Source organism: Flavivirga jejuensis (assembly GCF_030540765.1).
GTDB classification, from domain to species: domain Bacteria; phylum Bacteroidota; class Bacteroidia; order Flavobacteriales; family Flavobacteriaceae; genus Flavivirga; species Flavivirga jejuensis.
In genome coordinates this window covers 173,015-230,685 of record NZ_JAUOEL010000004.1, presented here as the reverse complement: position 1 = coordinate 230,685, position 57,671 = coordinate 173,015, and the positions used below count along the sequence as shown (strand labels likewise).

The window sequence follows — 57,671 nt, the reverse complement described above, 5'->3', positions numbered from 1 at the left end:
AGTGTTCAGTGTTCAGTGTTCAGTGTTCAGTAAATGTAAAATTTAAGAATGAGGTTTCAGGATTTATTAGCTTATAAAAAGTCATTTGATCTAGCAATGAATATCTTTCATTTATCAAAATATTTTCCTAAAGAAGAGACATACTCACTTACAGATCAGATAAGAAGGTCTTCTCGAAGTGTTTCTGCTAATATTTCAGAAGCATATCGCAAAAGACTATATCCCAAACATTTTACAAGTAAATTAACAGATAGTGATGCAGAAAACTCAGAAACCCAAACATGGTTAGAATTCTCCTTACGTTGCGAATACATTTCAAAAGAAACTTTCAATAGCCTTATGAGTGAGAGTAATGAAGTTGGAAAATTAATTAACTATATGATTCAAAACCCTGGAAAATTTGGTTCTAAATAAGAAGAGGAATAGTAATCAGTAAACAGTGTTCAGTAGGCAGTGAACATAATACGAACACAAAATACTGAACACGAAATACTGAATACTGTTTACTGAACACTGAACACCGAACACTGAATACTAAAACATGGCAAAAGTAATCCCATTTAAAGCTGTAAGACCCACGCGAGATAAAGTAAGTCTGGTTGCAGCTCGATCGTATCAAACATACACGGAAGCAGAGCGAGAATCCAGGATGGGCTACAATCCATTTTCATTTTTGCATATTGTAAACCCTGGGTATCGATATCATAAAGATATTTCAGGGAAAGATAGATATGCCTTAGTTAAAAATCGCTATTTAGAATTTAAGGAAGATACTATTTTTATTCAAGATAAAACGCCAAGCTATTACGTATATAAAATTGTAAATAGAGAAGGCGGTATTTTTTCAGGAATCATTGCTGCTACCAGTTCGGAGGATTATGAAAAAGATATCATCAAAAAGCACGAGGACACTATTGAATATAGAGAGCAGGTCTTTAAAGATTATTTAAAAACTGTTGGCTTTAATGCAGAGCCAGTGCTTTTAACTTATCCTGATAATGCAACAATTGCTAACATCATTTCAGACATTCAAAAAAATAGAGCAGAATATGAGTTCACAACAACTTATAGAGACACGCATTATTTATGGAAACTCGGTGATTCAGAATTGATCAATACCATTAGTAATGAATTTGAAAGGATGGACACCCTATACATAGCCGACGGACACCATAGATCTGCATCTTCATATTTGCTTTCTAAAGATCTACAATCTGAAAACGATACACATACTGGAAATGAGCCATACAATTATTTTATGAGTTATTTAATTCCAGAATCGGACTTAAAAATTCACGAATTCAATAGACTTGTTAAAGATTTAAACGGACTAACAAAAGAAGCATTTTTGATACAACTGGATATGATGTATCGCATCGAAAATAGAGGTAGTAATTTATATAAACCAAATAGAAAACATCATTTTAGCATGTATCTGGATGGTGAGTTCTATTCTTTATTCTTAAGAAAAAGCAATTATGAATTTAGCAACGCTTTGGAAGCTTTAGATACGCATATTCTTTACAAAACCATTTTAGAACCAATTTTAGGTATTTCAGACCTACGTAACGATACACGCATTGATTACTCACATGGAAAGAACGATCTAGTCACTATAAAAAGTAAAGTAGATAGTGGAGAATTTGAAGTAGGTTTTGGTTTAGTCCCCATTAATGTAGATGAGATGAAAGCCATTGCCGACAATAATTTAACCATGCCACCCAAAAGTACTTTTATAGAACCTAAATTACGAAGTGGTGTAACCATTTATGAATTTTGATATTTTCATTATAAATTTGCTCCGCTACTTAGAGTCTGTTTAAGAATTTATGATTAGAATTTTTATCAACTATTTTTGATGCAGTATAAGGCAAAATGTTTTAAACATAGCCTAGTTACGGTTCAAAATTTTAACGAAATAATGCACAAAAAGAGGCATAAAAAAATAATTGATGAAATCTTAAACAGACTCTTAATTAAAAAATTTAAATGAACTCAACTGATATTATTTTATTAAACTTCTCTGAAATTAGAAGACGTAGTATAAAACTTTGGCAAGGGATTCCAAAAGAACACTTACATTGGAAACCAGACGATCAAGCCTTTACAATAATAGAAATGATAAGACATGTTCTCGAAGGCGAACATTTATTTCATATGATAATTGAAAAAAGAGGTAACTTAGGAGCTTATAAATCGCCTTGGGATGATATCCCGTATAAAGATTTAGAGATGGAACTTAAATTTGCCAAAACTTACCGTGAAGATTTTATAAATATGATTAAAAATTTTAATGCATTAAATTTAGAACAAATTAAAATTGAACGTAGTGAAGTTGGACAAAGTAAAACCCTTGGTGATTATCTTAACCGTATAGCATATCATGAAGCTGTACATACAGGACAAATACTAAGCTACTTAAGAACCATTGGAATTGACAGACCACAAATTTGGGATTAATTTTACGTCATTATGGATATAATTATAGATATAAAGCAAAACCTTAAAGATATAAAATCGTTATTACCAGAACATGTTACACTTGTTGCTGTTTCAAAAACAAAACCAGTGAGCGATCTAATGGAAGCCTATGATGCGGGGCAACGCATTTTTGGAGAGAACAAGATCCAGGAAATGACAGACAAGTATGAAACCATGCCAAAAGATATTGAATGGCATATGATTGGTCATGTTCAAAGTAATAAAGTAAAATATATGGCTTCCTTTGTACGTTTAATTCATGGCGTAGATAACATCAAGCTTTTAAAAGAAATAAATAAACAAGCCATAAAACACCATAGAGTTATTGATTGTTTAATTCAAATAAAAATCGCTTCGGAAGATTCTAAATTTGGAATGACACCAAATGAAGCTTCAGAAATTATAAAATCTGAAACATTTTCTGAATTAAAAAACATTAAAATAGTTGGACTCATGGGTATGGCAACCTTTACTGATGATGAAAATCAAGTAAAAAAAGAATTCAGTTATTTAAAAAATACTTTTGAAGATTTAAAGCCCTTAAACACTACTAATTGCCAATTACGTATCATTAGTATGGGAATGAGTGGTGATTATCAACTAGCCATTAATTGTGGCAGTACAATGGTTCGAGTAGGAAGTAGTATATTTGGTTCACGAAATTATAATTAAAAATAGATTTATTTACGCAATATTAGACATAGAAACTACTGGAGGCAAGTATAATGAAGAGGGCATTACAGAAATTGCGATCTATAAGTATGATGGTCATGAAGTCGTTGATCAATTCATAAGTCTTGTTAATCCTGAACGAGACATACAGCCCTTTGTTGTAAACTTAACAGGTATAAACAGCAACATGCTACGTAATGCACCAAAGTTTTATGAGGTTGCAAAACGGATTGTAGAAATTACAGATGATTGTATTTTAGTAGCTCACAATGCCCAGTTTGATTATCGAATTTTAAAAACAGAATTTAGCCGTTTAGGATTTGATTTCGAAAGAAAATCACTTTGTACTGTCGAACTCTCAAAAAATTTAATTCCAGACCAACCTTCATATAGTTTAGGTAAATTAGTTCGAGCTCTTGGCATTCCTGTTACAGACAGACATCGTGCTTCTGGAGATGCATTAGCAACAGTAAAACTGTTTAAAATGCTTTTGGATAAAGACACGACTAAAAGTATTATTCAAGAATCTGTACGACTAAACCCGAAACTCCAATTAGAGCCAAGACACATAGATATTATAAAAGATTTACCCTCTATTACTGGTGTTTACTACATTCATAAAGCCAATGGCGCTATTATATATATTGGAAAAAGCAACAATATAAAAAAACGCATCAATCAGCATTTTACAAATACCAATCAAAAATCAAAAAAAATACAAGCTCAAGTTACTGCAGTAACTTACGAAGCTACAGGTAGTGAATTAGTAGCACTACTAAAAGAAAACGAAGAAATAAAACGCGTTAAACCAATACTTAACAGATCATTACGCCGCACAAGTTTTACACATGCTTTATATAGTTTTAAAGATGATAATAATTATATTAACTTAAAAATTGATATTGCAGACGGACGCAAAAAAGCGGTTACCACTTTTAGTAATAAGCAAAGCGGCAAAAGTTTTATAATTAAAGCTATTGAAAAATATAAGCTATGTCAGAAACTAACAGGCGTATACAATACAACTACCAGCTGTTTTAATTACGACATAAAAACGTGTGAGGGCGCTTGTATTCAAGAAGAGTCAGCAGAGTCGTACAATAAAAGAGTAGAATTACTCTTATCTAAAAATAGTTACTCTAACAAAAACATGGTTATTATAGATAAGGGTCGTGAAGTTGATGAACGTAGTGCTATATTTATTGAAAACGGTGTATTTAAAGGCTTAGGCTTCTTCAATCTTAACTATCAAATAAATAATATTGAGGTTTTAGAATCTATTATCACGCCCATGAATAATAATCGAGATACACAGCATATTATTCAAAATTATCTCCGTAAAAACAAAAAAGTAAAGCAAATTATATTCGAATAAAAAAATTCTTAAAACTGACTATTCCTGCCTTTTCGGGCTCTTAAGCAGCCCCTAGGCAAACCATAGGCGTATTTAGCCAGTTTTATTTTGCCTTTAGAGGAAAAACACCGAATTTTGTTATTTACCTCACCCAGAACTGCCAAAAAAGACAGTTCTGACCTCTCCAAAGGAGAGGTGAATAGGAAACCCCGACCCAGGGTCGGAGAATTTTTAGATTACATATGAAGCAAATCCCCTTATATTTTTTACTACTTACTAATTTAATTCTTTTTTCGCAGTCTAATTTTAATTCTGAATCTTACAAAATAACTCTAGAGGATCTGGAAACAAATACTTTTAAAAAAGATTCTACTGCCAACGCCATAATAGTATACAAATACGGAAACAGTTTTGTTGATAGATCCGATTATGACTTAAGAACTGAGGTAAAACAAAAAATAAAAATATTAAATAAAGAAGGTTTTAATAAAGCCACTGTTACCATTCACCTATACAACAATGGTAATAAAAAAGAAAGAGTAGAACAAATCATTGCAACTACTTATAATTTAGAAGATGGAAACATTACTACTACTAGATTACTTAAAAAAGACATATTTAGAGAAAAATACGACGAAAACCATTCCTTTGTAAAATTTACACTGCCCAATATTAAAGAAGGATCAATTATTACGTATAGCTATAAACTTATCTCTCCCTTTATGTTTAATTACAAAGGGTGGGATTTTCAAAGTGATATACCAACTTTATACAACGAATACAGAACAAGTATTCCTGCAAATTGGCATTATAATATTAAGTTAGTTGGGGACAAAAAATTAACAATAAACACCTCAGAAGTAAAAAAGAATTGTCTGGAATACCGAGGTGGCAGTGCAGGTTGTGTAAATAGTGTTTACGCTATGAAAGATATACCCGCTTTTATAGAAGAAGATTACATGACTTCGAAAAGCAATTATTTAGCAAGAGTTGAGTATGAATTGCAAACATTTAAAAGTTTTGATGGCAGTGTATATAATTATGCAAAAACATGGAAAACAGTCGATCATGAATTTAAAACAGATGGAGATGTTGGAAGACAATTAAGAAAACCTATAAATATAAAAGATATACTGCCTCTTGAGATTATTAATGAAAATGATTTATTAAAAAAAGCAAAAGCTATTTATAGCTATGTTCAAGAAAACTATACATGGAATGGTGACTATAATATATTTAAGGATGTCTCTATTAAAGATTTAATTAAAAACAAATCAGGAAATGTATCATCTATAAATATTTTACTTCATAATCTATTAAAAGAGTCTAATATAAATGTAAAACCTGTATTATTATCGACTAGAGAAAATGGATTTGCAACAAAAATTTTCCCTGTTATTTCTGAATTTAACTACCTAATTACCCAAGTAACCATAAATGATGAGATTTATTATTTGGATGCTACAGATAGCTACTTAAACTTTGATGATATTCCTTTTAGATGTTTGAATGGTTATGGTAGACTTATGGATTTTAAAAATGGTAGTGAATGGGTAGATATAAAACCAAGTAAGGCTTCAAATGTTTTTTACAAAGTAGAACTGCATCTTAATGAAAATGAAACTATTTCTGGAAGTATCACCTCAAAACGAACTGGATATCACGCTTTAAATTATAAAAAATCATATTATCAAAACAGTGACGCTTATGTTGAAAAACTAGAAAACAAGTTTCCTTATTTGGATATTTCAGATTTTGAAGTAACAAGTGATGGTGTTACAAGTTTAGACTTTAAAGAATCTTATCGCATAGATTATAATTATGAAGATACTGGTGATTATATCTATTTAAATCCTTTTTTCGTGAAATTTTTTAATGAAAACCCTTTTAAACTTCAAGAAAGATCATATCCTATTGATTTTGGTTATAAGGATACTTATTTTTATCTATTCAAATTTCATTTAGATGACGATACATATACTATGGTTGAATCTCCTAAAGATAAAAACATAGCTTTACCGAATAATTCAGGTAGAATTACTTTCTCTACCAAAGTTCTTGGTGACTTTATAAATATCATGCTAAAAATATCCTTTAATAAAGCTATTTATGAAGCTGAATATTACCCCTATTTAAAAGAGTTTATGAGTAAGATTGTTGATATTCAAACTAATTCACTCATACTTTTAAAGAAAAAGTAATCTATCTTTCTTACTTTTGAATACATGGATAAACCGAAAAAAAGGCATTGGAAAATAAGACTTCATGAAATTATTTATGAAGCCGACACATCTGGTGGAAAGATATTCGATATTATTTTACTTGTTACGATTATAGCAAGTATTATTCTAGTAATGTTAGAGAGTGTTAAATCTTTCGATGCAAAATATCATAATTTCCTTAATATATCAGAATGGATCATTACCATATTATTCAGCCTAGAATATATAGCAAGAATAATCACTGTAAAGAAGCCTTTTAAATATGTTACTAGTTTTTATGGCATTATTGATCTATTATCAACCATTCCAAAATATATTTCTTTAGTTTTTGGAGGTATTCACGCGCTTGCAGCATTACGAGCTTTAAGGTTACTTAGAGTCTTTAGAATATTAAAATTAGTTCGTTATTTAGGAGCATCTAACACATTATTAAAAGCCCTAAGATCCAGTCGTGTAAAAATATCTGTATTTTTATTTACCGTTGTCATTATTGCCATTATTTTAGGTACTATTATGTACCTTATTGAAGGTGAAGAAGCTGGTTTTACTAGCATCCCAACAAGTGTATATTGGTGTATTGTTACTTTAACCACCGTTGGCTATGGTGATATTTCACCCGTAACACCTTTAGGACAATTCATAGCCTCTATTGTTATGATTTTAGGTTATGGTATCATCGCTGTGCCTACTGGTATTGTATCTGCAGAATATGCAACTCAAAGTAAGGCGAATAAAATCATAGAAGAAGACGTGCAGTTAAATTCGCAATCTTGTTCCAATTGCCTATCCGAAAAACATAAAGATGGTGCCGATTTTTGTTATAATTGTGGTGAAAAACTTCATTAGTGAATAGCGTTATGGTGTTACTAAACTAGGGCATGGCAAAACAACTTTAAGTATGAAATTGGCAACCATTATAATCAGAATTGAGGTTTATGAGCTATTCAAATTCGAAGATTAATAATAAACAAAAAAGAGCATACCTAAATACGCTCGCTTTATTAAATACTGCTAAGATTTTATATTTTAATCTTCATCATAATTTAAAAGGTCGAAATTTTCCTTCAAAACTTCATTTGTCCTTGGTAAAGGAATACTCTTAATAGAATCCTCTAATATTTTTGCAACATCCTTAAAGGTTTCTCTTGGGTCATATAACCCATTCAGAGAAAATAATAATTGCTCACAAACATCATCATTGTCTTTATATAATTTCAACAATTGCTTAATGCCGCTATATATATCACATCCGTAACATTTGCCAAAGCACCAAGCAACAGTAACTGGATAAACATTAATATTTATAATGTGGTAAAATAAGAAATGAACAATTTCCGTTGTATCTGCTTCAGATAACCTTAGTTTAAACAAATCTTCATCATTACCAAGTAATATAAGATAATCCTCATCTGAATATCTATCCTGTGTGTGCCTCTCCATTAATAAACCCAGATTTGTTAAAGCCGACATTATTGCTTTATGGTCATTAATCAATTTAGCTTCTTCTATTAATTCTTGAATTTTTGTATTCATTATTCTATTGTCTTAAATTATGTCCTATAATACTCTCTGCATCAATCCTATACACAGTGCCTTTATAGAAAAATTTCTCTTGCAGAGTTGTTCTTGTACCAGCAATGCCCCCGCTAGCGCTCGTTCAATGCCATTAAGTTAAGACTAAAATGTCAGTCTGAGCGCAGTCGAAGACCTTATAAACCTTAGTTTTTAAAAGCATTTCGACTGCGCTCAATGTGACAAAACAGAACAAATCCCCTTAACTTAATGACATTGAACTAGCGCCATCAGGGGGGGCTTCTAACAGATTTATTATTTGTTTTCTGTTAAAAATATTAATAAATCCCTTTTTTGTTTCTTTGAAACTAATATTAGTTCCTTAGATACTTTTTCTCCACTTGGATTAACTTTTATAAATGAATTTGCACTAGTCGTTTTTGAAAGAGTTTTTCTTAATTGCAAGTTTTTCTTTTTAATTGAAATAGTATCACTTTTTCTTAAATTATATGGAACATCTGTGAATAATATACAAAAAACAAAATTGTTGTTAATAGTATTAGAAACGTCTCTATTGTTTAATATTTCCCAAATCATTTTAGGAGTTCCACTATTGTTAATTCCTGTAAACACAACCAAAATATCTTTTTTGTTAGATTTTGACAATTTCTGAGCCTGTTCAAATGAAAATACTGGATTTAAATTCCAAACATTTTTATATTCATCATTAATAAAAGATTTTTCCATTTTACTATACACAACAATCTGCTTATCATCTTTACAGCAAATTAAAAGAAGAGCTATTATTAAAACATATACTACTCTCATGATATTGATATTCTATCTAAAATTAATTTCTATTGTAATTTGAATTAAATTCTGTGTTTTTTTAGTGCCTTGTGCAAAGATTACCTTTGTTGGGTAATCGTGTTTTTAATTCAATATTAATTTCGATGATACTACTTTGGTGCTTTCAAAATTTACTTTTATGAAGTATATACCTTTTCTAAAAGTCGATACATTAACTTTTATATCAGAGATATTAAAAATATTCTCATAGTAAATACGTTGACTTAAAGCATTATAAAATTCAATAGACTTAACTTTACCCGCTAGCGCGGAAATGTTTTCCGTGCCCGTATACTGTACTCAAGCGGCTCCCAATACAAAAGTATTAAAATATAGCGTTCTTCCTCTTCAGATTAACTAGACTTTTGCTTAAATACAACTCCCCCCGCTAGCGCATAGTCAAGTAGGAACAAGGAATTTCACCTCATACCTCTCACAGAACCGTACGTGACAGTCTCCCGTCATACGGCTCTTATTATACAACCTATACAAATGCATAACCAACTTTCCAATGATAGAAAAGATAAGGTTGAGTCTTATGTATATTTTTTAAATACTCAAAGGCTCGTTTTCTACTTCTCTTAAATCGTTTGTACTTGTTTAGTATCCATTTTTCCAATCTGTTATGCAATCGATGAAATACATTTTTTAAACTACCTTTTCTAAACTTTTCATAGTAATGCATCCAACCTCTAATATAAGGATTCAACTCATAGGCTATGCTTTCTATAGTTGCTCCTGACCATCTGTGCAACTCCATATCCTTGAACTTCTGTATTATTTTAGAATACTTCTTCTTACTGATAGTACAGTCATAACCCAAAAACATTCCTCCTCGATTTGAAGCCTTACTTTCTGGACGAAAACTAAAACCTAGAAATTCAAACTTTGTTGGATTTCCTTTCTCGACTCTACGGTAGTCTTTGCAATACACAATGGTGGTTTTCTCTGGATGCAACTCCAAATCACATGCTCGCAATCGTGTTTGGACTTTATCTAAAACATAATGAGCCTGCTCTTCGCTATGGCAATGAATTATCATATCGTCTGCATAACGTACAAAAGATAGTCTCGTAAACTCCTTTTCCATCCATAAATCGAATGCATAATGTAAATACAAATTTGATAACAGAGGACTAACAACACCTCCTTGTGGTGTCCCTTTTCCGTTTCGTTCCTCCAAATCTCCATTTTGCTTTAATACAGGAGCTGTAAGCCATCTTGAAATATACATCTTTACCCATTTCTCTTCTATGTGCCTATCTAAAGCCATTAACAACTTTTCATGATTGACATTATTAAAGAAATTTTTGATGTCTAAATCAATCACCCAAGCATATTTACGCACATTCTCTTTTACCGATTGTAAGGCTTGATGTGAGCTTCGCAAGGGTCTGTAACCATACGATGACTCGTGGAAGTGTTGCTCCAACTCTGTCTCTATTAAATCTTTGATGACTTGTTGAGCTGTTCTGTCGGCAATCGTTGGTATTCCCAACTTTCGATACTTCCCGTTATCTTTTGGTATTTCTACTTCTTTTACTGCTGGTGGGAAATAACTCCCTGAAGCTAATCGATTCCATAATTTGTAAAGATTGTTAGACAAGTCCTCCTCATAGTCTTTAAGACTTAATCCGTCGACTCCTCCAACTCCTTTGTTAGATTTTACACGCTTAAAAGCTCGTGATACCATCTCTTTACTGATTGGTAATGGTTTTGATTTCTCTTTAAAAATCCTACTCATATTTTGAGGTGTTTCTAAATTAAAAAACTTGTATAATTTGGTTTCTTCGCTCCACTTTCATTACAAAAGCTTCTTCACTAATACAAACCAATCCGCATCCTTTTGTTGCTTTGATAATTGCCTTGTTATTCCCTAACTTGAACGTTCTCTTTAACATCAACAAAAGGCTTTCCTGCGTTCCAAAAATAAGCCTAAATAAAAGTCATGCCTCCTTAACGACGACTGCCGTATAGCCAGTAAACAGGTAACCGCTATACTCTTCCCTAAGACTCCTAGATATCTCGGTTTTGACAATATGTTCCGCTTTCTCGACGCTTCATCAGCAGGTTCGCTCTCGCTCATCTCTTTTATTCGCACTTGACTCTTTAAAAAAAGTCTTTTCTTTTCTCGCTTCACACTATAAAATCACTCCTATAGCATCAGAAAAGTAGTTTGATACACGCTCCTGTAAGCCTATATCGGTAGACCTACTACCATCTTATTTTTAGTTACGTAAGTCTTTCGACTTACTCACAGCACACCGAGGACTAGCGGGGGGATAAACAGTCTCAAAACTAGAATTATTTACAACCCTATCTATTTTTACCATTAAGGGAAAAGAATCAAACTTATTTTTTTATTTAATACTTCTAAAACATATTTATTCTTATTTTTCCAATTTATCTTAAATACTTGAACTTCGTCAGGGTTATCTAAAAAATATTTAATTTGATAATTTCTATCTCTGATAATATGGCTAACACTTGAATCATCATGCACTATTTTAAAGGAGCCTTCCTTAAAATTAATTCTATTCTCCTTTTTACAAGAAATATATCCTAAAATAAATATTACAACTATTATGTTAATTATTTTATTCATATTCTAATCCATTTAAAAAAGGGCATAATAAAGATATGCCCTTAGATTAATTTCATAAATATCTACCATGAATGGTTTACCTCATTTATATAACTTTTATTATTATACATCTCATTTAACTTTGCTCCACAAAATGGACAATTATTTATAAACATAGAATCTGTTTCTTTTGAAGAGAGATGTTTAGAATACCCCTGTGTTATAATAAACCGAAACTCCCTATCTATTTTTATTCCTCTTCTCAAATGTTGATTTATAAACTCATCAGAATTCAGAATTACTCGAAAGTTTGGCTTATACTCATTACCAATATTATACAGTCCTTTAAGTCTTTCACAACAAAAGATATTATCCTTTGACATAGTTATTTTTTTAAAATTTGATTAATTGCAGTTACTAAATTTCCCCGCTAGCGCTCGTTTGCAACGAGTGCCGTGCCTGTTTTTTTCATTATTAGTTTTTACCTTTATTCTAATTCTACCCAAAAAAGCCAATAGAGTCTATTTCTAAAACAGTATGATCCTCTTGATAATTTCTGGCACTAGAATATTTCCAATCAATAGCATTTGTTACAAAACCACTTTCTACAGGATTGTTATGAATATAATCTATTTTTTGTTTTATTACTTTTTCACTCCATAATTCTATAGGTTTATTATGATGTTGCCAAAATTGATATTTACTCACATTACTTTGTTTTTTGCCTGCGCGTTCAAACATCCATAATAACCAGTCTTTTCTACTTTCTTGTGGATTATTTTTTATGGTTTCTAAAACTTTTTTGGCTGTATGCTTTTTATAAGCTTGTATTAATTCCATGGGTTGCTCATCAGCTGAGCGGAATATAAAATGTACATGACTTGGCATAAAACAATACGCATACAATTCCATACCTTTTTCTGCTCTACAATAATTTACGCTGTCTGCCAATACACTAAAATAAACTTGTCTTGTAAATATGTCTAACCAATAAACTGTTGCAAAACTTACAAAATATAAACCACTAAAGTTATGAAATTTATACTTTCTACTCATGTCTCTAAAATACAAAAAGCTATGACATAAAAATCATAGCTTTTGTTATTTATTTACTCAGAACGGCACTCGTCAAAGACGAAGCGCTAGCGCATACGAGCACCAGCTGGGGGAGCACCAGCTGGGGCGGTAGCCACTACTTTGACATACTAGCGCCATCAGGGGATAAAACATTTTTGTAACATTTTATAGTTTTCCATCAGAGAATAGATTTCTTCACTTTCCCATCTATTTTCTTTAATATTCCTAATTAATGAATTTAACTCCTTTAAAAAAGCCTTTGTAAATAATTCAACATCCACTTCGCTTGAATATACAACCTCTTTATTTAAAATAAAATATAAACTGAAAGAATTATTCTTAAGATATTGAACTTTCACACTTGCAGGTCCATCCATAAAATCTAATTCTTCTTCAATTGATATGTTTTTAAGAAGTTTCAAAATAGATTTAGCCCACCAATTAAGAATAATTATAACAAAATCATTCCACCCCTTTTCGGGAAAAGCATATTCATTTTCTTCAAAATAAATATTCCCAAAAATCTTATCATCATCTTTGTTTAAACTACTTAGTTCAACTGTTACTTTCATTTTATTATTTTAATGGATATGCTGTCTCTATTGTTTTAGTAACTTTATTTACCCAAATTTCAATTACTGTACCATCCTTAGCTTGACCTACCACTTTTATTCTATCACCTTGAGTCTTTATTCTCTTTGCATTACTGTAAGCTGTTTTAATCATATTTTCAATTTGCTTATGGCTTAAATTAGAAGCAAAAAGTGTTTTTATAGATGATGCTCTAACTCCACCTGCTACATGACCACTTATAATATGCTTCATATTTATAGTTAAACTTCTTAATCCGGGTAAACCAATAGATTTTATTTGATTTAATCTAAGAAATATACCAGCACCACCCCCGCTAGCGCTCGTTTGCAACGAGTGCCGTACCTGTTTTTTTCATTATTAGTTTTTACCTTTATTCTAATTCTACCCAAAAAAGCCAATAGAGTCTATTTCTAAAACAGTATGATCCTCTTGATAATTTCTGGCACTAGAATATTTCCAATCAATAGCATTTGTTACAAAACCACTTTCTACAGGATTGTTATGAATATAATCTATTTTTTGTTTTATTACTTTTTCACTCCATAATTCTATAGGTTTATTATGATGTTGCCAAAATTGATATTTACTCACATTACTTTGTTTTTTGCCTGCGCGTTCAAACATCCATAATAACCAGTCTTTTCTACTTTCTTGTGGATTATTTTTTATGGTTTCTAAAACTTTTTTGGCTGTATGCTTTTTATAAGCTTGTATTAATTCCATGGGTTGCTCATCAGCTGAGCGGAATATAAAATGTACATGACTTGGCATAAAACAATACGCATACAATTCCATACCTTTTTCTGCTCTACAATAATTTACGCTGTCTGCCAATACACTAAAATAAACTTGTCTTGTAAATATGTCTAACCAATATACTGTTGCAAAACTTACAAAATATAAACCACTAAGGTTATGAAATTTATACTTTCTACTCATGTCTCTAAAATACAAAAAGCTATGACATAAAAATCATAGCTTTTGTTATTTATTTACTCAGAACGGCACTCGTCAAAGACGAAGCGCTAGCGCATACGAGCACCAGCTGGGGGTGCCAAAATAGCCAAGGTGTTTGATGTAACCGTTGATTTTTTGATTGGCGAAGGCGAGAACGCTTCCTACGATAAAGAAACGGTTGACCGTATCAACGATATTCAAAAAATGGATAACAGTACCAAGTCTGTACTTTTCAACGTTATCGATACCTATATCCAGAACTTCAAGACAAAAAAGGCGTTCGCTAAATAAAAAAAGCCACCCTATTTGGATGGCTTCGTTTTTCTAATTAAAAGTGTCGTATTCTTCTTGACTTAAACTTCCTTTATACCGTTTAATAGCATCTAATTTTATCAATGAAGAAATATAATTAACAAGCTCATCATTTTGATACTTCCCATCAAATATTGTTCCCGAACCATATTCGATTGTAGGACTGGAATCGGTACTTTTTGATATACTCATTAGTAATTGCACTCCTGTATTTGAATTTGTATAAATCAATCTCATAAAAAATTCCGTACTTTTTAAGTTCGCAAACCATTTTCTTTTTGATTGATTTTTTAAGTGATTTAGCTTTTTTACTTCTAAAGGACTTGTTATTGAAATTTTCAACTTACCATCAATTTCATAATCTCCATATCCATCAAAAGTAATTTGCACACTATCATAAGTAATACTGTCTTTATCTCCTTTATATTCTGAGCAAGAAAAAAGAACCATTGCAGTCAAAAAAATAAGATATCTTCTCATAATAATCTTATTTTTTATCTGACCTATAAATGAACTCACTTACTCCAATATAACCCGAACCACTACCACCTAATTCAGGAATACCTAAAGAACCACCTAACGAAGCTCCTCCATAAACCCTTTCAACAAAAGGATATGATGATGTAAAGCCAAACCCCTCAAAATATGAGCCTGCCACACCGAATACACTACCCTGTGCTCCATATTCAAGACCTCTTAAATTCCCTAAAGATAAATCCTGTCCATTTAAAGACCAATAAGCCGAAGCACTTCCTGTAACACTTCCTTCAAGACCAACTAATCCATTTCCTTGTAGTGTAACTCCCCAATCTCCTTTATTTTCACCCGCAACAATACCTATCAAACTCACTTCTAGTTGCATACCTACCTTAAAGGCTGCTTCACCAGAAACATCTAATGAAAACGCCTGTATTCCTGTACTTTCAAGAGCATTGCTAACCATTTCATTACCATCTAAATCTACGGTTACTGGTTCAAAGTTCTCTGGAACATCAAATGGAAGTACATTCTGGTCAATATTTATTTCTTGGTCAAAAGCATCTGTTACGATTCTTCCGAGTTCAATCTTATTGCCATTTTCATCAATAGAATTAAATATGATATCATCAGGTGCAAGACCTAAAGGGTCTATAAAACGTAATGGATTGTTAAATACAAAGTTGTATGGCGACCATTCAGGCATTTCGGATGCTAACGGGTCAAGATTCATCCACCTACCCAATGCAGGGTCGTAGTTCCTTGCCGTAATATCATACCAATTCAATCCAAGTTCATCTTGATATTCCATTCCACCGAACTTTCTCTTAAGCGCAATGTTCGTTGAAGTTACGTTCGTATTGTAACCCTTGTGACGCAAACCAAAGGGATAGTAGTTATTCTCCTCCAGTATTTCTAACGTACCGTTATTGTCTTTATAACTCAACCTCACATTCCCTAAATGGTCTTTATATTGATACACATACTCATATGCACCATTATCAACATCAACATAACCCTCGGGGTGGTTAAAGAATTTCAAAGATTCATTTCCAGAAGCACCTTCATAAACATAGTTACCTGCATATAATGTATTCGTTCCTGTACTCACTATTTTTTTTTGTTTTACCCCTGTCGCATCGTAAATATATGAAATGTTTCCAGAAGCTAATGTTACTTGGGTAGGTAAATTTAAGTAGTTGTATACTATATTAGTTGAAATACCTTTATTCAAATCTGTTAACATATTCCCATTACTATCATAAGTATACTCTTCGGCAGATTCTGCTCCATCAATAAATCCAGTAACTGCACTAGCAGATGCGCTATCATCAACAGCTTTAAGTTGGTTTCCATCATAAGAATACGTTAAATCATCCATCAACCCAAAGGTTGTAATATTAGCATCCCTATGCCCATTACGCTCTAAATGCATTATATTTCCATTCTTATCATAATCTACTAAACCAAGATTATAATTCGTTGTATTATTGCTAAGCGCACCAGTAATCCTATTTAAAACGTCATAACTATAAGTGTATTGGGTCGTTTCTGTACTGCCAGTGTTAATACTGGCTGTTTCCCAAAGCGTTTGACTAATATTACCATTAAATAAAGAGCTGCCTGTATTTGGGTTATTATAATTTATTTGAAAGCCAAACAAATCGTCTGTTCCTAATCCTATAGAAGCATTGCTCCCTCCTGTATTATTAATACCTTTTAACCAGCCTCTAATATTATACGTGTAATCTACAGTTTGTAAGCCAGTTGAATTTTCAATAGCACTAGCAACATCTCCTCCCACTTTCTTGTTTTCCAATTGCCCCAATGCATCATAACTGTTTAAAGTTATAAGCTCCTCTGCTTGGTTGTTGATTTTTTGTTTTTGTGATACCAGTCGCCCAACATGATCGTAGGTAAAGACATTTTCGATACTTATGGTTATTCCATTTTTAGTATGCATTGTTAATGTTTTATCTATGGCTCCTGTAAAATCTAATTTATTCAAAATCCACTCTTCTGTATCTAAATAATCATTCTTTACATAATATTCCCATGCTCTTCCTTTTTCATCATAATAAGTTGCAGATGTAATCCAATCACTTGTCTCAAGTACTTTAACTCTAGAAACTGTTGGTAGCCCCTTAACTTTTATTGATGCTGACATTCCTTCCCATGTACCACTACCATTAGCAGGGTTAAAGGTTATTTGATTTCCAACTTCATAATTATCGTAATAATTAATAGTATATACCTCATCAGTTGCGGCAACAACAGGATAGGCTCCATTATCATAATAAACAGCTGTTCCTGCTATAGTAACAGGAGAATCACTTTTGGTCACATATTGTAAACTTGTACCATCTGCTAAAGCTTGTAAATCTATTCTAGAACTACCATTGCTAAAAATTCCTGTATAAGCCACCCTGCCAAAAACATCATACTTTGTAAATAACCATTCATTATTAGCTTGTAAATTAGCATCTTGAGTTAAAATAGGCTGATCTAGTTTGTTATATACTATATATTCCCAATCCTTACCTGGTATTTTCTTTTCTACTAAGCGATTCTTATAATCGTATTTGTATTGGTACCCTAAACCATCTAAATCGTTTTGAGTAATTGGTTCTGGAGTAAATGCAGATTGTAAAGAATCTAAGTTAGCATTCATTGAAATCCATTCACCATTGCCTGTATAGATTGTTCTTCCGTTAGAATTAAAATATAACCCCTTATTTTGAATATAAGCAGTACCAAGAACTTCACGATAATCATAAAGTATATCACCTAAATTCATATCTGGAAAATCGCTAGGTAAATCTAAATCTAATACTTTTCCTGTTTCTAACTTAATAAATTCGGGAGTCGGTGATAGTTCAATATCTATATGTATATCACTACCTAGATATAAAAATAATTCGAAACTAGTACACCATGAACTAAAACTCACAATCAAATCTGAACATTCTCCATATCCTTGACCATTATACTCATTATCTTCAAAATATTGAGTTAGAGAACTTATTGTATTTATCATTGGAGGCAATACAAACGTTAAATTTCCAAAATCGTCATATACATAATACGTATCATGCCATTTTTGATTAATAAAAGTTCGTTTTAAAATAACCTGTCCTTGTTTATTTTTATATTCTTCTATTGTATGGTCTGTTAATGATCTCCACAAAATCCAATTCTCATCTTTGGTAACTGTTTTATATAATTCTCCTGCTTTATAAGTAGTTCCATTATCTACAAGGGTTGGTTTGTAAATACCATCTGAAAACGTAGTGTTTACAGAAAAAACACGTACATGGTCTTCGTCTAAATTGGTATTATATTCAAATTTAATGGTATGATCAGCGTCCGAACCTTTATTAAGTGCCCAATCTGCTCCCGGGGCAGCTTGTTCTAAAACTCTACCTAAAGGCGAGGCCTCTAAATGCTTTTCAGAATAAGGGTTTATAGTTGTTTGTGTTAAACCTGCAAAATCATCGGCAAACCTTGTGGCATTATAGTAATAATCTTTTGTCGCCTGTTCAGCACCTGTTTGAAAGCTACCACAGCTACTGGATGTAGTATAGGGTAAATACTCTTTATCTTGTCTGCCCAAATCATCATAACCAATATGGGTGATAATATCTTCTTTATTACCACCTGCTCTTATACCAACACTTTGCATAGGGCGACCTAAGCCATCAAAATACTGTACAGCTTCAATCATATCATCTTGTGAAAGTGATGAGGCATCATTAGTGGCCTCTAGTGGAGTTAAGGTATAAACATAATTTTCATCAGTTAAGGAAGCTGTGCAGCCTACTGGTTCTGATGGTTCTGATGGTTCTGAGGATATTTTAATATTATCTATACTCATATCGCTTTGATCCGAATTTCCTGTTATACCTGTAAACTTAAAAGTTAGATTGCTATTACTATAACCAGATAAATCTACTATTGCTGTTTTCCAACTATTACCTTGATTACCACTTAGAGACCAAATAGATTGCCATGTACTACCGCCATTGATACTAGCATATAGCGTTAATGACCCCATATAACTACCATACATATGGTAATTGAATGTAAAAGTACCATTTGACTCTACAGTATAAGGTCTTGATGTTATAGTTGCTGTTTTTGATGGATAATTAGGTGATGATGCCTCTACATATATATAATAACTACCTTGAATAGCCGATGTTGGTCCTGTACCACTTGAACTCGTGGAACCGCTTTTTATTGTCCAATCTATATGATCATTGGTTGCTTGTGTCCAATCTCCTAAACCACTTTCAAAAGTAGAAGAAGTACTTGGACACCCATTATTAGCAGATGTACCAGCTTCATCAGGGCATTGGTCTAAGTTGTTAGATACATAACCTAAAGGTTGTTGTGAACAGAATTCGTCGGATGTATTTGGGTCACCAAGCCCATCACCATCAGTATCGGCATACCATGTAGAAGATTGATTAACGGTGTAACTTACACTGCTGGAGCTGTCACTCCATTTACCTGAAATGCTTCGGGCTCGTAAATACTGTATTGTACCACTTTCTTTATCAATATATTTAGATGAATTAGAAGTACTTGTTCCTGAACTCGTATTTTGCCAGTACCATGTTATTCCAGCTGGAGCATACTGATTCTCAGCAAAACCTAAAGTGGTATAACCACATTTATTTTGATAAACCTTTGGGGTAGGTGGAGTGGGTGGTGGTGTGTTTCCATAAACAATAACAGTAACTTCATACGTAACACCTTGAATACTAACCTCCAAGGTCTTTATGCCCTCTGTGCCCCACTGTACTTGGATTTCTGTATGATTATATGCCTCATAATAATTATAATAATCCTGAGAGTCTAAAATGATGCCGTCTGCTGTGCTCCAATAATAATAGCCACTAGGAACATTATCAGAATAACTATTCTTAAATGTATAGGTATCAGGTTGATTCATAATTAGTGCTTCGGGACCATCTATAGTATAGGTTTGTGCATATAAACTGGAGCATATAACACACATTAATATAAAACCAATCGTTTTTATATGGTATTTGTTATGATGTTTTGATGTTGTTGCCATGTGCTTAATTTTTAGTTAAATGCCAATTAGTAAATAAAATCTTCAGACTACCCTGAGCATTGCTCTTTATTTGGCTTAAGATTAAAGTATTGTTTTGCAGTGTTACTATTTTAAAAGGTATGGTTCTGCCATTGGGAAGCTTAAACTCAAGATTGTTTTTGCTATTTATAGTCCAATTGGCATTCGTAGTCCTACCATCGGATAAAACTTGAACATATGAATCATCACTATTAAAAGTAATCTTACGGTCTTTATAAGTAGTAGACAACTTGCTTTGTCTTGAAGCATCCATCTTATTATAATGGTCTTTTGATTTTTGTGTCATGCTACCTAAAGAAGCTTGGTAATCAAAAGTCCATGTACCTATAAGTTGTTCCTGAATAGTTTGAGCACTAACTGTTTGAAATAGACTAAATACTATAAGCATTAGCCCCATGATATAATGTTGTAATTTCATAATGATATGTATTTTTTGAGTAATGGATAGGTTATTGCTGGCTTTTATAATGGTACTCGTTATGAGATAGTATCTTTCCATCTGCATCTTTTACCTGTTTTAACCTGTTAAAATCGTCGTACTCATAATACGTAGTGTAGCCCTTGGGGTCTGTAATACTAGTGACACCTATTAAAGGGGCGTAGGAGTAAGTAGTAACCATGGCATTGGGAAAACCATCTCTTAAAGCTTGTAAATCTCCAACATAATTAGATACCTCTGCATAAGTTGCATTTACAATTTTTGCAATTGGATATCGGTTTCCATACCCCCATAATATGCTTATTGGTACATTATCATTATTATGGTACTCTATAATATTTCCGTTAGAATCATAGTGGTCTATTACAACTCCATTATAACTACTCGAGTTTTTCTTTTGATAATTAGTTTGTGTTGGAAAAAGCATCGTTAATCCTCCTCCAATAGGATCTTTATCATCATAAAGATGTTCTTCTTTACTTAGTTTTACATCATTTAAATATTCTGTTTTTTCTAAATAACTATTTATCTGATTTCTAGCTGTAAATTCATCAAAAAATGGCATACTTGGGTCAAATGGATATGTATAGCTAATCTTTTTTACATCCTGATTACTATGTGTTGTTGTTTGCTCTTTTACAAGCGTAGGTTTAATTGTAGAGTATGTATAATCAGTTATTACTTCAATTTTCTCATCAGTCTGGTAAAGGCTAAATGTTTCAAATGTTGCCTCTTTTGACTGCTTTAATCTATAACTCTTATTTGTTTCTAAATACCTATTAGCCTTATAGGTTAATATTTCATCATATTTAAAGGAGGTAGGACTAACGGCGCCATAAACATCCCATTCCACCGCCTTTAAAGAAAAGACATACGCACTAGTCGTTTTAAGGTTTGTACTATCAACTTCATATTCATTATTTATTTGATGCACCACCTTTCCATCAGCGTTTTTTTCCTTTCTTTCCAAAAGGAGGCCTCTTTGATATGAATTTCTTAATTTTGGAATGGTGAATCCTTCTGCATAAGGAGATCCTGAATTATTTTGATAAGCACTAAAGTAAGTATTAATATCGGTAGGATTGGTATTTTGACTAAACCAGTTACCAGAATCAAGATCGACATTAGGTGTAAGGGGAGTATAAGAGTGAAGTTCAAAATCATTTACTATAGAATAATCAAAATAACCAGTGTAAATGTTTCTAAAAAAAATTCTATCCGAATATTCGTCACCATTTGTAAGTAAATCAGTGTATTTATTTATTTGCTTACTACCGTCCATATATTCTATAATCGCCTCTCCATATGTAACATTTGCTCCGTTTAAATCAAAAATTTCATTCATAGATGATGAATAGACTCTATAACCATAGCATGAAAGATCTGAAACATAGTAAGGATTATTATTAACTGTCACCTCTTGGTGGAAATATGCATCTAAATATTCAGGAAAACCATACGTTGTACCTGAACTTTCTGTTAAACTTCCTTCTCTTGTATATTTATAATTTGTTATTATAGGTGGGGTGTTTGCGTTTTCATAGTTTTCTATTGACTCAATACGTAATCCTCCACCTTGGTAATTATTCATTCCTGCTCTAAACTCATTTAAACCATAAATAAATTTTGTATAGCCTCCTGTTTGATAGGTTATTTTTTCTAAAATACCAGCTTTCGTATATAACTCATTAGGAGTTTTATTTTCTTTATGAGTACTATAAACACTTAAAGTAGAAGTTTGGTCTCTTGTAATTAAACTGGTTTCGCCATTACCATTATAATAACCCCAATGATCAACTTCTGGAGAGTTTCTTTTAGGTAATGGTGTAGTATTGTACTCAAACTCATACTTTCTTATTCTATCTCCAGAGCGGGATATCTCATCTACTCCCAATAACTTTAAACGTTTGCACTCATCACTCGCGCAATCTTCTTTGGAAATAAAATAAGCATTATTATCTAGCTCAACGGTTTTTATTAAAGTTTCGTTATGATCTAACAACTGTAATTTTGTAATACGGTTTGATTTTGTTAAATCTTCCCGGTCTGCTTCACTTGTAATTTCAATACTCCCAAACCTTGAACTAATTTTTTTTAATGTTAGAGGCTTTATAACTCCTGTTATATGTTCCACGATTCTATACCTATTAGAAGTAGAAGTCGAAGAGCAATAAGCATATGTATACGCTTCTGTAACATTTCTAAAGGTATAATTAGCCCCTTGCTTATACTCAAAATCAAATTGTTCACCTTTCGCCGTTACTATAGAAGAAAGATACCAAGCCGATCTATAATTTTGATCACTAAGACTACCCGTTGTAGAATTATTAGTTACTTCTTGTTCATTTTCAGTTACACCAAATTTATATATATTACCACTTTTATCATAAACAGTCCAATAGTTTTCACCCACTACGCTCTTAGGGCCAAAGGGAGGTATTATTTTATAGTCCTGTTCAGGTGTCATAATAACATCACCTTGGTACCCCAAAACAAACCTACCAGTATGACCTAAAAAATTGAAATAATAGATATCTGGTTCGGAATCACTATCATATAGCATAAAATGGTGAATAGGAATAGTATTAAAATCATTCTGAAGAATTGCCCCCGCCCCTACTAGATAACCATTAGTTTCATCAGCCCTACCACGTACCACTCTTGTTATTACACCTCCAGCATTCAAAGTCCAACCCAAACCAACAGAACTCGACATTTCATTTACTTTATTTCCCGCAGAATGGTAACTTAATGAGACAGGTATGTTCATGTCTTTACCTTTCAATTCCATTAATGGTAAATTTATATTAGCAACCCCTGTAGGAAGGCTTACTGGTATTTTAGCATATTCTGCCAGTGCACTGGCTTCGGGAGATGGTGGGAAAATATTCTCTGTTTGAGCTAGACTAAATTGAGATAAGGTAACACAAAATAAAATACTTGTAATTTTTTTTGCTATTTTAATCATTATTTTTTTTAATTTAAAATTATCGAATCCACTTCGTATAGTTAATAAATTTCTCTACAACAATTTCTTTATTTTTCGCCCTTCTTTTCTTATCCTGCGATAGATTAATAAGAACTGTTTACCTCTTGAGTTTATGGTATAAAGAGGTATGGAAATATCGGGCACACCTGTATTATGAGATACAGGGTATATCACCATATATATGGAAAGAGGCTGCTCTTGGTGAGGATGGAGTTACAGTTGGTAATCCTTGAGTTATTGCCATTTTAAAAGCTGGCAAAAGAAACGTAAGTGTTAAAAATCGAGTATTCATAAGGGCATTAATTTATGGTTTGTAATGTGCCTGTAAAGTTCTAAAACATTTGCAAGAAAAAAGCTAAGGTTTCCCTTAGGATTAGTAAGGGAAAAACCTTTTTTTTATAAGGAAAAACCTTAGTTTTTCTTGAAAAACCCTACTATATCTATAAATATCTAGGTTTAGTAAAACAAAGAATTTCTTAAAACGAACTATCCCTACCTACAGGTTTACCAAGCCACAGCCATGGCAGATTTAAAACCTATAAGAACCTAAGACAGACTGAAAAGTCTGATTCATGTTTATGTTAGACATAGATATCTCAACCACATTGAAATTCTATTCGTATAAATTTGTGCCATTCGTGTCTTAATTATCGTTTATTGCTCAGGGTTTAGTTTGCAGTCCTAGTTATATTCTTGTATTTTCTCATTAAATTTGTTCCAACAAATAAATACTTAAACACATCAACTCAAAAAACAAATATCTAATCTCTATAGTTGGCCCTACTGCCATTGGTAAAACTGCTTTAAGCATCAAATTGGCTAATCATTTTAATACAGACATACTATCTGCAGATTCACGTCAGTTTTTTAAAGAAATGCAAATAGGCACTGCAGCTCCAACACCAGAAGAATTAGCTGCAGCGAAGCATCATTTTATACATCATAAATCTATAAAAGACCATTACAATGTTGGTGCCTTTGAAAAAGAGGCTATTAGTACTCTAAATACCCTTTTTAAAACTCATGATATAGTTATCATGGTTGGAGGATCTGGACTCTATGTGGATGCCGTTAATAAAGGGTTAGATGATTTTCCTGAAGTTAAAAACAGCATACGGGAAACGCTTAATAATGACTTAGAAACCAAAGGACTTTCTCATTTACAAGAACAACTAGAGCAGTTGGATGCAGTCGCTTATAACACAATTGCTATAGATAATCCACATCGTGTTATCCGTGCTCTGGAAATTTGTATTGGCACTGGGAAACCGTATTCATCATTTCTAAAAAAAGGAAATATAACACGCCCTTTTAAAACCATTACCATAGGACTGACTGCCGAAAGAGAAACCATATACAACCGCATTAACAAACGTGTTGATATGATGCTGCAAGAAGGTTTATTAGATGAAGTTAAACACTTAGTACCTTATAAAAATTTAAACGCCTTAAATACGGTTGGTTATAAAGAATTATTTAATTTTTTAAATGATGAATGGGTTCTAGATTTTGCTATTTCAGAAATAAAGAAGAATACACGTCGTTTTGCAAAACGTCAGCTTACTTGGTTTAAAAAGAATGAGGAAACACACTGGTTTGATTATACAACTTCGAGCGAAGAGATTATAAATAAGATAAAACAACATATTTGTAAATAATGACACTACCACCTGAAGATGCTCTGGATAATCCCGTTTGGTTCTCCTTAATCGATAGTCATTTTAATGAAGCTATAGATTATGGGAATGTCAAATTTTTTCATCCCGATTATGCGCCTTTCGGAGCTTTTATAAATAATGAAGATACGAGTGTGGCTATAGAAAAGTATGCCAAATTAGTTAAAGACTTCTTTATTGTTGGCGAGAAACCTAAAATGCCAGCACATTTTAAAGCACCTATAGAATATATAGGTTTACAAATGATTATATATAACAAAATAAATACCCCAATAACTGAAACCATTGTCGAATTAACAGCATCGCATTATAATGACCTAATTGAGCTTGTAAAGCTTGTATATCCTGAGTTTTTTAAATCAAAAACAAATGAGTTAGGACAGTATTATGGTATTTATAAAGATAAAAAATTGGTTGCTGTAACTGGCGAACGTATGCAAACGACTCATTTTATTGAAATTAGTGCCGTAGTAACACATCCAGAACATACAGGCAAAGGCTATGCAAAACAGCTTATTACACATACAGTAGAAACCGTCTTTAAAAAAAATAAAATTCCGTTTTTACACGTAGATCAAACTAATTTGGGACCTATACAACTATATAAAAAGTTAGGGTTTACTTTACGAAGAAAATTTAGTTTCTGGAAGATCAGTCGTGAAAAATAATGAAGCTTGTAATTAATTTAATTTAACTATAAGTAAAATTTAATTATAAGTAAAACCAATTATTATTTAAAATGAGCTATAAATATTTTGAAGTATATTTTGTTCAGATAAGATAGAAAATTCAATACGCTATCGAAAACAAAATAGATTTTGTTTGAAGGTATGAAGCGTAGCTTTTGAGGAAGAATCTCATCTTTATGAGATGTCTCGTCACTCATGCTTCACTCTGTCGACAGACATGACAAAACACTATTCATTAATAACATAAATATTATTTATCTGTTTTAGTTTACGTCTAACTCTCGTTAATTATAGTTTTATTTTATATTGAAATATGAGCGAAATAGAACTCGAAGATTCATGAACTTCTATTTCTAAAAGAAGAGCTGGTTAACTGAACAAATGATATGGGGTATTGAGTTATAATTTGGTAAAACTACTGCATAGTTACCTTACTATACTTAGCATTAACAAGAATACTTTTTCCATTTACCAAACTACCTGTAGAAAAATTAGAAATATTATGGTTAAACTTTTCTTTGGGGTGGCTTACATGCGAACGATTTCCTTTATACTGTAAATTATGCTCTATTTTAGGGAGTGAGATAACCGCATTACTATTTTGAATAATCATATTTAAGTTCATAAAAGCATCATCAATATCTAAAATTTTTAAATCACCAATATTACCATCAATTATAGCACTTCCTGATAAATGTCCTATAGTGGTATTGGATGAATTTGAGTTTAACACCAGATGGTTAACATGCTCTAATTCAACATCTTCCGTATACCGAAGATTTAGTTCTCCTAAGTTCCAATGCGTTACATAAACAGGCGAATATGAAGCATTAACAGAAGTAGAACTTCCATTAATGCTAAATGCTGTAAATTTTGTATGCGATAGTTCTGCCTTTATATCATCAACGTTAGCAGCAAATTCTATTTCACCATGTCTAACATTAACCTTTAGCTTGGCCTTTTTAGGCATTTTAATTTTAATGGTCTTTTTAACCTTAGCATCAGATTCTTTATTCACTAATTTTTCAATTAAAACTTTTCTTTTAGTTTTTAGTCTCTTAGCTTCTTCTACATGTTTCCTTCTTTGCGCTTCGTGTTTTTCTCTTTCTGCCTCATGTTTTTCTCTTTCTGCTTCATGTCTTTCCATTTGTTCTGCAAAACGTTCTCCCCAGGCTTCTATGCGTTTTCCATTTTTTTCTTCCCATTTATCATCAAATTTTGCTGCCCACTCCTCCATTTGCTTTCCGTATTTCTCTTCCCATTCTTTACCAAATTTTTCACCCCATGCTTCCATTTTTTTAGCATAGTCTTCACCATACTGCGATTCGAAATTTTGTGTATATTTTTCTAAATATTTTTCACCATCTTTTTTATAGGCATTATAATCAAAATGGACTTTACCTACTCCTTCGGGGATTTCTGGAAGTTCTGGGAGTTCTGGTAATTCAGGCATTTCGGGTAGTTCTGGCATCTCAAAACCTATGTTAAGTTCTCTCCCTTCAAGTACTACTTCTGGTAAGTCTGCTAATTCAAACTTTAACTCTTCCAATATAGCATGTACAGCATCATTATCACCATGTCCTGAACTGTAAACCCAGGTATTTGCTCCCCCTCCTTTTGTTCTAATTTCTACTTCCGCATTCGAAGCATCAATATCTACATCCCAATTTTTCAAAGCGTTCTCTATCGCTTCCTTACTTAAACCATCCCCTTCAATAAAAGCTTCAATTTCGATAACATCTTTATTCCATGTATCAAATACAATATTGCAATGGCTTGTGCTTAGATCAATCACAACATCTTTATTTACCTTAATAGATTGTGATACTTTTGTTAATTTTTCTTGTGCCATTAAACCTCCTGTAATAAAAAGGCATAAGGCTAATACTCTTATTTTTATAATTGTTTTGTTCATTTTTTGATTTTTAAATTGATGATTTTACTTCTTCTCCAATAGCATCCGAAGTATTTAATTCTTTTAATTGTGCTCTTAAACGATACAAAAGATTTAAACGAAACTTTAAATTATCAATCAATGCATTTACTGTTAACTCACTTGGTCCAGACTCGGTTAATTCTGCCGATAAACGTTTGTACTCTTTATCAAGCTCATCTAATTGCAGCAAATACCCATCAAAAAGATCTTTGGTTTCTGGAGTATATTTCATTTTAGATAATTCTAAATTAATACTCGCTAAATAATAATCTTCCACTTTTTTAAGACCAGGAGAGAGATCTCCAAGAGTTTTTGTTTCAACAGGTTCTGTTATTACAACCTCTGTTGGTTTGTTTACTTTTACTTCTGGTTGAAAAAACTTAAAAGCACCAAACCCTAAACCTATTAACAATACAACACTTGCAGCTATACGTATCCCATTAAATTTGGATTTATTTGCTATGGGCATCGCTTCATCTAACTTTTCAAGAAATCTCTTTTGATGATTTTCTGGCATTTTTTCATGCGCTATTTTATCATCTTTAAACAACTCTCTAATATCTCGTGCCATCTTTTTTAAGTGTTAACAGTTCTTGTAATTTGTTTTTACCTCTTGATAATTGAGTTCTTGATGCAACTTCAGAAATACTTAAAATCTCTGAAATTTCTTGATGATCGTACCCCTCAATTAAATAAAGCATCACAACATACTGATACTTATCTGGTAATTTATTGATGGCACTTTTTACATCGTTTAATGTAATAGCATCGTCTACCAACCATTTGTCATCATGTGTTGTATCAACTACTTTCAGGTGCACCTCTTCTAATTCAACAAGTTCTTGTTTTTTAGATTTTAAAAAGTCAATACTTTTATTAATAACAATACGTTTTAACCAAGCTCCAAAAGTAACTTCTGCTTTATATTGATGTAGTTTAGCAAATGCTTTAATAAAAGCTTCTTGTACAACATCTTCAGCTTCAGCTGTATCTTTTAAAAATCGTTTAGCAACAATATACATCCCGTCACAGTACTGGTTGTATAACTGTAATTGCGCTTTACGATTGTTTTGTTTACATTGTTCAATAATGTCAACTTGAAACATCTAATTCTACTTTTGATTATTAGTTAGTTCGTTTTAAAGACGGTAAAAAAAAAGACATGTTGCAAAAAATACTTTTTTTTTCATAGAAAATAAGAAAACTTAAAAATTCTGCGTTTACTTTATTCGTAATCATTACTTTTTAAAGTATATTTATCTCCTATTAAAAACTTCTATATGAATACCTTTTTAAAGCGTATATTATTTCTTTTATCTATAGTAGCATTGGGGCTATTTTTATATTCTTATTTTGTTGAAAATATATTTTCGAAACGCTTGAGTCCTAAAGATACTATAGAATTTAAACTTAATGATTTAAAACTCGAAGTCTTTTACAACAGACCTTCAAAAAAAAACAGAGCCATTTTTGGTGCTTTAGTTCCTTTTGATAAAGTATGGAGAACAGGAGCTAACGAAGCGACTACTTTTGAAACCAACCAAACCCTTGAATTACAAGGTGCACAGTTACCTATAGGTAAATATACGCTTTGGACCGTACCAAAAGACACTATTTGGACTGTTATATTTAATTCTAAGCAATATCCCTGGGGTGTGGATTCTGAAATGAAACCTATGTGGAATCCTAACTATGACGTTTTAAGTATTGACGTTCCTGTACAAAAATTATCTTCTACAGTTGAGCAATTTACTATAGCTTTTGATAATTCTACCGATAATTTATTTTTAACTATGGCATGGGATGATGTAAAAGTTGCTGTACCGCTTAAATAAATAGTCATCAATGGCAATAGTCAATGTATCAAGTAAACTACCTCGGCTGCAAACATACAAGGCATTTAAATAGGAAATATTTTTTAAAGATCCGAAGCAAGCTTCGAGGTATTAAACCTAAAAATATCGCTAAAAAGCGGGATTAGCCTGCCACAACAAAGGCGCGGACTAATAAAATAGTAAATTAGACAAACATTTGTTTACTCGTGGCAAAAGAAAAAAAATCTGCACTTAAAGAAGGAAAAGGTGTTTCAGTTTCTGAGATCACTAATCTATCTAGGATTAAAACTATTAAAGAGAAACGTAAATCTAAAATTAATACAGAAGCTTTAGTAGCATCCATTTTAAATAAAAACATTACGGCCTTAAGCAGAGCCATTACTTTAGTTGAAAGTAAAAACCTAACACATTTAGAACAGGCAAATACCATAATAAAAGCATGTTTACCACATGCTAATAAATCTATTCGTATTGGTATTACTGGGGTTCCTGGCGTTGGAAAAAGTACTTTTATAGAAACCTTAGGTAAGCATCTTACTTCTAAAGGAAAGCGTATCGCTATTTTAGCAATAGACCCTAGTAGCACCCTTACAAAAGGGAGCATTTTAGGTGATAAAACCCGAATGGAAGATTTAGTAAAAGATGCTAATGCTTATATACGTCCGTCTGCTTCTGGAGATTCTTTAGGAGGTGTAGCCAGAAAAACCAGAGAAACTATAATTTTATGTGAAGCGGCTGGTTTTGATGTTATTATTATTGAAACTGTAGGTGTAGGTCAAAGTGAAACTACAGTACATAGCATGGTAGATTTCTTTTTATTATTAAAATTAGCTGGTGCTGGTGATGAGCTTCAAGGTATAAAACGAGGCATTATAGAAATGGCTGATGCTATCGCTATTAATAAAGCAGATGGTGATAATTTAAAACGCGCTAAACTTGCAAAAGTAGAATTTAATAGAGCACTTCACCTCTACCCAGAAAAATCTTTTAACTGGCATCCCAAAGTAACGATTTGTAGTGCACTTAAAAATGAAGGTATTGATGCTATCTGGGAATTGATTTTAGAATATGTAGCTATAACTTCTAAAAACAATTACTTTTATGAGAAGCGAAATGAGCAGAATAAATTTTGGCTTATTCAAACTATTGAAGAACAGTTAAAGTCAGATTTTTTTAACACACCGAAAATCAAAAAAGAACTGGAAAATCAATTACAACTTATAGAAACCAATCAAACCACTCCTTTTGCAGCTGCTGATTATTTACTAAAAATATAAATGAAACCTGTATCCTTGTATCCTCCCTTTGTTTTAAAAAGGTGAGGACAATTTCGATTTTATCGAAATTAGGAGGGTTAAAAAGCATCAATATCAAAAGGTTCTCAACTTCCAAACAACTTATGCTTTGAAAACACTAGCGTTTAGAAGACAAAAAAACAGTATAAATTAGGCTATTTACCCCTTCCGACTTTAATTTCTTTTAGTAAAATCAAAGCCACCTTCCCTTAAAAAGGGGAAGGAGTTTAAAAAAGGTATTTTGCTAAAAACATAAACTTTAGAAAGGTTTTCAACTTCCGAACACGTATGTTTTCAATACCTCTTTCTTGCAGGATAGGATATAAAAATGTATTATTTGACGATTTTTGAAGTTACCGCTACTTTTACTGGTTCAAATAAATCATCACTATCATAATCATGGTATATTCTAGTATAAAAAACGGCTGTTGATTTATAGGTGCCTTCTGGGTAATAATAAGACGACACTTGCACATTTACATTGGCACTTTCTCCAGGTACTAACCCGCCACTAGAAAGGTCTCTATCTACAGTAATAGCTTTAAAAGTAATCCCTCCAGCTGGATCTACATCTTCATAAGTTGTTGCTTTTTGATAATTAATTTTATGATTTCCTTGATTGATCCATTTTGTTACATCCGTAAAGTATACCGATGTTCCTTCTTTTACATCTGGAGTTGTAATTGATTCTGTTTCGATTCTAACAGGGTTAACAACATCTACAATTATTGTAGTTCTTTTTTGCTTATCATCATTCCTGTCTACAACCGTTAAGTCAAAAGTCTTTGGATATTTAAAATCAAAACTGGTAGCTGTTGATGGATATAAGACATTCACCGTTGTCAACGGATTCTGAGAATAATACAACGTTGTTCCATCATAAGTAATCGTTGGTACTAAATCTGTAAAATCGGTTCCTAAAGGCACAAAAAGGTATATTTTATCTGTCCTACCAACCTCTTCTATAGTTTTTGTAATCGTAATATCGTTTGGCAAGCTTGGATTTTTACTTTTTTCGAAAGTAAAACCTGTTATTTTTAATGTCTCAGGAACAGGCGGTACTTCCTTAATAATACTAACATTGTAATGTAGCAATGCTTCTTTATCTCCTGTTGCAGTAGTAATGGTAAATACATGTACTTTACCATCTTCAAAAGATAAGTTTACAATATTCTCTGGCAAAACACTAAACTTACTAAAATTAAGTTCTCTCGAGGTGATTGATATGTATATATTTTCTAAAGACGTTACGGTACTTGGTAACGTAATTTTTATATCTCCATAAGTGACTTCTTTATTATTGACAATCTCAGGTTGTACTATTTCTATCCCTGTAGGTTCAATTCCTATTAATGGAAAATCTAAAAGCTTAGCCTCTTCTATGTTAATATCTGTGGTTTTATATGTGGTTTTATCATCATCAGAACAACTCATCATAAAAAATACAGAAAATAATATGAGGCCTATATTTTGTAATTTTATAACTCTTTGCATGTCTTTTATGTTTAATTTTTGGAACGAATTTAAATAACCGTTATAGTTTTTCATAATTAATATCGAAAACAAAATATATTTTATTTGAAGATATAAACGAAGCTTGCGACTGAAGAATCTCTTATATTTTAATGTTTTTACTTTTGGATAAATAAGATTCTCCGACTACGACAACTATCACAATAATTTGATTTACAATAGCTTAAACTCTAACAACAAGTTCCCTTTATTATTTAATAATATTTGAAGTTACTTTTACTTTTACTGGTTCAAATAAATCATAACTATCATTATAACCGAAACTGTTTTCGTATATTTGGGTATAAAAAACGGCTGTTGATTTATAGGTTCCTTCTGAGAGAGGCCATACCAGCACATTAACATTATCACTTTCTCCAGGTATTAACCCATCAATAGGTATATCTCTATCTACGGTAAAAATATTATAATAATAAGTATTATCTATAACAATTAGATCTTCATCTTCATAAGTTGTTCCTTTTCGATAATTATAATAAATTTTATGATTTCCTTGATTGATCCATTTTGTTATACCAGGAAAGTATAACAATCTTTCTCCTTTTTTTACATCTGGAATTGTAATTAATTCTGTTTCGATTCTAACAGGGTTAACAACATCTACAATTATTGAAGTCTTTTTTTGCTTATCATCATTCTTGTCTACAACCGTTAAGTCAAAAGTCTTTGGATATTTAAAATCAAAACTGGTAGCTGTTGATGGATATAAGACATTCACCGTTGTCGACGGATCCTGAGAATAATACAACGTTGCGCCATCATAAGTAATCGTTGGTACTAAATCTGTAAAATCGGTTCCTAAAGGCACTAAAATGTATATTTTATCTATCCCATCGTCATCCTCAACAATTTTTGTAATTGTAATATCGTTTGGCAGACTTGGATTTTTACTTTTTTCGAAGGTAAAACCTGTTATTTTTAATGTCTCAGAAACAGGCGATACTTCCTTAATAATACTAACATTGTAATGTAGCAATGCTTCTTTATCTCCTGTTGCAGCACTAATGGTAAATACATGTACTTTACCATCTTCAAAAGATAAGTTTACAGTATTCCCTGGCGAAACACTAAACTTACTTAAATTGAGCTCTTTTGAGGTGATTGCTGCAGCTATGTTTTCTAAAGATGTTATGGTACTAGGCAACGTAATTTTTATATCTCCATAAGTGACTTCTTTATTATCGACAATCTCAGGTTGTACTATTTCTATCCCTGTAGGTTTTATTCCCATTAATGGAAAATCTAAAAGCTTAGCCTCTTCTATGTTAATATCTGTGGCTTTATATGTGGTATCATCATCAGAACAACCCATCATAAAAAACACAGAAAATAATATGAGGCCTATATTTTGTAATTTTATAATTCTTTGCATGTCTTTTATGTTTAATTTTTGGAACGAATTTAAATAACCATTATAGTTTTTCATAATTAATATGGTAAGCCTTTACACATACATGGTGAATATGTTAAAATAACAGGTGAATAGAATACGCTTTCCATAATTATCCAACCATATTGAATGTTATGGTGTAGCATGCACCTGGATTAGAAGTAATATCTAAAGTACCTTTAATTTGTTTTGTTAGTCCCTGTATGAGTTGAATTCCTAAAGACTGACTATTTTCTACTTTAAACCCCTCTGGAAAACCAATACCTGTATCTTCTATAGTGAGTACACATTTATCTTTATTTTTAATAGCTTCTATACTAATATATCCTTTGGTATCGTCTTGAAATGCATGTTTGATACTATTAGCTATTATTTCATTAATAATTAAACCGCAAGGCACCAAATAATCCATATTAAGATCGATAAAATCTATAGCAGTCATTATTGTTATACTTTGTTCTGGAAGGTCATAACTCGTATTAAAATAAGTTAATAGATTATCAAGATAAGTCTCCAAATTAATCAATGACAAATCACTAGATTTATATAATCTCTCGTGTATAATAGACATAGCTTGTATTTTATCCTGTACCTCCTGTAAGATATCTTCAGCACTTTTATGATTGCCAAACTTATGTTGGAGCCTTAACAAACTTGATACAATTTGTAAATTATTTTTAACCCTATGGTGCACTTCTTTCAATAAAATTTCGCGCTCTTTTAAGGTTTGAGATATTACGTTATTCTTTTCGGCTAGAACTTTATTGTTTTTTCGTTTGGTTTTATAGTCATTAAATAACGCTAATAGAATTATTGTTAATGCTACTAACCCTATTATTAATTGGGTTTGTGTTGTACGTTGGTTTTTATTTTCTAATGTTTTAATTTTATTTTCGTTAGTTAGTAATAGGATTTCTTTTTCTTTACTCTCTAAATCAAATTTCGATTGGATTTCTTTTAGTTGTTTATCTTTTTCTTTAGTAAATAAAGAATCTTTAGCCATGTTATATTTTAATACATACTCGTAACTTTTCTTATAATCTCTTTTTCTATTAGCATACTCATGAAGTGCCCCATATACTTTAGATAATTGAGGTAAGGCTTTTGTTTTTAAGGCCTCTGCCAACGCTTGATTGTAATGTGATGCTGCCGCCTTAGTATTACCCATTTTTTCATATATGTCTGCCAGAGCTAAATATATAGATGCAATGTCTTCTGTATACCCTAATTCTAAACACATTTGCAAGGCTCTCTTTGAATGGGCTAACGCTTCTTTAAATTTTTTTTCCTCTATTTTTATTTGAGATAGGTTCTTTAAACCAGATAAAACAATTCTTGGATAGTTTGCTTTTTCTGCAAGGTCTATAGATTTTTCTAATGAATTTACTGCTTTTGTAAACTCTTTTTGTCTCATATACATTTCGGCTACGGCTCCTAAAACATGAGATCTAAACACATCATTCCCTGTTTTTTTCGATAATTCTAATGCCCTGCTATAATATAATAAACCATTCTCATTGTCTCCTAATCGGCAAGAATACAAAGAGCCTATGTTACCTGTTAGCGTTGTAATAAGAACCTCTTCATCAAACTTTTCGTAAATCTTGAGTGCTTTTAGATCATAATCAAGTGCCAGGTCATAATGTCCCATTTTTACATGAGTGACTCCAATATTTTGATAGCACTTCGCTATTCTCAATTCATTTTTTAGAACTTCTGCGACTTCTAATGCTTTTTCATAATAAAATAACGCTTTTATATGCTCGGATTTATTATTGTGTAAGTACCCAAGCTTCATATAAAAAAGCCCCGTATTCATACTGTTTTCTGCTTTTACAAGTTCCAATCCAAGCTTCGCATAATCGATGGCTTTGTCTACTTTAATATTAATGTGTTTTTCAACCAATTGCTTATATATTTCTACCTTTTCTTCCTTGGGAGCTGTAACAAGTTTTTGTTCTAAACTGTCGGTCTGCGCTGTTAATGAAACATAAAAAGACAAAAAAAAGAGAGCTACAAATCTCTTTAATAAAGATAATTTTTCCTTCATATTATAAAATATCTAATCGTTCTAGCAATTGGCTTTTATAGGCTTTACTTATTGGGATTTTATGCGCCTCAATAAAAACAAATTTATTTTCTATTTTATCGATTTTGTCTAAAGCCACCATATATGATCTGTGAATTCTTAAAAATTTATCCTGTGGTACTTTTTCATAAAACTCTTTTAAAAACATATTTACCAAAACCTTTTTGTCCTTAGTAATAATTTGGGTATAATTATCCATGGCTTTTACCCATAAAATGTCATTAGTCTTAACACTTATAAACTGCGATTTGTCTTTAATAAATAAGGTTTCCGATATTTTATTATTAGGTTTTATTGTTTTAAGTGATTCATTTTCAAGATGTTTTTGTAATGCTATTTGAATTGTAAAAGACAACTCCTTTATATTAAAGGGTTTTAGTAAAAATCCAAAGGGTCTGGACTGCAAAGCGTCTTTAAATGTATTATCATCACCATAAGCCGTTAAGAAAACAATCGGGATGTTATACGTATCATAAATATCTGTTGCTGCTACAATACCATTTTTTTCTCCAGAAATATTAATATCCATAATAACAACATCTGGTATAACGTCTTCCACATACCTTATTGCTTCATCATAATTATTCGCAATTCCTACTATAACATATCCCTGTTTTTCTAAACTAATTTTAATATCTAATGCAATAGAAAACTCATCTTCTATTATGAGTACTTTTTTATTACTAATTTCCATAAACACATTCTAAATTCGTGAGAGTAAAGCTACCTAAAAGCTAATCTAAAAACTATAAAAAAACACGCATATTCTATCAATTAAAACCCTTAACTATATAACTAAATACCAATTAATTAAGCTTAAGGTTAAACCTTATAAATAAATTATTTATAATTTTTCTTTTTTATGAAATAAAAATATACGCTTACAACGCCTAGATAAAATTAATATGGTAGATGGTATGCTATTCTTGGTGAACAATTAAAAAAAAAGGGTAAACAGGTTTTAAAAAGATATTTTTATATACTAACCTGAATTCGATGTAAGGAAAATGAGGTTGTTTTTTTATTGACTTTTATCTATGATCCTTACATCGAACTCAAGTTACTACAAACAATCATTGGGGATTTTTAACCTTAAAAGAACCAATAATTAGAAACAATAAAAAGGCTAATGTGATATAGCTAATATAAGTGTAAGACCCTAAACCTGTAAAAGAATAACTAAACAAACTAGGAGCTATGGCACTCGCAACCACTAAAAAACTCATAATTTTACCTGTTATAGATCCCAAATACTTTCTTCCATAAAATCGGGGCCATGTTACCGCATTTACAACAGCAAACAAACCGCTATACACACCCAATCCTATTATTAAGAGATACACGCCTATAGAATTTGATAGAAATATCAATCCTAAAGATGCTAAAACACCACTAAGTAACATAAGGTATAAATACACTTTGTGTTGCACGTAATCACTCAAAATATTACATAAAGTAGATACCGATATGGCAATAATTGAAATGGGTATAAAAATGGCTATTGCCTGAGTTTTTGAGTAATCATGACTTGCAAAAATAGACACCACATGAAACGTAAAACCTGTTGAGAAAAAACTACTAAAAGCCAATGCCAAACCAAACATCCAAAATGCTCTGGTATTTTTGGCTTCTTTTAAAGTAAAATCTATTTCTATACTTTCTACCTTAATAACATCATGTTTTTTAGTTTCCCCATCTGGTAGCATATTAAAATTTTCTGGTTTATTTCTATATAGTTGTAGCACACACAGGCTAAAAATAAACAGACAAATGGCAATAATCTGCCAACTCATTTGCCATCCATTATCATCAATAAGCTTATTTATAAAAATGGGCGCACTAGAAAAACCTAGAGATACTGTAATACTGCTTATTGCATTTATTTTACCCCTGTTTTTTTTAAACCAAATCATGATCATATTTCTAGATGCCATAGTTAAAACCCCTTGCCCACTAAATCTCACAAAGAAAAACAGAACGGTTATTAAGAGAAAAGGAATGAACCAGGAATCAAAATTAAAAAGGGCTTTTATATACGTACTAATTTCAACAGAAACAGAGCATATTAAAACCGATATCCCTAAAAGTAAGGTAGCAAAAAAAGCAACATATCTGGCACCATAAGTATCAAACCAAACACCTGCTTTTGCTACTAATAAGGCACTTAAAAATGTTCCTATCATATAGGCATTGCTAAATTGGTTTCTGGTAAGCCCTAGTGCATCCTTTACAGGATCTGTGAAAACAGAAATACCTATAGTTTGTCCTGGAGTACTCGCTAAAACACCAATACTACCTATAAAAAGAATCACATACCCATAAAAAAAAGGAACCTTTTTAGGGTTTATAAAAGAAAATTTGTTTGGATTGGACATATACTATTTTGAAGCATCAAATGTAATCCTTATTTAGCTATCAATAATATAGATTCCCTTTTAAATTTTAAATGGTTTCAGTCCATTAAAAAATGATAATCTCAAATAAATTTTGGGTTTATTTTAACATTTAAAACATCCTGTTTTTAGCATCCATGCCAGTATCTTTGTTATTTATTTTTGCGATTATCTTTTATGAATTCAAAACATTTACATCTTATTCTCTTTTGCCTTGTTTTAATGGGTTGGAAATCTACTATGTCCCAAAATATCACAGTAGAAATTACGGGAAAGGTTATAGAAACCAATAGCAAACAGCCTATTGAGTATGCCACGATATCCATACTAAATAACAACGACAAAAAACCTATAACAGGTGCTGTAACTAATACAAACGGTATCTTTATAATTGATACTCATGCTACTAATTTTTATATTGAGGTTAGTTTTATTGGGTTTACCACTCAAACATTTAAAGACTTTAATATTTCTAACAATAAAATAAATTTGGGAGTAATCTCCTTATCTGAAGATGAACAAGATTTAGATGAAATTTTAATTCGTGCAGAAAAATCGCAAACAGAATTTAAGCTGGACAAACGTGTTTTTAATGTAGGCACAGATTTAAGCTCGACAGGCGCTAGTGCTCTGGAAGTTTTAAATAATGTACCATCGGTAAATGTTAATATAGAAGGCGAAGTTAGCCTACGGGGCAGTCAAGGGGTTCAAATTTTAATAAATGGTAAACCTTCTGTTTTAACAAATGCAGATGGCAATGCACTGGGTACTATTACTGCAGATATGATTGAGAAAATAGAAGTTATTACCAATCCATCTGCTAAATATGATGCCGAAGGAACTTCAGGAATCATAAACATTGTTATTAAAAAATCTGAAAAAAAAGGATTAAACGGCTCTGCTAGTCTTAATGTGGGTGTACCAAATAGTAATAGTTTTGGTTTAAGCCTTAACAAACGTACAGAAAAATTTAATTTATTTAGTCAAATAGGGTTTGGTAAAAGAACGTTTCCGAGAGAAACAACATCTATAAATAGTGATTTAATAAACAACATCACTATAAATAGTGTTGGCGAAAGTGAATTTAATGAAAAGTTCAGCAATATTCTTATAGGTACAGATTATCATATAAACGATAGCAATGTTATTACACTTTCTGGAACTTATGCGTATGAGGTTGAAGACCAAAACTCGACAGCTAATTACAACAGTATAGATGCTACAAATTCAATAACAGATAGTTGGATACGTGATGAAATAACAAAAGCAACGAACCCTAAATTGCGATACGAATTACAGTATAAAAAGGATTTTAAAAGACATGAAGATCAAGACTTATTGTTTAGTGCTTTGGGAAGTTCTTTTCGTAAAGACCAATCTTCAGATTTTTTAGATACCATACTCACGGGTAGTGATACCGATACACAGCAAGAAACGCGAACAGATTATAAACTTGAAGACTACATTTTTAAATTAGATTACACCCATCCGTTTCTAGAAAAATACACGATTGAAACGGGGTCTCAATATGCTATTAATATTGTATCGAATGATTTTGCTGTAAGTGATTTTACAAATGGTGTTTGGGTTGATAATGCTGATTTGACTAATGTTTTCGATTTAGACCAAAAAGTTTTAGCGCTCTATGTTACCAGTGCTTATGAAGGTGATATATGGGGTGTAAAACTGGGTGTAAGAATGGAAAATACAGACTTATATACCATATTAAAAAACACGAATGAAACGAACAATACTAATTATACAAATCTGTTTCCTAGTATACATACCTCCTACAAGCTTAATGAAAATATGTCTTTACAAGCAGGCTATTCTAAAAGAATAAACAGACCAGGATTAAGAAGTTTAAATCCGTTTTCTAATATTCGTAATAACTTTAGTATTTCTACAGGTAATCCAGATTTACTACCAGAATACACCGATTCGTATGAGTTAACCAGCATTCAAAAAATAGGTAAAGCCTCTTTGAATTTTAGTTTATACCACCGTTATACGACCGATGTTATAGAACGCGTAACCATTAGTTTTGAAGATAACATAAACATATCCCGACCCGAAAATATAGGAACTAGTAATACTACTGGACTGGAGTTTAATGGTAAATACAACCCTATCAACTGGTTTTCTTTAAATGGCGATTTTAATATTAATTTCTTTAGCAGAAAAGGTGTTTTTGAAACAGAATCGTTTGATTTTAAAGGAAATAGTTGGTCTACAAGTTTAGCATCAAAATTTAAACTTCCTTTAGATTTCGATTTCGAAATATCTGGAGATTATTTTTCTAAGTATAAAAGTCTACAAGGGGAAACATCCGATAATTTGTATGCAGACTTGGGTATTAGAAAAAAAATATTAAAAGGGAAAGTGATTTTAAATATGAGCGTTCGGGATGTATTTGCATCACGTGTTAATGAGAGTGAGACCTTTCAATCAGACTTTTATTTGTACAACAGTTCGCAACGCGGTCGTTTTGTAACCTTTGGCATTAGTTATGGCTTTGGAAAAGGAGAAGCTATGGAGTTTTCTGGACAACGCCATTAATAACCTACTATAATCGGAAACAAATATTTATACACTGTAGTTACTGATTTTAAGCGGTTTATTTTTTTAGTAAAACTTCTAAATTCAAAACTAAACCTTGATAAATCTTTTTAACGAATAGTTACCCAGTTTGTAAAAAAGGAATCCAGAAATGGCACCAAAAGTTAATCCGCAAATAATATCTAATGGATAATGAACACCCACATAAATCCTGCTATATGCGACTACCACACTCCAAAATAATAAAATAAAGATCAGATTTTTATAATGTGCCCTAAGCATTAAACCAGCAAATACGGCTGCTGCCATTGAGTTTGATGAGTGACCAGAGAAAAAACCATATTTCCCACAACGCACGGCTATAAAACGCATCTGGTCTATTAAGTTTGCTTCACCACAAGGTCTCGGACGTTGAAAACCTCGTTTAAAAACATTGGTTATTTGATCTGTAAATGTGATCATTAAAGCCACAACCACAACAAAAACAAGCAATGATTTTAGTCCATATTTTTTGTACAGCAAGAACAGCAATACAGCATAAAACGGAATAAACGTATACTTGTTAGTTATTATTAACCATAAATTATCCCAAGGCTCAGAACCTAAATTGTTTAAAAACAAAAACAATTCGGTATCGTATTTTAAAAGTTGGTCAATCATATAAAAAGCTTAAAATTAATCTTCGTATTTGCTTATTTCATTGTCGTAAAACTCAGTGGCTAGTTTTATGGCATTTTCTGTTTCGTTTTCCAGTTCTTTTTGGTCTTCAGAATCAAAATCTTCAAACCATTCCACGTCATCATCCTCTAGATTAATAATAAATCTTGGGAATTCTGTATGAATTACAAAAATAGCATTTGGATATTCAGTGTTATCACCAAGTATAAATTTTGGGAGTGTCATAATTAAGTTATAAGTTATAAATGCCTAAAGTGATCTTAAGTCATCTGGTGCAAAGTTATAATTTATTAACTATTGAAGTATAAATTGTAAAAATTCTTTCTTTTAATTGTTTCGCTAACTATTAGTTTGTCATTATAACACCATCAAATATAAACACTTTAGCTCATTTTTAACAGGTCTTCTTTAATCATTTTTTTAGTTAAATAATTGAATCGAATATACAATAAAATAGCTGCGGTTGTTAAACCTGCAAGCAAACCTAGCCAAATACCAAAACTACCATAAGTATTTTCTTTTCCTAAAAACCAACTTATAGGAAATCCAATTAACCAATATGACACAAATGTAATTATGGTTGGTATTTTAACATCTTGTAAACCACGTAAAGCACCTAAAACTAAAACTTGAATACTATCACTTATTTGAAAAATGGCTGCTGCAATTAGCAATTTTGATGCTATAGCTACTACTTCAGTATTATCAATTAAGTTCTTGGCATCATCAAAATCGACATACAACTTAGGCAATTGATTGTGAAATAAAAAGAACAGCAAGGCAAACCCAGTGGAAAACATAACTCCCATTAAAAACAAAGAAAATGCAATACGTCTCAATTCAGAATATGCTTTTAATCCTTTTTGGTTACCAACACGAATCATAGAAGCAACACTTAGCCCCATAACCACCATAAACGTCATAGACGATAAATTAAGAGCTATTTGATTTGCTGCTTGCGGATTTTTACCCAACAAACCACTTAACCATATAGCAGCAGTAAAAATAGCGACTTCAAAGAACATTTGCATAGCACTTGGAGCACCTAAATTGATGATTTTTTTAAGCATTAATTTATCTAAAACAAAAAACTTAATATGTGTTACAAATGCTTTCGATTTCTCATTTCCTTTAAGTAAAAACCATAAATACCAAACCATAATAATACGAGACGCCAGCGTGCCATAAGCCGCCCCTACAATACCTAGTTCTGGAAACCCAAACTTTCCAAAAATTAATAAATAGTTTAAAACTATATTTATAATATTCCCTAATAAAGTTGAATACATAGGGTATTTAGTCATAGACAGTCCATCACTAAACTGTTTAAAGCCTTGAAAAATAATTAAAGGGATTAAAGAAAAAGCAACTAAATCTAAGTACGGAATTGCTAACTCAACAACCTCTACAGGTTGTTTCATTAAATACATAAGTGGTTTTGCAAAAAACACCATTAAAAATAGTAATACGCCTAAAACAGTACACAAAAATAAACCATGTTTAAAGGATGATTTTCCTTTTATAAAATCTTTTGCGGCATCATACTCTGCTATTAAAGGTGTGATGGCTGTAGAAAAACCAATACCTAAAGACATAGCAATAAACATAAAGCTATTGCCTAAAGACACAGCTGCAAGTTCGGCAGTTCCCAATTGTCCTACCATAACGTTGTCTACAAAGCTAACAAATGTATGTCCCAACATACCAAGCATCACTGGGGAAGCTAACTTCCAATTGTATTTAAACTCTTTGGTATAGTCTTTTAATTGCATGAAGCAAATGTAATCTTTAGCCCCTATTTTTTTATCAATTTTGTAATCTTCTTTTAGTTTTTATTAGAAATTAACAAATGTTAAGCAATTGTTGATAACTCTTTACAAATCTGTACAAGTTTAAAACTATTTATTAGAGGTTTTTTATACATTCGCAACTCCTTAATTTAAACTAAATAATAAATAGCACTGGTGGAAACATTTTAGCTTTTCGTTTTAAAGGGATAAAATTATAATAGTTATTAGTTTCAACACATTACAAAGGAGGAATTTTTAAATTCCTCTTTTTTGTTTTTAAGTATTTTTTTTAAAACTTCTTTAGAAACGTCAGCTCGACATATTAAGCGCTGATAATAAGCAATTTGCGTGTATAAATAATATGATTATCTCATTCCGAACGCTATCGAAAACAAAATATATTTTGTTTGAAGGTATAAAGCGTAGCTTTTGAGGAGGAATCTCATGTTTATGAGATGTCTCGTCACTCATGCTTCGCTCTTTATACATGATAAAACATTGTTTATCAATAATATAAATATTATTTACCTTTTTTAATTTACGTCGAATTCAGGTTTAGAAATAATAAGAAAGTCCAAATTGTAAATTTGAGGAACCTAAAGAAAGATTAAATACGTTAGATCTGTTATTTAAACTTAAACCCTTTATAATGAATCCATAAGGGTTTTAGCCTCTTCAAATTCTTGTATGATATCTTCAACAATCGTTGATACTGGTTTAATATCATGAATCAATCCTGCAATTTGTCCAATTTCCAATTCACCTTCATCCAAGTCGCCTTCAAACATGCCTTTTTTTGCTCTGGCACGTCCTAATAAAGTTTTAAGAGCTTCAACGGTTGGTCCATTTTTGTATAAAGCTTGTACGTCGTTATAAAATTTATTCTTTATTAAACGTACTGGCGCCAATTCCTTTAATGTTAATTGCGTATCCCCTTCTTTAGCGTCAACAACAACTTTTTTAAATGCTTCATGCGCAGAACTTTCTGTACTAGCCACAAACCGACTGCCTATTTGTACACCGTCTGCACCCAAGATCATGGTTGCTAACATGGCTTTTCCTGTAGCTATACCACCAGCTGCAATTAACGGAATATGTATTTGCTCTTTAGTCATTGGTATAAGTGTTAACGTGGTAGTTTCATCCCTACCGTTATGTCCTCCAGCTTCAAAACCTTCTGCAACAATAGCATCCACACCAGCTTCTTGAGCTTTTAAAGCAAACTTTACACTACTAACAACATGCACTACTGTGATGCCTTTTTCTTTTAACCAAGGCGTCCATGTTTTAGGGTTTCCCGCAGAAGTAAATACAATCTTAACACCTTCTTCCACTAGAATGTTCATGATCTCCTCAACATTAGGATACAGCATAGGCACATTAACACCAAAAGGTTTATTAGTCGCTTTTTTACATTTTTGAATATGTTCTCTTAAAACATCTGGGTACATAGACCCAGCTCCTATTAAACCTAAAATGCCCGAATTACTTGCTGCCGATGCGAGTCGCCAACCACTATTCCAGATCATACCTGCTTGTACAATAGGGTGTTTAATATTAAATAGTTTGGTAATTCTATTATGAGTCATTTAATATATTATAAGTTTTATTTTTTTTGATACGTTTTCAGATTGTATTCTAACAACATAGACCCCTTTTGAAAACGAAGATAAGTCTATTTGATTACTCGTATTTGCAATTGTAGATTCAAGTATTTGTTTTCCTAAAGCATTAAAAATAACGACAGATAACTCACTTTGGTCTAAAGGAAAACTAAAATAAACGATGTCTTTTGTTGGATTAGGAAATAGTTTCAAATCTTGACTTATATCAGCATTGTTTCCTAAACTTAAAGCAGTATTAAGCGCTGTTTGTAAATTAGGAATCCCATAACCTAAAAAATAATCGGGGGAACTATATTGTGAAGCAGATTCTCGAACTAACTGCATAATTTCTGCATTTGTTTTATTGGGTAATGCCTGCCATAAACACACCATACCTCCTGCCATAATAGGTGAACTAAAAGAAGTTCCGTTAACTGTTCCTATTACATCATTAGTCCCAATAACATAACTCGCTTGACCTTGCGCTACAACATCTGGTTTTTGAGTAGGTTGTGTACTATTTCCTTTTGAGCTAAACGCTGCATAGGTTCCATTTGCCTGAACGGCACCAATACTAAAAACACCAGCAGCATCTGCAGGTGCTCCTACAATTCCCCAACTTTTATTCCCCGAGTTTCCAGCAGAGTTCACCAATAACATCCCCTTCTCAAAAGCAATATTAGCTCCTCTGGTAATAAAAGCAGTATCGCCATCCATATCTGCTGTTGTATAGCTATAATTAGCATTATCATAAGTGGTATACCCTAAAGAGGTATTTATAACATCAACCCCTAAGCTATCTGCACGTTCTGCTGCTTCTACCCAATAACTTTCTTCTACAGGATTTTCACTTAATGCATCTTCGGTAACAAATAAATAATAGGAGGCGTCTGGAGCGGTTCCTACATAGTCCCCTTCAATATATCCTGCCATGGTACTTAATACCCAAGTACCGTGACTACTTGTTGCATTGGTATATACATCGTCATCTCTATTAACAAAATCGTAATCATCTAAAATATTTCCAGCATCTCTTAATCTTTGAAATGATGACATGGTATTTACATTAGGGAAACCAGCGTCTATAACAGCAACTGTTATTCCTGTTCCTGTGTAATCTGCCAAATGCAATTCATCTCCATGAATCATTTCTATTTGGTTGGCTGCATCACCATATTCAAATACAGTAAAAACATTTTCTAATTTAGATTTACTTTTTTGTTTCGTAAATTTAAGCGTGTTTAAACTTTTATCGGCAAAGTCTATAGAATCTATAAAAGAGTATGTGGTAGATAAATTATTAATATCGGTTTCGCTTCCCCTAACATGCACTGCGTTAAGCCATTTAGATTTTGCCATAACCGATATCCCTATGGCGCCTTTAAGTTGAGAAATATAACTCTCATTAACAGGAACATCTCTGGCATCAATTAAAACATTATGTGCATTTTTTCTATCAATGGCTTTTTGAGTTAGTATAGAAATAGGGTTTGCAATTGAGCTTGTAACATTCTGTTTATCTTTTAAATACACCCAAGCATCTTGTTGGGCAAACACATTCAATAAATAACAAAAAAACATTGGAAGTAGTAGGTATTTTTTCATGGCGACGCGATTAATCTCACGTAAGTTAAGAAATAACTCCCGAACCTACTAATTCATCACCTAAATACCAAGCTACAAATTGTCCTTCGGTGATCGCAGATTGAAATGCTTCAAACTCGACATATAAACCACTTTCAACTCTATGTAATACCGCTTTTTCTAGGGATTGTCTATATCTAATTCTAGCCATAACCTCCATAGTCTCATCGATATCTAGTTCTAAATCTTCACGAACCCAATGCAATTCTTCATTTGTTACAAACAATGCTTTTTTGAATAAGCCCGGATGCGCTTTTCCTTGTCCTGTATAAATAACATTTTCATCAACATCGGTATCAATAACAAACAAAGGTTCTAAAGTGCCACCAACTGCAAGCCCTTTACGTTGTCCTTTCGTGAAATAGTGAGCTCCTTGGTGTTTACCTACTATTTTCCCATAATCAACTTTATAATCAATCTTACGAGATAGATATTTTAATTTCTCTTCATCTGAATTAAATTCGGTCTTAACATGATTAAAAACCTCCTGTTCTTTAGGTATTTCTACAATAACACCTTCTTTTGGTTTTAGCTGTTGCTGAAGAAAATCTGGTAATTTTACTTTACCAATAAAGCATAATCCTTGAGAATCTTTCTTTTCGGCTGTTACTAAATCTAATGACGTTGCTATTTCACGTACCTCAGGCTTCGTTAATTCCCCAATAGGAAATAAAGATTTTGCTAATTGATCTTGAGATAACTGACATAAAAAATAAGACTGATCTTTATTATTATCGATTCCTGCAAGTAACTGATATATTTCTTTGCCTTCTTTTTGAATGGTGCCTTTTCTACAATAATGTCCTGTAGCAACATAATCTGCTCCAAGCTCTAAAGCGATCTTCATGAAGACATCAAACTTTATTTCTCTATTACAAAGCACATCTGGGTTGGGTGTTCTACCCTTTTCATATTCATGAAACATGTAATCTACGATACGCTCTTTGTACTGCTCACTTAAATCGACTGTTTGAAATGGTATTCCCAATTTTTCAGCAACAAGCATAGCATCATTACTATCATCTAACCAAGGACATTCATTAGATATAGTCACAGAATCATCATGCCAGTTTTTCATAAACAAGCCAATAACTTCGTAGCCCTGCTCCTTTAACAAATAGGCGGCAACACTAGAATCTACACCTCCAGAAAGCCCAATAATGACTCTTTTCATTTTACATAAATTAGGCTGCAAAGATACGCATATTTAAAGAAAATGATAACTAAAATACTGATTCAGAAATCATTCATAAATTATTTTTGTTTATGTTTTACTAAAAAATATTAAACAAAACTTGGAGTTTTGTTTAATTATTTTGTACTTTTGTTAAACAGAAAAACAATAAAACTAAATTTTATGAAAAAACTAGCTCTTATTTTCTTATCATTTGCTACCATTTTATCATGTAGTAATGATGATGACAACACGACCCCCGAATTAGAATCTTTAAACATTGTAGAATCAGCATTGATTACATCGGATCTATCTAATTTAGTTGCTGCTTTACAAGCTGCTGATGGTGATTTAGTTAATGTGCTTAGTGGATCTGGACCATTTACTGTTCTTGCACCAAACAATGCTGCTTTTACGGCATTCTTATCTGCAAATAACTTTGCAAGTTTAGCAGATGTGCCAACAGATATTTTAAAACAAATATTATTAAACCATGTTATTTATGACGCTACTCTAATGTCTACAGACCTTATTGCTGCTGGTTCTGGATACGCATCAACAGAAGCTACTGGAGCTGGAGATAATAAAATGAGTATTTACTTTGATACTTCGAGTGGTGTCACTTTTAATGGTATTTCTAATGTTGATACTCCAGATATTGAAGCAATAAATGGTGTTATCCATATTGTTGATGCTGTAATAGGTTTACCAAATATTGTGGATCACGCTGTTGCAAATCCTAATTTAACAAACTTGGTTAGCGCTTTAACGACAGATGGAAATACAACTTTTACAGATTTATTATCTACACCTGGTGATTTCACAGTATTTGCACCAACAAACGATGGTTTTACCGCATTTACTAATCCAGCGGGGAATGCATTAAATGATATACTATCAAATCACGTTGTTACAGAAGTTACCGCTACTGCATCTGGCTTAGCAAATAGTTATGTAAAAACGGCTGCAACTTTTGGGGCAACTACAAATAATTTAAGTTTGTATATAAACACAGATAATGGTGTAACACTTAACGGCATCTCTACTGTTGTAATTCCAGACATTATTGCATCAAATGGTGTTATACATGCCGTTGATGCCGTAATAGATATCCCAACTGTAGTTACTTTTGCTGTTGCCGATCCTAATTTTTCTACACTAGCAACTGCCTTAACAACATTAACGCCATCCACAGATTTTGTTGCAACGCTTTCTACTGCAAATGGAACAGACCCTGCTCCATTTACCGTATTTGCTCCAACAAATGATGCTTTTGCAGCTATTACTGTCCCAGAAGAATCTGTATTAACACAGGTGCTCTTACATCATGTTATTGGAGGTATGAATGTTGCTTCTGGAGATTTAAATAATCCTGGAGATACCGTAGCCCCTAGTTTAGAAGGAGATAATCTTACAATTACTTTACCAAGTACTAACACTAATATAGCAGATTTAACAGATGGTTCTGGTGTTTCAGATATTGGAATTGTTACAGTAGATGTACAAGCTGGAAACGGTGTTATACATGTAATTGATAAGGTGGCTATTCCAAATTTAATGAATTAATTTAGTTTGTAGATTGTAGGCAATCGTTAAATTGTCTATAAAAAAGAAGGCTCCTTAATTAAAAGGAGCCTTTTTTATCAATGATCAATGATCATCCTTATTTTTTATTCTTTATATACTTACTCTTATAAGTAAAATCTTTTTCTTTAATTAATTTCCCGTTTTCATAATATTTCCAAATACCATCTTTCTTACCTCTTTTATATGGCCCTTCAATTATTAGATCGCCTGTAACACTATAATATTTAGAAACGCCATGTAACTCTCCGTTTTCATATATAAAGGCCTTAAGCACAACTTTGTTTTCTGAATACCAAAATGATTCTCCATCTAGCTTGCCATCAATATAGTTTTGCTTTTCTGCTATTTCTCCATTTGGATAATACACAAAACGCTCACCTACTAATTTCCCATCATTATTATAATGCTCTATAGTTAAAAGCTTATCTGAATTTTTTTGATAATATTTCCAGGTACCAACGTATGTTTTACCATCCATTTGTCCTTCACTTAAAAGCTTCCCTCTGGATGTATAAAACTTAACCTCTGCAATGTTATTATTCTCGTTAAATTCCCTACTGGCAGTAAGTACTGCCTTATTTCTTATATTTTTATAAAACTTAAATAGCCCTATTTCTTTACCATGAGAAAACGTCCCTTCATACCTAAGTATTTTTGTGCCTTCAAAGTTTTTTCGCCATATACCATGGCGCTTTTCATTAGCATCAAATTGATTTATGGTTTGAGCTGAAATTATTGAAGTAACCAATAAAAACAAACCTATTATTACATTTAAATATTTCATATACATCTTTTGTATTTAGATTCCCTTTTTCACGGGAATAACAATTTTAACGAAAATCCTGCCTTTGTCGGCAGGCAGCCTCGAGGCAGAGCCTGGAGAAATTATTTTTGATTAATTATTATACTTATAAGTATAATATTAGTTAACAACGAAAAAAGTATTTTCAAATTGTATATAACAAAAAAAAGCCGCCATTTACTAGTGAGCAATATATGCTTCACTGTTGGCAGCTTTAATTTTATCTTTCGAATCTTCCAATATTATTCAGTGAAAGTCTTCTTCCCCAAATAATACAAGGGAATTCATTTTAGAGTCTGTTTAAAATTTCGTCAATTATTTTTTTATGTCTCTTTTTACGCATTATTTCGTTAAAATTTTGAACCGTAACTGTGCTATGTTTAAAAATTTCGCCTTATACTGCATTAAAAATAGCCTATAAAAATTCTAATCACAAAATCTTAAACAGACTCTTATATTATTTACGCTTTTTTTGCTGCATTTGTTTCTGCTTTTCTGCCTGCTCCATCATATCTGCCATTTTTTTCTGAAAACGACTCTCTTTTTTAGGCTTCTTTTTTTTCTCTTGCATTTGCGCATGAATCTTATCTTCATCAAGAATATAATTCTTAATAACTAAAATGATTCCAATACTAATTAAGTTAGAAATAAAGTAATATAAACTTAATCCAGATGCATAATTATTAAAGAAAAACAACATCATTATTGGTGAAAAATACATCATGTATTTCATCATTTTCCCCATATCTGGCATCCCTTCCTGAGTTGGTTGTGCAGACACTTGTTGCCCCGTTGTTAAACGCATGTAAAAGAAAATAGCAACAGATGCTAATATTGGAAATAAACTGACGTGATCGCCATAAAAAGGAATTGAGAATGGTAATTCTGCTATGGTATCATAAGATGATAAATCTTTTACCCATAGGAAACTCTTCTGTCTTAAATCGAACGCAGATGGAAAGAATTGAAACAACGCATAAAACACGGGTAATTGTATTAAAGCTGGTAAACAACCCGCCATAGGGCTTGCTCCTGCTTTGGTTTGCAGCGCCATAGTTTCTTGTTGCGCTTTCATTTTGTTATCCTTGTGTTTTGCACGAATAGCGTCTAATTCTGGCTTTAGAATCTTCATCTTTGCTTGCGATAAAAATTGCTTGTACTGAACAAAAGACATCACTAATTTGATTAAGATTGTCATCACAATAATAGCGATCCCATAAGGCAAAAAGCCTCCTAAGAAAGCAAATAAAGGAATAAAAAGAAACTTATTAATCCATCCGAAAATGCCCCAACCAAGTGGTACAACTTCATCTAAATTTCTATCGTACGCATTTAAGATCTTAAAATCACTGGGACCGTAATACCAATCCATTGTTTTATTAATCTCTCCACCAGCTAGCTCCAAAGGTAGCTTAGCAACAAACGCTTTGGTGTAAACAGTGTCTACTTCTTCATCTTGAACTAGATTTCTAGACTCAAAAGAGGCTGTTTTAAATGGAGCGTCTGCTAATAAAATAGATGTAAAAAAGTGTTGTTTAAATGCTACATAACTAACATCTTCTGCAGTATCATCTGTTTGTTCTTGCTGCCCCAAATAGTCATCTTTACCATCTTCATATTCAAAAACCACCTCTGTATATCTATTTTCATAAGAAATGCTTTTTGCATGACGGTAGGTTTTAAGATTCCAATCTAAATTAACTGCCTGCGAACTATTTATAACATCACTTAATCCTTGTGAACGGATCGTGAAGTCTATCATATAATCACCATCTTTTAACTCGTAACGATATTCTAAAAACTTAGTTTCAGATACCTTTAGTTTCATTGAAACGATGGTGTTATCTCCATTTTTAGTTACTGTAGGTTCGAATGGTAAGTCTTTCGTATTAAAAATACGGTTATTTGTTGTTCCTAAATTAATATTAAAAGAAGCATTATTATCTTTTATTAAATAAATAGGTGTATCATTAAAATCTACAAATTCTTTTAATTTTACTTCAGAAAGATACCCCCCTTTTCTATTAAATTTTAATGCCAACAAATCACTTTCTACAAGTATTTCTTGATCACCAGGCAAAGTAGCAGCATAGGCAAATGCTCCCAATTTATTTTTTAGATTGACTAATTGAAGAGAATCTGTAACCGCTCCAGGTATATAATCTTCTGCAGTTGTTACTTTGGTTTGATTTTGCTCTGAAGCTTTTTTCTCTGCTTCAACCTGCTCTTGTTTTGCTTTTTCTTGAGCTTCTAATTCCTCGGGCGTTGGCTGATTTTGCCAAAGCATGTACATTAATATTCCGAAAATAAGTAAGAACCCTATAATCGAATTAATATCTAATTTTTTTTCTTCCATTTAATATATTATCGGTTGGTAGATTATCTTTTATTTTAAAATTACTTTACTATTCTATAATTTAAAGAACAACAAACAGTTAATCAATAAGCTATCCAAATTTAATTTTGTGCCATACTGACACCTTTTTGGTTTTTTTTATAATTCAAAGCTGCTTTTACAAAAGCCACAAACAATGGGTGTGGGTTAGCAACTGTACTTTTATATTCTGGGTGGTATTGCACACCAACAAACCAAGGATGTTCTGGAATTTCAACAATCTCTACCAAGCCTGTATCTGGATTTAAACCTGTAGCAATCATACCCGCAGCCTCCAATTGCTCCTTGTAATTACTATTAAATTCGTAACGGTGTCTGTGACGTTCTTTTATGGTATCATTCTTATAAATATCATGAACAATACTCCCCTTTTTAAGCTCACAAGACCATGCTCCTAAACGCATAGTTCCTCCTTTATCTGTTATGGTTTTTTGTTCTTCCATCAAATCAATTACAGGGTTTGATGAAGCAGAATCCATTTCTGTTGAGTTTGCATCTGCTATACCTAAAACGTTTCGTGCAAATTCAATAACCGCCATTTGCATCCCTAAACAAATTCCTAAAAATGGAATGTTATTTTCTCTAACAAATTTTACCGCCGTAATTTTTCCCTCAATACCACGTTCTCCAAAACCTGGAGCTACTAAAACACCATCTAAATGACTGAGTTTTAATTTAATATTATCTTGATTTAAATATTCAGAATGAATCGATTCTATCTTTACTTTAACCTCGTTTTCTGCACCCGCATGAATAAAGGATTCTAAAATAGATTTATAGGAATCTTGTAATTCTACGTATTTCCCAATTAATCCTATAGTAACTTCGGTTTTTGGGTTTTTATGACGGTGTACAAAACTATTCCACCTTGTAATATCTGGTGTATCACTTTTTAAATTTAATTGCTCTAAAACAACCTTATCTAAACCTTCTTCTAACATTAAGTTTGGGACATCGTAAATGGTAGAGGCATCAATAGATTGAATAACTGCTTCTTCTCTAACATTACAAAATAAGGCTAATTTACGACGTAATTCTTTTGGTAAGTTATGCTCTGTTCTACAAACTAATATATCTGCTTGTACCCCACTTTCCATAAGTGTTTTAATACTATGTTGTGTTGGTTTTGTTTTCAACTCGCCTGCGGCCGATAAAAAGGGTACTAATGTTAAGTGAATAACAATAGCATTATCTTTACCTAAATCCCAACGAAGCTGACGTACAGCTTCTATATATGGTAGGGACTCAATATCCCCAACGGTACCTCCTATTTCGGTAATTACAATATCGTAATCTCCAGATTTACCTAAAAGTTGAACACGACGTTTTATTTCATTCGTAATATGAGGTACTACCTGTACCGTTTTCCCTAAGAACTCTCCGCGACGTTCTTTTTGAATCACGCTTTGATAAATGCGTCCTGTTGTTACATTATTGGCTTGACTTGTAGGTACGTTTAAAAAACGCTCATAATGTCCTAAATCTAAATCGGTTTCTGCGCCATCTTCTGTGACATAACATTCTCCGTGTTCGTATGGATTTAATGTTCCTGGATCTACATTAATATATGGATCTAATTTCTGGATAGTAACTCGATACCCTTGAGCTTGTAATAATTTAGCAAGTGATGCTGCTATGATGCCTTTTCCTAAAGACGATGTAACCCCTCCGGTTACAAAAATGTATTTTGTTTTTTGTGTCATGTTGCGCTTATAAACGCAGGCAAATTTACAAAATTAAAATAGTTATTTGAGAATTAGTTTTGAGTTATTTAAAGGGAGTTTTTAACAATGATTAGGATAAGAAAAAGGCTTCTCCTTACCATTTAAAGGTTAAAATTCATTTCAAAATTATAAGAAAAGCGACCTTCGAAATAAAAAATGCGATAAGAACATCCTAAGTTCATGTGAAAAATTATGATTATCATACTAACACCAAATATGGTTTCTCATTCTTTTATTTCTTACTGTTCTTTTTTTTACACTAATACACTGTTGTGCAATACATTAAATTCTAAAATCAAGGATTAAGACTACTAAAAAAGAGAAAAAAACAACAAATTTATTAAGATTTATCTTTAACAATAGTAATAAAATACATATATTTATATCTGGTTAACCAATTTGGTTAACCATTAATTAAAACCAAATTATTATGACAAACAAATTTAAGTTAATTGCAACAGGTTTAGGTCTTTGCCTCGTTATCTTTATCATGAACAGCTTTCGGTCGGTAAAAAGTGAAGTAACTGATTTTGACGATTGTATTACAACAGGTTTCTATGATGACTATGGTCATGCAATTGGAGATTGCGATAATGATGATCCTGTCGTACTATGCGATGATGGTACATATGCTTGTACACCAGAAGAATGTGAGTGCAAATAAAGAATTTCTTGTAACCAACTTTCCTTGCCTTTGCTGACAGCTCAATGTGACAAAACAGAACAAATTTCCTTAACTTAATAACATTGGGCTTGAGGCAGTAGCCATAGCCTTATTTCGCTGGTTTTATTTTGACCTAAAAAGGTCAAAAACCAAAATTCTGTATTTAGATTTCCGATTTCAAGGGAATGGCAATTTCAACAGAAACCCTAACTTTTCCAGCTTGAGGCAAAGCCAAAGGGAATTCTTTTCGATTAGAGACTAATACTTCAGAATAATTATCTCAAATAGGAGGCTATAAAGCCAATTAAGGATAAATACTTCTGAAGTATTTTTCTAAGAAATTTTTTAGAAAATTTCATTCAGCAGGTTTCAAAACAAAATAACCATATCTAAAATATGATCTTTTTTTGGATACAACTTCTTAATATTTTTGATCAAACACCCCCAGCTGTTTTTATATTAATAACTTTTTAAGCAATTGTTTAAACAATAAATTATTATTTCCATTAACTTACTTACCTCATTATGATTTAATTTCAGACCTTATGAAAAACAAACAAGAGGTTTGACCGATAAACAACTCATAACGCAGTTATTACTAAAATTCGAAATTAATATAGCATTACGCATACGAGTTGCGGACTAAAATGTGCGTATAACTTATGCAACACTCATATACTAAGAGCACTTGTTTATGTAGAGGAGTTCGATATATTGAATATTGATAATGAATAATTTGTTATATAAATAATAAAATTGTGTCATTCCGAAGACTATCGAAAACAAAATATATTTTATTTGAAGGTATGAAGCGTAGCTTTTGAGGAGGCATCTCATCTTTATGAGGTGTCTCGTCACTCATCCTTCACTCAGTATACACAAAAACACTGCTTATAAATAATAATACATAGATTTTTATATCTAACACATTAAACTTTCTATAAAAAAAACAATCAAATAAAGAAACAATCAAAAATGAAATTACACCTAACTTTATTACTAATCATTCTTAGTTTCCAATCTTTTTCTCAAAAAGGTTCAGAAGATCTAAGCGCAACTATTATTGGTTCAGGATCGCCTAAGTATAACCCTGAGCGTTCGGGACCTTCGGTACTAATTAGTTATAAAAACACAGAAATATTAGTAGATATGGGTAATGGTACTCAAGCAAACCTTAACAAAGAAAAAATTAAGACTAAACAGTTAGATGGGTTATTGTTTACCCATCATCATTTAGATCATAATGAAGAGTTTACACCTATATTCATCCACTGTTTATTAGGAGGTAATCCTTTTGTCGTTGCTGGTCCAAATCCTACTTCAAGTTTTGTTTCTAATACCTTAGATTTATACAAAGAAGATATTGAATATCGCATGAAAAAGAGTGGTAGAACATTACAAGATGTTAAAACCAATTATAGTACTAAAAACTTAATAGGTGGTGAGACATTTACTATTGGTGATATTAAAGTGAGTTGTACAAAAGTAAATCATTCCATTTACACGCTCGCTTACCGTTTTGATGCGGGAGGAAAATCTATTGTAATTTCTGGTGATTTAGTCTATTCTGAAAGTTTACCAATTTTGGCTAAAAATGCAGATTACTTAATTATAGATTCTGGCGGAGCCATTGGATTGGGTTCACAAAAAAAACAAAATGAAAATAAGAATAAGAATCGGAAAAACACACACAAGAAAGAACGTGCGCATACTAACTTAGATGAAAGCTCACGCATGGCGAAAGAAGCCCATGTTAAAAATTTAGTTTTAACACACTTCGTTCATACAGATATAGATGAAAAAGCCACAACAGATAAATTGCGAATAAATTTTACGGGAACCGTTATTTATGCTGAAGATTTGATGACTATTCCTCTTAAAAAAGTTTCATTTACAGAAGAAAATTTGAATTATACATACCCGATTGTTGACACGGGCATAAAAGATTATTATTCTAATACAGACCATATTTCTAAACCATCGGTAGGCGAAACGTTTTATGGGCAGGATGCTAATTACAATGGTAATGCTCCTTCATATACAGACAATGGTGATGGCACTATAACAGACCATGTAACAGGATTGATGTGGGAGAAAGATATGGGATCCAAAATGACTTTTGAAGAGGCATTTCAAAAAGCGAAAAAATCGAATTTAGGGGGCTATTCAGACTGGCGAGTTCCATCTGTAAAAGAACTTTATTCCATCATATTATTTACTGGTAAAGTTAAAGGTGCAACCGCTATCGATATGTTTATCGATACAGACTACTTTACTCAACCACTAGGCAATACTGATATTGGTGAACGCGAGATTGATGTGCAGACATGGTCTTCAACAGAATACGTAGGACAAACAATGAATCGTAATGAAACTGTTTTTGGTGTTAATTTTGTAGATGGGCGAATCAAAGGATATCCAAAATACAACCCTAGAACACGTAATGAAAATAAAATGTACTTCCGTATGGTACGTGGTAATGTTGACTATGGAAAAAATAATTTTATTGACAACGGAGATGGTACTGTTAGTGATTTAGCAACTGGTTTAATGTGGCAAAAATCTGATGATGG

General features: G+C 32.1%; 46 protein-coding genes (1 of these 46 cut by a window edge). 15 read left to right on the top strand and 31 right to left on the bottom strand.

The genetic code is table 11. The annotated features are described in order from the left end of the window. Nucleotides 1–48 precede the first annotated feature (48 nt). From Q4Q40_RS12595 to Q4Q40_RS12565, 7 genes are all read left to right on the top strand, one after another. The gene (locus Q4Q40_RS12595) at nucleotides 49–414 is read left to right on the top strand and encodes a four helix bundle protein (RefSeq protein ID WP_303302198.1); all 366 of its coding nucleotides are present in this window, start codon (nucleotides 49–51) and stop codon (nucleotides 412–414) included. Nucleotides 415–541: 127 nt separating this feature from the next. Further along, nucleotides 542–1,780, top strand: coding sequence for a DUF1015 domain-containing protein (locus tag Q4Q40_RS12590; protein WP_303302197.1), 1,239 nt, complete (start codon nucleotides 542–544; stop codon nucleotides 1,778–1,780). Between the two features lie 209 nt (nucleotides 1,781–1,989). Continuing rightward, complete coding sequence (locus tag Q4Q40_RS12585; RefSeq protein ID WP_303302196.1) at nucleotides 1,990–2,460, top strand: DinB family protein; 471 nt, start codon at nucleotides 1,990–1,992, stop codon at nucleotides 2,458–2,460. Between the two features lie 24 nt (nucleotides 2,461–2,484). Further along, the gene (locus tag Q4Q40_RS12580; RefSeq protein ID WP_303302493.1) at nucleotides 2,485–3,153 is read left to right on the top strand and encodes a YggS family pyridoxal phosphate-dependent enzyme; all 669 of its coding nucleotides are present in this window, start codon (nucleotides 2,485–2,487) and stop codon (nucleotides 3,151–3,153) included. A gap of 10 nt (nucleotides 3,154–3,163) precedes the next feature. After that, nucleotides 3,164–4,528, top strand: coding sequence for an exonuclease domain-containing protein (locus Q4Q40_RS12575; protein ID WP_303302491.1), 1,365 nt, complete (start codon nucleotides 3,164–3,166; stop codon nucleotides 4,526–4,528). 221 nt (nucleotides 4,529–4,749) lie between these two features. Next, nucleotides 4,750–6,708, top strand: coding sequence for a DUF3858 domain-containing protein (locus tag Q4Q40_RS12570; protein ID WP_303302195.1), 1,959 nt, complete (start codon nucleotides 4,750–4,752; stop codon nucleotides 6,706–6,708). A gap of 24 nt (nucleotides 6,709–6,732) precedes the next feature. Beyond that, complete coding sequence (locus Q4Q40_RS12565) at nucleotides 6,733–7,575, top strand: ion transporter (RefSeq protein WP_303302194.1); 843 nt, start codon at nucleotides 6,733–6,735, stop codon at nucleotides 7,573–7,575. Nucleotides 7,576–7,755: 180 nt separating this feature from the next. On the opposite strand, the gene Q4Q40_RS12560 is transcribed toward Q4Q40_RS12565, so the two are convergent. From Q4Q40_RS12560 to Q4Q40_RS12500, 14 genes are all read right to left on the bottom strand, one after another. Beyond that, nucleotides 7,756–8,262, bottom strand: a complete 507-nt coding sequence (locus Q4Q40_RS12560) for a hypothetical protein (RefSeq protein WP_303302193.1) — start codon at nucleotides 8,260–8,262, stop codon at nucleotides 7,756–7,758. Between the two features lie 294 nt (nucleotides 8,263–8,556). Next, nucleotides 8,557–9,069 carry a thioredoxin domain-containing protein gene (locus Q4Q40_RS12555; protein WP_303302192.1) on the bottom strand — a complete coding sequence of 171 codons (513 nt, stop codon included), beginning with the start codon at nucleotides 9,067–9,069 and terminating at the stop codon, nucleotides 8,557–8,559. A 105-nt stretch (nucleotides 9,070–9,174) separates the two neighbouring features. After that, a complete protein-coding gene (locus tag Q4Q40_RS24085) occupies nucleotides 9,175–9,366 on the bottom strand; it encodes a T9SS type A sorting domain-containing protein (protein WP_367892784.1) in 192 nt (63 codons plus the stop codon). A 208-nt stretch (nucleotides 9,367–9,574) separates the two neighbouring features. Beyond that, nucleotides 9,575–10,834, bottom strand: a complete 1,260-nt coding sequence (ltrA, locus tag Q4Q40_RS12550; RefSeq protein WP_303302191.1) for a group II intron reverse transcriptase/maturase — start codon at nucleotides 10,832–10,834, stop codon at nucleotides 9,575–9,577. Nucleotides 10,835–11,422: 588 nt separating this feature from the next. Beyond that, entirely contained in the window at nucleotides 11,423–11,695 is a 273-nt protein-coding gene (locus Q4Q40_RS12545; protein ID WP_303302190.1) for a hypothetical protein, read from the bottom strand. 62 nt (nucleotides 11,696–11,757) lie between these two features. Next, nucleotides 11,758–12,057 (bottom strand): hypothetical protein, encoded by a 300-nt coding sequence (locus Q4Q40_RS12540; protein WP_303302189.1) that lies wholly within the window; start codon nucleotides 12,055–12,057, stop codon nucleotides 11,758–11,760. Nucleotides 12,058–12,172: 115 nt separating this feature from the next. Next, nucleotides 12,173–12,730 (bottom strand): REP-associated tyrosine transposase, encoded by a 558-nt coding sequence (locus tag Q4Q40_RS12535; protein ID WP_303302187.1) that lies wholly within the window; start codon nucleotides 12,728–12,730, stop codon nucleotides 12,173–12,175. A 158-nt stretch (nucleotides 12,731–12,888) separates the two neighbouring features. After that, the gene (locus tag Q4Q40_RS12530) at nucleotides 12,889–13,323 is read right to left on the bottom strand and encodes a hypothetical protein (protein ID WP_303302186.1); all 435 of its coding nucleotides are present in this window, start codon (nucleotides 13,321–13,323) and stop codon (nucleotides 12,889–12,891) included. Nucleotides 13,324–13,327: 4 nt separating this feature from the next. Next, nucleotides 13,328–13,675, bottom strand: a complete 348-nt coding sequence (locus Q4Q40_RS12525) for an EndoU domain-containing protein (protein WP_303302185.1) — start codon at nucleotides 13,673–13,675, stop codon at nucleotides 13,328–13,330. A 51-nt stretch (nucleotides 13,676–13,726) separates the two neighbouring features. Then, nucleotides 13,727–14,284: an REP-associated tyrosine transposase gene (locus Q4Q40_RS12520; RefSeq protein ID WP_303302184.1), complete on the bottom strand. Its 558-nt coding sequence runs from the start codon at nucleotides 14,282–14,284 to the stop codon at nucleotides 13,727–13,729. A gap of 342 nt (nucleotides 14,285–14,626) precedes the next feature. Further along, nucleotides 14,627–15,094 carry a hypothetical protein gene (locus Q4Q40_RS12515; protein WP_303302183.1) on the bottom strand — a complete coding sequence of 156 codons (468 nt, stop codon included), beginning with the start codon at nucleotides 15,092–15,094 and terminating at the stop codon, nucleotides 14,627–14,629. A gap of 7 nt (nucleotides 15,095–15,101) precedes the next feature. Continuing rightward, nucleotides 15,102–20,174, bottom strand: a complete 5,073-nt coding sequence (locus tag Q4Q40_RS12510; protein WP_303302182.1) for a DUF6443 domain-containing protein — start codon at nucleotides 20,172–20,174, stop codon at nucleotides 15,102–15,104. A 4-nt stretch (nucleotides 20,175–20,178) separates the two neighbouring features. Then, a complete protein-coding gene (locus tag Q4Q40_RS12505; RefSeq protein WP_303302181.1) occupies nucleotides 20,179–20,631 on the bottom strand; it encodes a lipocalin family protein in 453 nt (150 codons plus the stop codon). Nucleotides 20,632–20,662: 31 nt separating this feature from the next. Further along, nucleotides 20,663–23,620, bottom strand: a complete 2,958-nt coding sequence (locus Q4Q40_RS12500; protein WP_303302179.1) for a SpvB/TcaC N-terminal domain-containing protein — start codon at nucleotides 23,618–23,620, stop codon at nucleotides 20,663–20,665. A 761-nt stretch (nucleotides 23,621–24,381) separates the two neighbouring features. On the opposite strand from Q4Q40_RS12500, the gene miaA reads away from it, so the two are divergent. Together miaA and Q4Q40_RS12490 are read left to right on the top strand one after the other, a co-directional pair. Further along, entirely contained in the window at nucleotides 24,382–25,299 is a 918-nt protein-coding gene (gene miaA, locus Q4Q40_RS12495) for a tRNA (adenosine(37)-N6)-dimethylallyltransferase MiaA (protein ID WP_303302490.1), read from the top strand. Next, the gene (locus Q4Q40_RS12490; protein WP_303302178.1) at nucleotides 25,299–25,985 is read left to right on the top strand and encodes a GNAT family N-acetyltransferase; all 687 of its coding nucleotides are present in this window, start codon (nucleotides 25,299–25,301) and stop codon (nucleotides 25,983–25,985) included. The genes miaA and Q4Q40_RS12490 overlap by 1 nt, the downstream gene beginning before the upstream one ends. A 436-nt stretch (nucleotides 25,986–26,421) precedes the next feature. Here Q4Q40_RS12490 and Q4Q40_RS12485 read toward each other — a convergent pair whose 3' ends face one another. The 3 genes from Q4Q40_RS12485 to Q4Q40_RS12475 are packed head-to-tail and all read right to left on the bottom strand — an operon-like array spanning nucleotide 26,422 to nucleotide 29,048. Then, nucleotides 26,422–27,921, bottom strand: coding sequence for a hypothetical protein (locus Q4Q40_RS12485; RefSeq protein WP_303302177.1), 1,500 nt, complete (start codon nucleotides 27,919–27,921; stop codon nucleotides 26,422–26,424). A 10-nt stretch (nucleotides 27,922–27,931) separates the two neighbouring features. Further along, nucleotides 27,932–28,513, bottom strand: coding sequence for a hypothetical protein (locus Q4Q40_RS12480; protein WP_303302176.1), 582 nt, complete (start codon nucleotides 28,511–28,513; stop codon nucleotides 27,932–27,934). Then, entirely contained in the window at nucleotides 28,497–29,048 is a 552-nt protein-coding gene (locus Q4Q40_RS12475) for an RNA polymerase sigma factor (protein ID WP_303302175.1), read from the bottom strand. The genes Q4Q40_RS12480 and Q4Q40_RS12475 overlap by 17 nt, the downstream gene beginning before the upstream one ends. Before the next feature lie 174 nt (nucleotides 29,049–29,222). On the opposite strand from Q4Q40_RS12475, the gene Q4Q40_RS12470 reads away from it, so the two are divergent. Beyond that, nucleotides 29,223–29,777: a DUF2911 domain-containing protein gene (locus Q4Q40_RS12470; protein ID WP_303302174.1), complete on the top strand. Its 555-nt coding sequence runs from the start codon at nucleotides 29,223–29,225 to the stop codon at nucleotides 29,775–29,777. 206 nt (nucleotides 29,778–29,983) lie between these two features. Continuing rightward, a complete protein-coding gene (gene meaB / locus Q4Q40_RS12465; RefSeq protein ID WP_303302173.1) occupies nucleotides 29,984–31,054 on the top strand; it encodes a methylmalonyl Co-A mutase-associated GTPase MeaB in 1,071 nt (356 codons plus the stop codon). A gap of 351 nt (nucleotides 31,055–31,405) precedes the next feature. Here meaB and Q4Q40_RS12460 read toward each other — a convergent pair whose 3' ends face one another. The 5 genes from Q4Q40_RS12460 to Q4Q40_RS12440 all read right to left on the bottom strand — a co-directional run bounded on the left by Q4Q40_RS12460 (nucleotide 31,406) and on the right by Q4Q40_RS12440 (nucleotide 38,459). Continuing rightward, a complete protein-coding gene (locus Q4Q40_RS12460) occupies nucleotides 31,406–32,566 on the bottom strand; it encodes a hypothetical protein (RefSeq protein WP_303302172.1) in 1,161 nt (386 codons plus the stop codon). Nucleotides 32,567–32,795: 229 nt separating this feature from the next. Next, nucleotides 32,796–33,977 (bottom strand): hypothetical protein, encoded by a 1,182-nt coding sequence (locus tag Q4Q40_RS12455; RefSeq protein WP_303302171.1) that lies wholly within the window; start codon nucleotides 33,975–33,977, stop codon nucleotides 32,796–32,798. Between the two features lie 130 nt (nucleotides 33,978–34,107). Continuing rightward, entirely contained in the window at nucleotides 34,108–36,045 is a 1,938-nt protein-coding gene (locus Q4Q40_RS12450; protein WP_303302170.1) for a tetratricopeptide repeat-containing sensor histidine kinase, read from the bottom strand. 1 nt (nucleotide 36,046) lies between these two features. Beyond that, complete coding sequence (locus tag Q4Q40_RS12445) at nucleotides 36,047–36,778, bottom strand: LytR/AlgR family response regulator transcription factor (RefSeq protein WP_303302169.1); 732 nt, start codon at nucleotides 36,776–36,778, stop codon at nucleotides 36,047–36,049. Between the two features lie 379 nt (nucleotides 36,779–37,157). Then, nucleotides 37,158–38,459, bottom strand: a complete 1,302-nt coding sequence (locus Q4Q40_RS12440; RefSeq protein WP_303302167.1) for an MFS transporter — start codon at nucleotides 38,457–38,459, stop codon at nucleotides 37,158–37,160. Nucleotides 38,460–38,717: 258 nt separating this feature from the next. Between Q4Q40_RS12440 and Q4Q40_RS12435 the strand changes: the two genes are divergently transcribed. Next, complete coding sequence (locus tag Q4Q40_RS12435; protein WP_303302166.1) at nucleotides 38,718–41,036, top strand: TonB-dependent receptor; 2,319 nt, start codon at nucleotides 38,718–38,720, stop codon at nucleotides 41,034–41,036. Nucleotides 41,037–41,126: 90 nt separating this feature from the next. On the opposite strand, the gene Q4Q40_RS12430 is transcribed toward Q4Q40_RS12435, so the two are convergent. The 6 genes from Q4Q40_RS12430 to mnmA form a co-directional block, all read right to left on the bottom strand. Next, on the bottom strand, nucleotides 41,127–41,696 hold the full coding sequence (locus Q4Q40_RS12430; protein WP_303302165.1) for a phosphatase PAP2 family protein: 570 nt from the start codon (nucleotides 41,694–41,696) through the stop codon (nucleotides 41,127–41,129). 15 nt (nucleotides 41,697–41,711) lie between these two features. Then, on the bottom strand, nucleotides 41,712–41,939 hold the full coding sequence (locus tag Q4Q40_RS12425; protein WP_303302163.1) for a DUF8828 family protein: 228 nt from the start codon (nucleotides 41,937–41,939) through the stop codon (nucleotides 41,712–41,714). 158 nt (nucleotides 41,940–42,097) lie between these two features. Next, the gene (locus tag Q4Q40_RS12420; protein WP_303302161.1) at nucleotides 42,098–43,486 is read right to left on the bottom strand and encodes an MATE family efflux transporter; all 1,389 of its coding nucleotides are present in this window, start codon (nucleotides 43,484–43,486) and stop codon (nucleotides 42,098–42,100) included. A 662-nt stretch (nucleotides 43,487–44,148) separates the two neighbouring features. Continuing rightward, the gene (locus tag Q4Q40_RS12415; protein ID WP_303302160.1) at nucleotides 44,149–45,093 is read right to left on the bottom strand and encodes an NAD(P)H-dependent flavin oxidoreductase; all 945 of its coding nucleotides are present in this window, start codon (nucleotides 45,091–45,093) and stop codon (nucleotides 44,149–44,151) included. After that, nucleotides 45,094–46,713: a S8 family serine peptidase gene (locus Q4Q40_RS12410; protein WP_303302158.1), complete on the bottom strand. Its 1,620-nt coding sequence runs from the start codon at nucleotides 46,711–46,713 to the stop codon at nucleotides 45,094–45,096. It lies immediately after the preceding gene. 25 nt (nucleotides 46,714–46,738) lie between these two features. Continuing rightward, nucleotides 46,739–47,926, bottom strand: a complete 1,188-nt coding sequence (gene mnmA, locus Q4Q40_RS12405) for a tRNA 2-thiouridine(34) synthase MnmA (RefSeq protein WP_303302156.1) — start codon at nucleotides 47,924–47,926, stop codon at nucleotides 46,739–46,741. A 183-nt stretch (nucleotides 47,927–48,109) separates the two neighbouring features. Here mnmA and Q4Q40_RS12400 point away from each other — a divergent pair, with 183 nt between their 5' ends. Further along, on the top strand, nucleotides 48,110–49,492 hold the full coding sequence (locus Q4Q40_RS12400; protein WP_303302154.1) for a fasciclin domain-containing protein: 1,383 nt from the start codon (nucleotides 48,110–48,112) through the stop codon (nucleotides 49,490–49,492). A 97-nt stretch (nucleotides 49,493–49,589) separates the two neighbouring features. Here Q4Q40_RS12400 and Q4Q40_RS12395 read toward each other — a convergent pair whose 3' ends face one another. The 3 genes from Q4Q40_RS12395 to pyrG form a co-directional block, all read right to left on the bottom strand. Further along, on the bottom strand, nucleotides 49,590–50,297 hold the full coding sequence (locus Q4Q40_RS12395) for a toxin-antitoxin system YwqK family antitoxin (RefSeq protein ID WP_303302152.1): 708 nt from the start codon (nucleotides 50,295–50,297) through the stop codon (nucleotides 49,590–49,592). Between the two features lie 475 nt (nucleotides 50,298–50,772). After that, nucleotides 50,773–52,671, bottom strand: coding sequence for a membrane protein insertase YidC (gene yidC, locus Q4Q40_RS12390; RefSeq protein ID WP_303302151.1), 1,899 nt, complete (start codon nucleotides 52,669–52,671; stop codon nucleotides 50,773–50,775). A 101-nt stretch (nucleotides 52,672–52,772) separates the two neighbouring features. Then, complete coding sequence (pyrG, locus tag Q4Q40_RS12385) at nucleotides 52,773–54,413, bottom strand: CTP synthase (RefSeq protein WP_303302150.1); 1,641 nt, start codon at nucleotides 54,411–54,413, stop codon at nucleotides 52,773–52,775. Nucleotides 54,414–54,924: 511 nt separating this feature from the next. On the opposite strand from pyrG, the gene Q4Q40_RS12380 reads away from it, so the two are divergent. Then, nucleotides 54,925–55,098, top strand: a complete 174-nt coding sequence (locus Q4Q40_RS12380) for a hypothetical protein (protein WP_303302149.1) — start codon at nucleotides 54,925–54,927, stop codon at nucleotides 55,096–55,098. A 975-nt stretch (nucleotides 55,099–56,073) separates the two neighbouring features. Further along, a protein-coding gene (locus Q4Q40_RS12375; RefSeq protein ID WP_303302148.1) for an Lcl domain-containing protein crosses the window boundary here: on the top strand, nucleotides 56,074–57,671 show its 5' portion. Its footprint extends 703 nt past the window's final position; only the first 1,598 of its 2,301 coding nucleotides appear in the window; the start codon lies at nucleotides 56,074–56,076; its stop codon lies beyond the right edge, outside the window.

Bases quoted from the DNA above. Each gene is read 5' to 3' on its own strand.
- Q4Q40_RS12425 (WP_303302163.1), bottom strand. From the start codon at position 41,939: ATGACACTCCCAAAATTTATACTTGGTGATAACACTGAATATCCAAAT.
- Q4Q40_RS12410 (WP_303302158.1), bottom strand. From the start codon at position 46,713: ATGAAAAAATACCTACTACTTCCAATGTTTTTTTGTTATTTATTGAAT.
- Q4Q40_RS12480 (WP_303302176.1), bottom strand. From the start codon at position 28,513: ATGGCACGAGATATTAGAGAGTTGTTTAAAGATGATAAAATAGCGCAT.
- Q4Q40_RS12500 (WP_303302179.1), bottom strand. From the start codon at position 23,620: ATGATTAAAATAGCAAAAAAAATTACAAGTATTTTATTTTGTGTTACC.
- Q4Q40_RS12415 (WP_303302160.1), bottom strand. From the start codon at position 45,093: ATGACTCATAATAGAATTACCAAACTATTTAATATTAAACACCCTATT.
- Q4Q40_RS12420 (WP_303302161.1), bottom strand. From the start codon at position 43,486: ATGCAATTAAAAGACTATACCAAAGAGTTTAAATACAATTGGAAGTTA.
- Q4Q40_RS12460 (WP_303302172.1), bottom strand. From the start codon at position 32,566: ATGCAAAGAGTTATAAAATTACAAAATATAGGCCTCATATTATTTTCT.
- Q4Q40_RS12595 (WP_303302198.1), top strand. From the start codon at position 49: ATGAGGTTTCAGGATTTATTAGCTTATAAAAAGTCATTTGATCTAGCA.
- Q4Q40_RS12505 (WP_303302181.1), bottom strand. From the start codon at position 20,631: ATGAAATTACAACATTATATCATGGGGCTAATGCTTATAGTATTTAGT.
- Q4Q40_RS12540 (WP_303302189.1), bottom strand. From the start codon at position 12,057: ATGTCAAAGGATAATATCTTTTGTTGTGAAAGACTTAAAGGACTGTAT.
- Q4Q40_RS12545 (WP_303302190.1), bottom strand. From the start codon at position 11,695: ATGAATAAAATAATTAACATAATAGTTGTAATATTTATTTTAGGATAT.
- Q4Q40_RS12510 (WP_303302182.1), bottom strand. From the start codon at position 20,174: ATGGCAACAACATCAAAACATCATAACAAATACCATATAAAAACGATT.
- Q4Q40_RS12590 (WP_303302197.1), top strand. From the start codon at position 542: ATGGCAAAAGTAATCCCATTTAAAGCTGTAAGACCCACGCGAGATAAA.
- Q4Q40_RS12445 (WP_303302169.1), bottom strand. From the start codon at position 36,778: ATGGAAATTAGTAATAAAAAAGTACTCATAATAGAAGATGAGTTTTCT.
- Q4Q40_RS12400 (WP_303302154.1), top strand. From the start codon at position 48,110: ATGAAAAAACTAGCTCTTATTTTCTTATCATTTGCTACCATTTTATCA.
- Q4Q40_RS12475 (WP_303302175.1), bottom strand. From the start codon at position 29,048: ATGTTTCAAGTTGACATTATTGAACAATGTAAACAAAACAATCGTAAA.
- Q4Q40_RS12570 (WP_303302195.1), top strand. From the start codon at position 4,750: ATGAAGCAAATCCCCTTATATTTTTTACTACTTACTAATTTAATTCTT.
- Q4Q40_RS12515 (WP_303302183.1), bottom strand. From the start codon at position 15,094: ATGAGAAGATATCTTATTTTTTTGACTGCAATGGTTCTTTTTTCTTGC.
- ltrA (WP_303302191.1), bottom strand. From the start codon at position 10,834: ATGAGTAGGATTTTTAAAGAGAAATCAAAACCATTACCAATCAGTAAA.
- Q4Q40_RS12535 (WP_303302187.1), bottom strand. From the start codon at position 12,730: ATGAGTAGAAAGTATAAATTTCATAACTTTAGTGGTTTATATTTTGTA.
- mnmA (WP_303302156.1), bottom strand. From the start codon at position 47,926: ATGAAAAGAGTCATTATTGGGCTTTCTGGAGGTGTAGATTCTAGTGTT.
- Q4Q40_RS12455 (WP_303302171.1), bottom strand. From the start codon at position 33,977: ATGCAAAGAATTATAAAATTACAAAATATAGGCCTCATATTATTTTCT.
- Q4Q40_RS12520 (WP_303302184.1), bottom strand. From the start codon at position 14,284: ATGAGTAGAAAGTATAAATTTCATAACCTTAGTGGTTTATATTTTGTA.
- Q4Q40_RS12430 (WP_303302165.1), bottom strand. From the start codon at position 41,696: ATGATTGACCAACTTTTAAAATACGATACCGAATTGTTTTTGTTTTTA.
- Q4Q40_RS12380 (WP_303302149.1), top strand. From the start codon at position 54,925: ATGAACAGCTTTCGGTCGGTAAAAAGTGAAGTAACTGATTTTGACGAT.
- Q4Q40_RS12485 (WP_303302177.1), bottom strand. From the start codon at position 27,921: ATGAACAAAACAATTATAAAAATAAGAGTATTAGCCTTATGCCTTTTT.
- yidC (WP_303302151.1), bottom strand. From the start codon at position 52,671: ATGGAAGAAAAAAAATTAGATATTAATTCGATTATAGGGTTCTTACTT.
- Q4Q40_RS12565 (WP_303302194.1), top strand. From the start codon at position 6,733: ATGGATAAACCGAAAAAAAGGCATTGGAAAATAAGACTTCATGAAATT.
- Q4Q40_RS12530 (WP_303302186.1), bottom strand. From the start codon at position 13,323: ATGAAAGTAACAGTTGAACTAAGTAGTTTAAACAAAGATGATGATAAG.
- Q4Q40_RS12585 (WP_303302196.1), top strand. From the start codon at position 1,990: ATGAACTCAACTGATATTATTTTATTAAACTTCTCTGAAATTAGAAGA.
- Q4Q40_RS12560 (WP_303302193.1), bottom strand. From the start codon at position 8,262: ATGAATACAAAAATTCAAGAATTAATAGAAGAAGCTAAATTGATTAAT.
- Q4Q40_RS12470 (WP_303302174.1), top strand. From the start codon at position 29,223: ATGAATACCTTTTTAAAGCGTATATTATTTCTTTTATCTATAGTAGCA.
- Q4Q40_RS12555 (WP_303302192.1), bottom strand. From the start codon at position 9,069: ATGAGAGTAGTATATGTTTTAATAATAGCTCTTCTTTTAATTTGCTGT.
- pyrG (WP_303302150.1), bottom strand. From the start codon at position 54,413: ATGACACAAAAAACAAAATACATTTTTGTAACCGGAGGGGTTACATCG.
- Q4Q40_RS12490 (WP_303302178.1), top strand. From the start codon at position 25,299: ATGACACTACCACCTGAAGATGCTCTGGATAATCCCGTTTGGTTCTCC.
- Q4Q40_RS12440 (WP_303302167.1), bottom strand. From the start codon at position 38,459: ATGTCCAATCCAAACAAATTTTCTTTTATAAACCCTAAAAAGGTTCCT.
- Q4Q40_RS12450 (WP_303302170.1), bottom strand. From the start codon at position 36,045: ATGAAGGAAAAATTATCTTTATTAAAGAGATTTGTAGCTCTCTTTTTT.
- Q4Q40_RS12435 (WP_303302166.1), top strand. From the start codon at position 38,718: ATGTCCCAAAATATCACAGTAGAAATTACGGGAAAGGTTATAGAAACC.
- Q4Q40_RS12395 (WP_303302152.1), bottom strand. From the start codon at position 50,297: ATGAAATATTTAAATGTAATAATAGGTTTGTTTTTATTGGTTACTTCA.